Below are 57671 nucleotides of genomic sequence, written 5' to 3'. Positions count from 1 at the left end.
ATGACGGCTGCGTGCGTCACCCGGACAGTGACAGCGGAGGCTCGAGGGCGGTGAGGTTTGCCCGGGACGTGGGGCTGGGCCATGGGGGAACTCTACCCGGCATGAAACGAAACCCCGCCCTCACCCGGTTCCTCCGCCGGGGCCAACACTCATGGGGTGCTCACCTCATCCGCTGCGCGCTGTCACGGCGGCTCGACGCGCAGCAGCTCGCGGAAGAGGACCTCCGCCACGTCGCGGAACAGCTCCCCGGACGCGAGCAGTCCGCCGCAGTGATGCGGCTCCCGCGCCAGCGTCAGCGCCACCGCCTTGCCCAGCACCGCGTCCCAGAAGGGCTCCGAGTCGGGGGGCAGGAGGAACTCGCGGATGACGGACTTCGGCCATGGCAGCACGGTGGTGGGGTCCGCGTCGCTCAGGCTGGTGAAGCAGTCCAGGTCCACGTCCAGCAGCACGGCGGACGTGGCCTCCAGCACGTCGCGCACCGCGTCCGTGGGGCCGGGGTGCAGGTACGCCTCCGCCGCGCGGTCCACTGTCGTCACCGACACGATGCGGTGCGAGCGGCCCCGGGTGTCCACGTACGTGTCTCCGGCGAAGGAGCCCCGGGGCCGGGTGCGCGCGATGATCAGCGCGTCGCCCACGAGGTTCGCCTCCATCGCCGCGATGATGTGGTCGTAGTTGCGCACGTCCAGGCGCCACCGCGCGTGCTCGTCCAGCGCGCGCAGGCCGGCGGAGCGGTCCGGCATGTCGGCGGGGCGCTCGGGCACGACGATATCCAGGTGCCGGTCCAGCGTGACGAGCAGGGCAGGGGGCCCTGCGTCGCCCAGGGCACAGGCCCACGCGGGCAGCGCGAGCCGGTGCGGGTCGAACACGTAGGCATCCTTCGGGCCACGGCCACCGCCCAGCCCCAGCCGCACCACGCCCGCGAGGCGCAGGTGGCGCAGGGCGTCGTCATCTTTCGAATTCATGCGGGACGAAATCCCCTCCAGACTCCGGCGTTGGAGACGTGACCCATCTTGCCGCGAAAGGAGCCCCGCCCCGCGGGGTTCAATCACGCATGCGTCCATTCGTCACCGTCGCGCTGCTCCTCCTGGGGATGCCGGTCCTGGCCCAGGAGTCCTCGTCCTTCCTCCGCCAGTACGCCGAGACAGGACGCTTCATGAACGGGCGCCCGGTCGGCGCGCGCATCACCCCGGACGAGAAGTCCGTCCTCTTCCTGCGCACCTCCCCCACGTCCAACGTGCGCATGCTCTACGCCTTCGACGTGGCCAGCGGTCAGACGCGCGAATTGCTCACCCCCGAGGCCCTCCTCAAGGGCGCGGAGGAGACGCTGTCTCCGGAAGAGAAGGCCCGCCGGGAACGCATGCGCGTGAGCGCCCGGGGCTTCACGTCCTACAGCCTGTCCGAGGACGGCAAGCGCCTCCTGGTGTCCCTCTCCGGCCGCCTCTACGTCGTGGACCACTCAACGGGGAAGTCCACGGAGGTGAAGACGGGCCCGGGCGTCATCGACCCGCGCCTGTCCCCGGACGGCAAGCAGGTGGCGTACGTGCGTGAGCATGACGTCTACCGGGTGGACCTCACGGCCAACCAGGAGAAGCGCGTCACGCAGGGCGGCACGGCGGACAAGACGCACGGCCTGGCGGAGTTCGTCGCGCAGGAGGAGATGGGCCGCTTCTCCGGCTACTGGTGGAGCCCGGACGCGAAGTTCATTGCCAACGCGGAGTCCGACACCTCCGGAGTGGAGAAGCTCACCGTCGTGGACGTGATGCACCCGGAGCAGCCCGGTGCGTCCTTCCCCTTTCCGCGCGCGGGCAAGGCGAACGCGAAGGTGCGCCTGGGCATCACGCCCGTCACGGGCGGCAAGACGGTGTGGGCGCAGTGGGACGCACAGAAGTACCCGTACCTGGCCACGGTGAAGTGGGACCAGGGCGGGCCGCTGACGTTGCTCGTGCAGAACCGGCTCCAGACGGAGGAGCAGCTGCTCGCGGTGGATCCGGCGACGGGCAAGACGCGCGTGCTGCTCACGGAGAAGGACGCGGCGTGGATCGACCTGCACCAGGACTTCCCGCTGTGGCTGGAGGATGGCTCCGGCTTCCTCTGGTACACCGACCGCAACGGCGCTTCGGAGGTGGAGCTGCGCAAGGCCAACGGCGACCTGGACCACTCCGTGGTGAAGCCGGGCGCCGGCTTCCGGGCCCTCTCGCGCTACGTGGAGAAGGACCAGACGCTGTACTTCATCGGGGATCCGAACCCCACGGAGAGCCACCTGTGGCGCGTGAAGCCCAGTGGCAATCCGGAGAAGGTGGCCACCGGCACCCCCGGCCCCGCCGTGGAAGGTGGCAGCGTCTCCAAGAGCGGAGGCCTCGTCGTCCTCAACACCCAGGGCCCCAGGAGCATGCTGCGCACCGTGGTGCTCAAGGGTGACGGCACGAAGCTGGGCGAGCTGCCGGAGATTGCCCAGGAGCCGTCGTTCACGCCGAACTTCGAGGTGCGCCAGGTGGGCCCGAGGAAGTTCTGGACCTCGCTCGTGAAGCCGCGCGACTTCAAGCCCGGCCAGAAGCTGCCTGTCATCGTGGACATCTACGGCGGACCCATCGTCACCGTGGTGCACCAGTCCATGGCCATGCACCTGCTCGACCAGTGGATGGCGGATCAAGGCTTCCTGGTGGTGAAGGTGGACGGCCGCGGCACGCCGCTGCGCACCGCCGAGTGGAACCGCGCCGTGAAGCACGACTTCGCCACCGTCACGCTGGATGATCAGATTGAAGCGGTGCAGGCCCTGGCGAAGGAGGTGCCGGAGATGGACCTGAACCGCGTGGGCATCACCGGCTGGAGCTTCGGCGGCTACATGGCCGCGCTGGCCGTGATGAAGCGCCCGGACTTCTTCAAGGCCGGCGTCGCGGGAGCGCCAGTGACGGACTGGCGCGACTACGACACGCACGCGACCGAACGGTGCCTGGGCCTGCCGGAGGAGAACCCCCAGGCCTACGAGGTCAGCAGCCTGCTGACGTACGCGAAGAAGGAGGGGCCCATCGGCGCGCTGCTGCTCATCCACGGCACCGCGGACGACAACGTCTACTTCTTCCACACGCTGAAGCTGTCGGACGCGCTGTTCCGCGCGGGCAAGCCGCACCAGCTGCTGCCCCTGTCCGGCTTCACGCACATGGTGGCGGACCCCCTCGTCACGCAGCGTCAGTACGAGCGCGTCATCGCCCACTTCCAGCAGAACCTGAAGTAGCGGGAGGCCTCGGGTGCCCCGGGGGCTTCGTCCGCTTCCGGTGGGAATCCTCTCCAGGGCTGGACGTTGAGGGGGCCGCGCGGCGGCCGGAGTGTAGGCTTGCCCGCACCTTCCCGCGAAAGGAGCCCCGCCCCGCGCGGGGATTCAGCTACGCATGCGTCAGGTCCTTACCGCCGCCGCGCTTCTCCTCATGAGCAGCGCCCCCTCCATCGCCCAGGAGCGCAAACCCTCCGCCATGGCCCCTTCGCAAAAGCAGCCGGACACCTTCCTGCGTCAGTACGCCGAGACGCGCCGCTTCCAGAGCGGCCGCCCCGTGGGCACGCGCATCACCCCGGACGAGAAGTCCGTCCTCTTCCTGCGCACCTCCCCCACGTCCAACGTGCAGATGCTCTACGCGTTCGACGTGGCCAACGGCCAGGCGCGTGAGCTGCTCACCCCCGAGGCCCTCCTCAAGGGCGCGGAGGAGACGCTGTCTCCGGAAGAGAAGGCCCGCCGCGAGCGCATGCGCGTGAGCGCCCGGGGCTTCACCTCCTACAACCTCTCCGAGGACGGCACCCAGCTGCTGGTGCCCCTCTCCGGGCGCCTCTACGTGGTGGACCGCGCGACGGGGAAGTCCACGGAGGTGAAGACGGGCCCCGGCGTCATCGACCCGCGCCTGTCCCCGGACGGCAAGCAGGTGGCGTACGTGCGCGAGCACGACGTGTACCGGGTGGACCTGGCCGCCAACCAGGAGAAGCGCGTCACGCAGGGCGGCACCGCGCAGAAGACGCACGGCCTGGCGGAGTTCGTGGCGCAGGAGGAGATGAGCCGCTTCTCCGGCTACTGGTGGAGCCCGGACTCGAAGTCCATCGCCTACACGGAGTCCGACACGGCCGACGTGGAGAAGCTCACCATCGTGGACGTGATGCACCCGGAGAAGGGCGGGGAGATCTTCCCGTACCCCCGTCCCGGCAAGGCGAACGCGAAGGTGCGCCTGGGCGTCACCCCCGTCACCGGCGGCAAGACGGTGTGGGCGCAGTGGGACGCGCAGAAGTACCCGTACCTGGCCACGGTGAAGTGGGACAAGGGCGGGCCGCTGACAATCGTGGTGCAGAACCGGCTCCAGACGGAGGAGCAGGTGCTCGCGGTGGACCCCGCCACGGGCAAGACGCGCGTCCTCCTCACGGAGAAGGACAACGCCTGGGTGGAGCTGGCCCAGGACTTCCCGCTGTGGCTGGAGGATGGCTCCGGCTTCCTCTGGTACACCGAGCGCAACGGCGGCCCGGAGGTGGAGCTGCGCAAGGCGAGCGGTGAGCTGGACCGCTCCGTCGTGAAGCCGGACGCGGGCTTCCGCAACCTCGCGCGCTTCGTCCAGGCGGACAAGACGCTGTTCTTCACCGGCGACCCGAACCCCACGGAGAGCCACCTGTGGCGCGTGAAGGCCGGCGGTGCTCCGGAGAAGGTGGCCACCGGCACCACGGGTCCGGCCGTGGAGGGCGGGCTCGTCTCCAAGAACGGCGGCCTCATCGTCCTCAACACGCAGGGCCCCAAGGCCATGCCCCGCACCGTGGTCCTCAAGGGCGACGGCTCGAAGCTGGGCGAGCTGCCGGAGGTCGCGCAGGAGCCGTCCTTCACGCCGAACTTCGAGATCCGCCAGGTGGGCCCGAAGAAGTTCTGGACGTCGCTGGTGAAGCCGCGCGACTTCAAGCCCGGCCAGAAGCTGCCCGTCATCGTGGAGGTCTACGCGGGCCCCACCGTCACCGTGGTGCACCAGTCCATGGCCGCGCACCTGCTCAGCCAGTGGTTCGCGGACCACGGCTTCCTGGTGGTGAAGGTGGACGGGCGCGGCACGCCGCTGCGCACCTCCGAGTGGAACCGCGCGGTGAAGAACGACTTCGCCACCGTCACCCTGGATGATCAGATTGAAGCGGTGCAGGCGCTGGCCAAGGAAGTGCCGGAGATGGACCTCAGCCGCGTGGGCATCACCGGCTGGAGCTTCGGCGGGTACATGGCCGCGCTGGCCGCGCTGAAGCGCCCGGACTTCTTCAAGGCCGCGGTGTCCGGCGCCCCGGTGGTGGACTGGCGCGACTACGACACCCACTACACCGAGCGCTACCTGGGCCTGCCCGAGGAGTCGCCCCAGGCCTACGAGGTCAGCAGCCTGCTGACGTACGCGAAGAAGGACAGCCCCATCGGCGCGCTGCTGCTCATCCACGGCACCGCGGACGACAACGTCTACTTCTTCCACACGCTGAAGCTGTCGGACGCGCTGTTCCGCGCGGGCAAGCCGCACCAGCTGCTGCCCCTGTCCGGCCTCACGCACATGGTGCCGGACCCGCTCATCACCGAGCGCCAGTACGAGCGCGTCATCGCCCACTTCGAGCAGAACCTGAAGAAGTAGGGCGGCACACCCGCCTTTGAAAAGGCAGAGGCCCGGTTCCCTTTTCGGGGGCCGGGCCTCTGTTGCTTCAACCAGTCCGTGAGGAATGGCTGAGACGCGTCACTTCACGCCGCGCGGACGTTCTGCGCCTGCAGACCCTTCGGGCCCTTGGTGACTTCGAACTCCACCTTCTGGCCCTCGGCCAGGGTGCGGAACCCATCCATGTTGATGGCGGTGTGGTGGCAGAACACGTCCTCGCCGCCGCCGTCCTGGGTGATGAAGCCGAAGCCCTTCGCGTCGTTGAACCACTTCACGGTACCAGTTGCCATTGCGCTTCCTTGCGTTTGCAGAGCAGCCGTGGGGAAGGCCGCCCGTTCTGCCCGACGACCGGGGAGACAGAGCTATTTGTAGTGAAAGGGCCGACTGGAAGTCCAGCCGGCCCACCGGGAATGCCCGTCTTCCACCCCCGCACAGTCATGTGCGGCGGAGTAGGTCAGATGTCGAGCAGCAGGCGCTCGGGGTCCTCGATGCACTCCTTCACGCGCACCAGGAACTGCACCGCTTCGCGGCCGTCCACCAAGCGGTGATCGTACGTGAGGGCGATGTACATGATGGGCCGGATGACCACCTGGCCGTCGCGGGCCACGGGGCGCTCCACGATGTTGTGCATGCCCAGGATGCCCGTCTGCGGCGGGTTCAGGATGGGCGTGGACAGCATGGAGCCGAAGATGCCGCCGTTGGTGATGGTGAACGTGCCGCCCGTGAGGTCCGACATCGTCAGCTTGTCGTTGCGCGCACGGCCGCCGTAGTCACCGACCGTCTTCTCCAGCTCCGCGAGCGACAGCTTGTCCGCGTCACGCACCACCGGCACCACCAGACCGCGGCTGCCGCTCACGGCCACGCCGATGTCGTAGTAGTGCTTGAAGATGACGTCCTCGCCGTCGATCTCCGCGTTGATCTGCGGGAACGCCTTGAGGGCCTCCACGGACGCGCGGATGAAGAAGCTCATGAACCCGAGCTTCACCCCGTGCTTCGCCTGGAACTTGTCGTTGTACTTCTTGCGAAGCGCCATCACCTCGCCCATGTCCACCTCGTTGAAGGTGGTGAGCAGGGCGGCGTTGGACTGGGCCTGGAGCAGGCGCTCCGCGACGCGCTTGCGCAGCGGCGTCATGCGCACGCGCTCCTCGCGAGCGGCGTTGGGGCGCGGGCCGGACGGCGCGGCGGGGGCCGGGGGCGCGGAAGGGGTGGCGGCCGGGCGGTTCAGCTGACCCTGCACGTCCTCCTTCATGATGCGGCCACCGGTGCCGGAGCCCTTCAGCTGGCCCACGTCCACCCGGTTCTCCTCCGCCATCTTCTTGGCGGTGGGGGTGATGCGCGCGTCGCTCTGGGCCTGGGCGGCGGCGGACGTCACCGGCGCCGCGGCCTGGGCGGGCGCGGGCGTGGCGGCGGCAGCGGCCGGCGAAGCGGCAGCGGCGCCAGCACCGGCCTCGATGGTGCCCAGCACGTCGCCCACGCGGACCTTGTCGCCCTCCTTGAAGGCGATGGACGCGATGCTGCCGGCGGCGGGGGAGGGCACGTCGATGGTGACCTTGTCGGTCTCCAGCACGACGAGCGGCTCGTCCGCGGAGACAGACTCACCCTGCTTCTTGTTCCACTTGCCGACGACGGCCTCGGTGATGGATTCGCCGAGCGGGGGGACTTTCAGTTCAACGGCCATTCTGGGGTCCTCGGAGGATGGCTTCTTCGATGATGAGCTGCTGCTCGTAGTCGTGCGTCTTCGTGAAACCGGTGGCGGGGCTGGCGGCCTCGGCGCGCCCGATGTAGCCCAGCTTCACCGTCTGCTGCTGCGAACGGTGCGACAGGAGGTCGTGCAGGCGCGGGAACATGAAGTGCCACCCGCCCGCGTTGCGCGGCTCCTCCTGCACCCAGTACAGCTCCTGGAGCGACGGCAGCTTCGCCACCAGGTTCGCCAGCTCGTCCTGCGGGAACGGGTAGAGCTGCTCCACCCGCACGATGGCGATAGAGTCGTCCTTGCGCTCGTCCCGGGCCTTGGCCAGGTCGTAGTACACCTTGCCGCTGCACAAGAGCAGCCGCTTCACCTTCGCGGCGTCCGCCTTCGCGTCCGGAATCACTTCCTGGAACGCGCCCGTGGCCAGGTCGTCCATGCGGCTGATGGCCTCCGGACGGCGCAGCAGGCTCTTGGGCGACATGATGACCAGCGGCTTGCGCACCGGGCGCAGCACCTGGCGGCGCAAGAGGTGGAAGATCTGCGCGGGCGTGGTGGGGTAGCAGACCTGGAGGTTGTCCTCGGCGCACAGGTCCAGGAAGCGCTCCAGGCGCGCGCTGGAGTGCTCCGGGCCCTGGCCCTCGTAGCCGTGCGGCAGGAGCAGCGTGATGCCGGACAGCCGGCGCCACTTGCTCTCCGCCGCGGCGATGAACTGGTCGATGATGATCTGCGCGCCGTTGGCGAAGTCACCGAACTGGGCCTCCCACAGGGTGAGGCCGTCCGGCACGTCCAGGCTGTAGCCGTAGTCGAAGCCCAGCACGCCCATCTCCGACAGCGGGCTGTTCCAGACGTTGAACGTCGCCTTGCCGGTGGGGAACTGACGCAGGGGCACGTACTCCTCGCCCGTCTGCGTGTCGTGCAGCACCGCGTGGCGGTGGCTGAAGGTGCCGCGCTCGCTGTCCTGGCCGGACAGGCGGATGGTGTAGCCCTCCGACAGGAGCGTCGCGTACGCCAGCGACTCGCCCTCGCTCCACTGGAGCTCCTCGCTCTCCAGCATGCCCTGGCGCTTCTTGAGGACCGTGCGCTCCACGTCGCGGTGCACGTTGAAGCCCGCCGGCGCGGTGGCCAGCTTCTGGAGCGCGTCGCGCAGCGTGGCCTTGGCCACCGCCGTGGACACCTGGGGCGCGTTCTTCAGGAGGCCGCCCTTGTAGGGCTTCCACAGGCCTTCCAGCGCGTTGGGCTCCTTGAACTGGCTCTCCTGGCGGGCGCGGGTGAGCGCCGCGTCGAAGTCCTGGAAGCAGCGCTGCTTGATGCTGTCCGACTCCTCCGCGCTGATGCGGCCGGCTTCCGCCAGCGCCTTCGCGTACAGCGCGCGCACCGGCGGGTGCTTGCGGATGAGGTCGTACATCGCCGGCTGGGTGAAGGACGGGTCGTCGCCTTCGTTGTGGCCGTAGCGGCGGTAGCAGATGAAGTCGATGACCACGTCGCTCTTGAACGTCTGGCGGTACTCCGCCGCCAGGCGCGCCACGTGGACGCACGCCTCCGGGTCATCCCCGTTCACGTGGAACACCGGGATGTCCAGCATCTGCGCGATGGCGGTGGCGTAGATGCTGGAGCGCGAGTCCGACGGGTCGGTGGTGAAGCCCACCTGGTTGTTGATGACGATGTGGACCGTGCCGCCCGTCGTGTAGCCCTTGAGGCCGGAGAAGTTGAGCGTCTCCGACGTGATGCCCTGGCCGATGAAGGCCGCGTCGCCGTGGATGAGCAGCGGCACCACGCCGGTGCGCTCCGCGTCCCCGCCGCGGTCCTGCTTGGCGCGCACGCGGCCCTCCACCACGGGGCCCACGCACTCCAGGTGGCTGGGGTTGAAGGCCAGCGACAGGTGCACGTTCTTGCCGGCCCGGGTGGTGTGGTCCGACGAGAAGCCCATGTGGTACTTCACGTCGCCGCGGCCCAGGTACGCCTTGGGGTCCTTGGGGCCGTCGAACTCGCTGAAGATCTGATCCGGCTTCTTGCCCAGGATGTTGGTCAGCACGTTGAGCCGGCCGCGGTGGGCCATGCCGATGACCAGCTCCTTCAGGCCCATGGCGCTGCCTACTTCCAGCAGCGCGTCCAGCATGGGGATGAGGGCCTCGCCGCCGTCCAGGCTGAAGCGCTTGGCGCCCACGTACTTCGTGTGCAGGAAGTTCTCGAAGCCCTCCGCGTACGACAGCTTCGTGAGGATGTGGCGCTGGTCCTCCACGGAGAACGGCGTGCGGTTGTCGCTGTGCTCCATGCGCTGCATGAGCCAGCGGCGGCGCTCGCTGTCGAGCATCTGCATGAACTCCACGCCGATGTGGCCGGAGTACGTGCGGCGCAGCCGGGTGACCAGGTCCGCCAGGCGCACGCGCTGCTGCGGGAAGACGTTGTTGCACTCCACCGCCTGCTCCAGCTCCTTCGCGGCGAAGTGGTTCTCGTCCATCAGCGCCACGTCCGCCACGTGCCCCAGCTGCGGGCGCGGACGGTCCAGCGGATCCAGCTTCGCGCGCAGGTGGCCGCGCAGCCGGAAGGCGGTGATGGCCTGGTCCACCTTCGACTGCAGCCCGATGTCCTGCGCCGGAGCCGCCGGGGCCTGCGGTGCCGCGGCGGCGGCCGGGGCCTGAACGGCGACACCGTTCGCCTTGCCCTTGCCCTTGCCTTCCGCGGCGGCCGGGGCGGGAGCCTCCAGCTGCTTCGCGTTGAAGATGGGGCGGCCCGTGCCGTTGTTGCGCTCGAACACCTCACGCCAGCTCGCGTCCACGCTGCCGGGGTCATCGAGGAAGCGGGCATAGAGCCCCTCGATGAAGTCGATGTTGGCACCAGAGAGGAAGCTGTCCTGGAAATTCGCCATGGCGGGGGTCTTTTACTGGATGGGCGCCGCGTTGGGGGGTTTTCGCCTCAGTTTGTTGAACCGCGTCATGCCCGGCTGCCTGTCTTCGCTCAAGAGAGCAGCTGGAGTCATGCTCCAAGTGAGCGGAGCTTCACCGAAGGCCGGATTCCCCTGGCTGGAAGGGGCTCAAAGGAGGCGCCAGCCTCCCTGGCATGCTGAACGGACGTACATCCGAGGCCGGAGGGATAAGGAGGGGCGGGGCCTCCCACCCACGTTCAGGAGTGGTAAGCACACGCCCCCTCTTCCCTCCCTAACCGAGAACGTACCGACATGCTCCTCCAGGGCAAGAAGCTGCTCATCACCGGCGTGCTCACCCCGCAGTCGTTGGCCTTTGGCGTCGCGGAGCACGCGATCGCGCAGGGCGCCGAGGTCATCCTCACCGGCTTTGGCCGGGCCAAGTCCCTCACGGAGCGCAGCGCGAAGCGGCTCAAGCCCGGCACGGAGGTGCTGGAGCTGGACGTGACGAACCCGGCGCACTTCCCGGCGCTGACGGAGGCGCTGCGCCAGAAGTGGGGCCGCGTGGACGGCGTGCTGCACGCCATCGCGTACGCGCCCGAGGACGCGCTGGGCGGCAACTTCCTCAACACCCCGTGGGAGAGCGTGCAGACCGCGTTCCGCGTCTCCGCCTTCTCCGTGAAGGAGCTGGCGACGGCGTGCGCGCCGCTGATGCCCCCGGGCGGCTCCATCGTGGCGCTGGACTTCGACAACCGGCAGGCGTGGCCCATCTATGACTGGATGGGCGTGTGCAAGGCGGCCATGGAGGCCACCGTGCGCTACCTGGCGCGCGACCTGGGGCCCAAGGGCATCCGCGTGAACGCGCTCGCGGCGGGCCCGCTGGCCACCGTCGCGGCCAAGGGCATCCCCGGCTTCAAGGCCCTGGCGCAGTACTGGGGCAAGCAGGCCCCGCTGGGCTGGAGCGACAAGGACAGCCACGACCACGTGGCGAAGACGGCCTGTGTACTCCTGTCCGATTGGCTGTCGTCCACCACGGGCGAGATGATTCACGTGGACGGTGGCTACCACGCGGTGGGCGCACCCCCAGTGGAGACGGTGGAGACACCGGCAGAAGGGGTCCCCGCGAACCCCACGCCCAAGGACGGCTGACGCCACCCAACCTTGTCGGAAAACCCAGACATTCGCCTGCCAGGCTTCCCGGCGGACGGAAGCCCCCCGCTTTCGCCCGTCGGAGCGCTCACGGTAGGATCACTCATGCAGCGCAGGACATCTCCGCACCCCGCGGAGCCTGTGCGAGGAGCCGTGGCACAGTGAGCACCAACGTCTTGCTGGTGGACGACAGTCCGACCGTCCGCAACATCCTCAAGATCTACCTGATGAACCTCAAGGTCAGCATCGTCGAGGCGGAGGACGCGCAGCGCGCGCTGCAGCTCTTGCGGCTGGTGCCGGTGAGCGTGGTGATCGCGGACATCAACATGCCGGTGATGGATGGCATCACCTTCGTGAAGGAGGTCCGCGCGAGCGCGCAGGCGCAGGTGAAGAAGGTGCCGGTCATCCTGCTGACGGCGGAGAAGGGCAACGACCTGCGCCAGCGCGGCTCGGAGGCCGGGGCCAACGCCTTCATCCAGAAGCCGGTGTCCCACGACGAGCTGACCAAGACGGTCCGCCAGTTCCTGAACGGGGGCTGAGCACCGTGAGCCTGCCGACGCTGCTGCTGGTGGATGACAGCGACGCCATCCTGGCGCTGGAGCGGGCCATCCTCTCCGGTCACTACACCATCCACACGGCCAGCAACGGCCGTGAGGCGCTGGACAAGGTGGGGCGGCTGCATCCGGCGGCGGTGCTGTTGGACCTGTCCATGCCGGAGATGGACGGGGACGAGGTGCTCCAGCGGATGAAGGCGGACCCGGGCACGGCGGACATCCCGGTCATCATCATCTCCTCGGAGAAGCAGCGCGCGGAGGCGTGCCTGGGCTTTGGCGCGGAGGCGTTCCTGCCCAAGCCCTTCCGCGCGGACGAGCTGCTGGCGCGCGTGGGCGAGGCGCTGGAGAACGCGCGGCGCCGCTCGCGCTCCGGCGCCATGCTGGTGCTGCGGCTCAACGTGGGCGAGCGCGAGTTCGCCGTGCCGCTGGACTCCGTGAAGGAGGTCCTGCTCCAGCCCCTGACGCGGCCCCTGCCCACCGGCCCCGCGTACCTGCGCGAATACGTGGAGCTGCGCGGCCAGGCGGTGTGCGTGCTGGACGTGGCGCTGCGGCTGGGCGTGGAGCACCGGGTGGCCATCGCGGAGCGGATGCTGGTGGTCATTGAAGCGGAGGGCGTGCAGCTGGCGCTCACCGTGGACACGGTGAAGGACCCGGAGGAGTTCCAGGCGGGCGACATCGACCGGCGCGAGAAGGTGGGCGGCGCCGAGCACGGCCTGCTGCAGGAAGGGCTCGTGGGCATGCTGCGCACCGGCGGCCGCGCGCTGCCCATCCTGGATCCGAAGGTCTTCATCTCGCGCGGCCTCTTGCGCGACCTGCCCGCGCTGCTCGCGCCGGTGGAGGAAGAGCGGAGCGCATGAGTGCGGGGCTCGACCCGAGGCTTCTGGCCCGTGCCCGGGAAGTGGTGGCGGACACCACCGGCTTCCGCGACGACGCCATCGCACAGGATGCGGTGGAGCGCGTGCTGCGCGCGGAGCTGGCCCGGGGACGCGTGCCCACGGAGGTCCTGAGCGAGCTGCAGCAGCTGGGCTCTCCCCTGGCCTACACGCTGGTGCGCGCGGTCCTGGTGGGGGAGACGTACTTCTTCCGCCAGCCGGAGCACTTCCGCTACATCACGCAGGAGGGCATCCCGTCCGCGCTGCGCCACGGCGCCATGCACCTGCGCGGCTGGAGCGCGGGCTGCGCCACCGGCGAGGAGGCCTATTCGCTGGCCGCGTGCCTGCTGGCGTGCGCGCCCCCGGGGATGCCCGTGGAGGTGGTGGGCACGGACCTGCACGAGGCCAGCCTGGAGGCCGCGCGGCGCGGCACCTACGGCGCGTGGTCCCGGCGCGAGTCCGCCCCCGCGCTGCACCCCGTGTACGAACTGCTCAACGGGCGTCAGGTCTCCATCCTCCCGGAGGTGCGCAAGGTGACGCGCTTCGCTCCGGCGAACCTGCTGGCGCCGCTGCCGGAGCGCTTCGGGCTCTTCGACTTCATCCTCTGCCGCAACGTGCTCACGTACTTCTCTCCGTCCGCGCGCGACGCGGCCATCGTCCACCTGGCGCGGAGCCTGGCGCCGGGGGGCCTGCTGTTCCTCGGCACGGTGGAGGTGGACCGCGCGCCGCCGGGGCTCACGCGCGAGGGGCCGCCGGAGCTGCAGGCCTTCCGCAAGCCCCGCCCGGAGGAGCGCACCTTCGCGCAGCTGCCCGTGGCGCAGCCCGTGGCCACGCCGCGCATGACGCCCACGCCCCGGCGGCTGTCCGCGCCGCCGCCGGCCCTCCCCGCGCCGCCACCGTCCCCTCCGCCCTCGCCCGCGCGGCTGCACCTGCAGGCGCTGGAGCGGATTGAAGAGGGCAACGTGGCCGGGGCGACGGCGGTGCTGGAGCTGCTCGTGAAGCAGGCGCCGGACTACCTGCCGGGCCTGCTGGAGCTGGCGCTGTTGCGCGAGCGCGCGGGCGCCCGGGACGCGGCCTTTCCGCTGATGCGCGCACTGCGCACGCGGGCGGGGCAGTTGCCACCGGACACGCTGGTGGATGGACCGGAGGCGCTGCCCGCGCGCTTCTATCTGGCGTCCGCTGACGCCTACCTGAATCTGGGGGCGCTGGAATGAAGGGGACGCCGCGGATGGTGGACGAGGCCCTGGAGGATGAGACGCGGGAGCTGCTCGCGCGCCGGGCCGCGCGCCTGCGCGAGCAGGGCGAGTCGACGGTGGAGGAGGCGGTCCACTGGATCGCCGAGTTCCCGCTGGGCGAGGAGCGCTACGCGCTGCCGCTGGAGTCGCTGCGCGCGGCGCTGCCCCTGCGCATGGTGACGCCGGTGCCGCTGTCGGCGCCCGCGGTCATCGGCGTGCTGCGCTTCCAGGGGCAGGTGCTGTCCGCGCTGAGCCTGGCGTCGCTCTTGGGCGGCCACGGGTGGCGGCAGGACCCGGCCGTGCTGCTGGTGGTGGACCGGGGCGACGGCGAGCTGTGCGCGCTCGACTGCGAGGCCATCCCGCGCCCCACGACGCTGCCGCTCGCGTCCGTGGAGGCCGCGCGCGCCCGGGCGGAAGGGCCGGTGGTGGAGGTCTTCACCCACGACCGGCAGCTCATCCACCTCATCGACCCGCGGCGCCTGTTCCTCCGCTCCGACGTGGGAGTGCGACATGCCCGTTGATCCGATGCTGCAGCCCCTGGTGGCGGGCTTCGCCGTGGAGGCCCAGGAGGTCATCCAGAAGGTCACCATGGACCTGCTGGAGCTGGAGCGCGAGGGGCTGGAGAACGACGCGCTCGCGAAAATCTACACGCGGCTGGGCCGGCACCTTCACACGCTGAAGGGCAGCGCCGCGTCGTTGGGCCTCCAGGACCTGGGCGACATCGCCCACAAGCTGGAGGACGCGCTGGCGCCGCTCAAGGCGCACACGCAGAAGATGCCGCGCCCGGTGGTGGACGTGCTGCTGCACGGGCTGGACCTCTTCATGCTGCGCGCCCAGGCGCACGCGGACGGCCGGGGGGACCACCTGCCGGACCCCGCCGCCGCGCTGGCCCAGCTGGTCGCCGCCGCGCCGCCGCCGGAGGAGTCCGCCGCGCTGCCGGGCGGAGGCTTCGCGCAGGTGCCGTCCGATACCGCCAGCGCGCCGTCCGCGGCCGCCAGCGCCCCGGCCAACGTCCTGGGCGAAGCGCCCGCCGCGCCGGAGCCCTCGGGCGAGTCCTCCGACGCCGGGTGGCGGGTGAGCGCCAACCAGGTGACGTCGCTGATGCGCGAGGTGGAGCGCCTGCGCGAGGTGCGCCTGCGGGTGGAGGAGCGGAGCCGCGAGCTGGAGCGGGTGTCCACGCTGCTCGCGAAGCAGGGCCTGCTGGCGGAGACCGCGGAGGCGCGCACGCTCCTGTCCGGGACGGGCCGCTCGCTGCGCACCGACGGCGAGGAGACGAGCGATGTCGTGGACGCGCTGGAGGACGGCCTCAAGGCCATCACCACGCGCCCCACGCGCACCATCCTGGACCCGCTGCAGCGCATGGTGCGCGACCTGTCGCGCCAGCTGGGCAAGGAGGCGCGGCTGTCGGTGGTGGGCGCGGAGGTGTCGCTGGACCGGCGCCTCTTGGAGAAGCTCCAGGGCGCGCTCGTGCACATCCTGCGCAACGCCGTGGACCACGGCCTGGAGATGCCCGCGGAGCGCGAGAAGGCCGGCAAGCACCACGAGGGCGCGCTCACGCTGCGCGTGGAGCAGCAGGGCAACCTCCTGTACCTGGAGGCGAGCGACGACGGGCGCGGCATCGACCTGCACCAGGTGCGCAAGGCCGCGGAGAAGCGCGGGCTGCTCACCGCGGAGGAGGCGGCGCGGCTCAACGACAACCAGGTGCGCGACCTCATCTTCAGCGAAGGCTTCAGCACCCGCTCGGACGTGACGGACACCTCCGGGCGCGGCGTGGGCCTGGACGCGGTGCGCGCCACGGTGGAGTCGCTCCAGGGCCGCATCGAGGTGGCGAGCACGCGCGGGCAGGGCACGCGCTTCGTGCTGACCCTGCCGGTGGACCTGGGCAGCTCTCCGGTGCTGATGGTGCGCGCGCTGGAGCAGTTCGTGGGCCTGCCCATGCTGGCGGTGGAGTCCACGCAGCTGGCGCGCCCGGACATGCTGCGCGTGGGCAAGCGCCGGACGCACCTGGAATACCAGGGGCAGCTCTTGCCGGTGGTGGACCTGGGCGCGCGGCTGGGGCTGCGCGCGTCGTCTCCGCCCGCGGAGGGGCAGCCGCTGCTCATCGTGCAGAGCGGCGGCAAGCGCGTGGCGCTGGGCGTGGACGCGGTGGTGGGGGACCGGGACCTGGTCATCCGCCCGCTGCCGTCGGAGGTGCGCGACGTGGCGGCCTGGCAGGGCGCGGCGACGCTCAGCCGCGGGGAGCTGCTGCTCATCCTCCGGCCGGACTGGGTGGTGTCGGATTCGGAGAAGGTCTCGGTCTCGGCGGTGAGCCGGCGGGCGCTGGTGGTGGATGACTCGCTCACCGCGCGCGCGCTGCACCGGGCGATGCTGGAGGCGGGCGGCTTCCAGGTGCACCTGGCGGCCAGCGGGGCGCGGGCGCTGGAGCGGCTGCAGGCGGACACCTACGACGTCGTCATCTGCGACCTGGACATGGAAGAGATGGACGGCATCGAACTCATCGCGCGGCTGCGTGAGCGCAAGGACACGCGCACGCTGCCCGTCATCCTGGTCTCCGCGCACGACACCCAGGTGGCGCGCGACCGGGGCCTGGCGTCCGGGGCGGACGGCTTCCTCAGCAAGCGCGAGTGCGCCGCGGGCCGGCTGCTCGCGGAGGTGCTGGACGTGATGAGCCGCCGCGGGAGCCGCGCTTGAGCTCGAAGAAGTCCATTCGGGTGCTCGTGGTGGACGACTCGCCCACCATGGCCAACACCCTCACCGCGCTCCTCACGGAGGAGCCGCGCATTGAAGTCGTGGGCCGGGCGGGGGACGGCAACCGCGCCGTGCAGCTGGCGCGCCTCTTGCGCCCGGACGTCATCACCATGGACCTGCTCCTGCCCGGCCTGGACGGCCCGGCGGCCATCGCGCACATCATGTCCCAGGCGCCCGCGCGCATCCTGGTGGTGAGCGCGGTGGCGGAGCAGCGCGGCGTGGACCTGGGCTTCCAGGCGATGAGCGCCGGGGCGCTGGAGCTCATCGGCAAGCCCAACGTCACCAACGCGGAGGAGCTGCGCCGCTGGGGCCGGGAGCTGGCCCACTCCGTGTGCCTGATGGCGGAGGTGCCCGTCATCTCCCGCCGCCCGCGCGCCGTCGCGCCGCCGCCCATGCCCAGCGGGGCGCGGGTGGACGTGTTCGGCCTGGTCGCCTCCACGGGCGGCCCGCCCGCGCTGGCGGAGGTGCTGTCCAAGCTGCCCCGCGACCTGCCGGTGCCCATGCTCGTCGCGCAGCACATCACCGTGGGCTTCACGCAGGGCATGGTGCGCTGGCTGTCCCAGGTGTGCGAGCTCCAGGTGGGCGTGGCGCGCGACGGCGAGCGGCTGGAGCCGGGCCGCGTGTACTTCCCGCTGGATGGCCATGACCTGCTGGTGGACAGCATTGGCCTGGCCCGCCTGCAGCGCAGCCACGGGGGGCCGTGCCCCAACGGGGACGTGCTGCTCAACTCGCTGGCCATGGCGTACGGCCGGCGCAGCGGCGGCGGCGTCCTCACCGGCATGGGCGAGGACGGCGCGCGGGGCCTGCTGGCCATCCGCCAGGCTGGGGGCGTCACCCTGGCCCAGGACGAGGCCTCCAGCGTCGTCTACGGCATGCCGCGCGCCGCCGTGGAGTTGAAAGCCACCGACGGGGGCACGCCCCTGGCACTGGTGGCGGACCTCATCCTGCAGAGCTGCCAGCGCCCGTCGTTCCGCCCCGCTCGCGGCCCGGAGGGGGGGCCCCGGTGAGCGGCTTCCCACCAACAAATCGCAGTCGCCTGCGTTGTCCCTGGCGTCGGGTGGCCAACGGTCGGCCGCCTGAGGACGTCACCCCGGGAGTGTCCCCTTGAAGCCCTCCGCCGCGCTCCCTGTCTCCTTCCTGCGTGGGCTCGGGCTCGCGCAGAAGTTCGTGCTCGTCACGGCGGTCGTCAGCGCCTCCGTGGCCCTCATCCTCACCTTCATCGCCACCCGCCAGCTGGCCACCAACCTGGAGGAGCGCCACGCCAGCGAGGGCGAGGCCGTGGCGCTGAGCCTGGCCATCGCGGCGGAGCAGGGCGTGTCCGCGGGCATGGGCTCGCTCCAGCCGCTCTTGGAGACGTTCCGCGAGCGCGAGGACCTGGCCTACATCTTCATCCAGGACCCCACCGGCTACGTGCTGGTGCACTCCTTCCAGGGGGCCTTCCCGGAGGGCCTGAAGGCCGCGCTCGACGCGCAGCCCGCCGTGGGCCAGGGCCGCACCCGCGTGGTGCCGGAGGTCCGGCTGGCGCGCGGCGGCAAGACGCTGCGCGCCCTGGACGTGGCGGCGGCCGTGGCGGAGAAGGGGCGGCTGGGCACCGTGCACGTGGGCATGGCGCGCGAGTTCATCGACGCGAAGGTGGAGGGGCTGCGCTGGCGGATGCTGGGGTTCGCGTTCCTGCTGGAGGCGTGCGGCGTGGTGCTGGCCGCGCTGTTCGGCCGGAGCATCGTGCGGCCCCTGGCGGAGCTCACGTCCGTGGCGGGCCACATCGTGGCGTCCGGCGACCTCACCCGCCCCATCCAGGCGCGGGGCAACGACGAGGTGGGGCGGCTGTCCAACTCCTTCTCGCAGATGGTGGGCAAGCTGCGCGAGGTGACGCTCAACCTCCAGCACGCCGCCGTCGCGCTCACCCAGTCCACGGACCACCTCAACGCGTCCTCCACGGAACAGGCGCAGACCATCTCCCGCCAGGCCGCCGCGCTCCAGGAGACGCAGGTGACGGCGCAGGAGATCAAGCAGACCTCCACGCTGGCCGCGCAGAAGGCGGAGAGCGTGCTCAGCGTCGCCGAGCGCGCGGACACCCTGGCCCGTGCGGGCGAGGCCTCCATCGAGCAGACGATGGCGGGCCTCAACGACATCCGCGCGCAGGTGGGGGAGATCGCCGACAAGATTCTCGAACTGGGGGAGCGCACGCGCCAGATTGGCGGCATCACCCAGACGGTGAAGGACCTGGCGGACCAGTCCAACATGCTCGCGCTCAACGCGGCCATCGAAGCGGTGCGCTCCGGTGAGCACGGCAAGGGCTTCAGCGTGGTGGCGCGGGAGATCCGCGCGCTGGCGGACCAGTCCATCCAGGCGACCACGCGGGTGCGGGAGCTCCTGGACGACATCGCCGCCTCCGTCACCGCCGCAGTGCGCATCACCGAGCGCGGCGCGGAGCGGATGGAGGCGGGCCTGGCGCAGGTGCGCAACAGCGGGCAGAACCTGCGCGAGCTGTCCTCCATCGTCCAGGACAACGCCGCCGCCGTCCGGCAGATCGCCGCCGCGGTGAACCAGCAGAACGTGGGCATCAATCAAATCACCCTGGCGGTGAATGACCTGTCCAGGATGATGGACGACACCGTGGCCCGCATCGGCTCCACGGGCGAGGCGGCCACCACGCTTCAAATCATCTCCGAGCAGCTCTCCAGCGCCGTGGGCGCGTACAAGGTCGAGATCACGCTGAAGTAGGAAACACGAAGGCCCCGAGTCCCCATGAAGGGGGCCCGGGGCCTCGGGTGTTTCAAGCCGGTGCCGTACCGCGGTGCTTTACGCCGGCACGGCCTCGGTGGACTCGGCCTGGAGCTTCAGCGCGTCGTCCACGACGTCGAAGCGGGCCACGCCCCCGCTCTTGAGGGAGCCGAACAGCAGCGCCTCCGCGAGCGGCTTCTTGAGGGTGTTGTCCACGAGCCGCGCCATGGGGCGCGCGCCGAAGGCCGGATCGTACCCGTGCTCGGCCAGCCACGCGCGGGCGGCGGGCGTGAGCGACAGGGTGACCTTCTTCTCGTCGAGCACCTTCTGGAGCAGGCGCACTTCCTTGTCCACGACCTTGAGGATGACCTCGGGGGGCAGGCCGGAGAACAAAATCCAGCCGTCCAGCCGGTTGCGGAACTCCGGCGTGAAGGTGCGCTCGATGGCCTTCTTCGCCCGCGAGCCGTCCACCACCACGCGGGTGTCACCGAAGCCCATGGCCTTGGTGCTCATCTCCTGCGCACCCGCGTTGGTGGTCAGGATGAGGATGATGTTGCGGAAGTCCGCCTTGCGGCCGTTGTTGTCCGTGAGCGTCGCGTGGTCCATCACCTGGAGCAGGATGTTGAAGAGGTCCGGGTGGGCCTTCTCAATCTCGTCCAGCACCAGCACCGCGTACGGGTGCTTGCGCACGGCGTCCGTGAGCAGGCCGCCCTGGTCGAAGCCCACGTAGCCCGGAGGCGCGCCGATGAGGCGGCTCACCGTGTGCTTCTCGGAGTACTCGCTCATGTCGAAGCGCAGGAACTCCACGCCCAGGCTCTGCGCCAGCTGCTTCGCCAGCTCCGTCTTGCCCACGCCCGTGGGGCCGGAGAAGAGGAAGCTGCCAATGGGCTTCTCCGGCGCGCGCAGGCCGGAGCGCGACAGCTTGATGGCGCCCACCATCTCTTCAATGGCCTTGTCCTGCCCGTAGATGACGCCCTTGAGCTCCTTGTCCAGGTTTTGAATCTGGACGCCTTCGCTCGCGGACACGCTCTTGGCCGGAATCTTGGCCATCTTGGAGACGACCTGCTCCACGTCGTGCGCGGAGACGACGCCCGTGCGCACGCCCTCCGGCTTGAGCCGCTCCGCGGCGCCGGCCTCGTCGATGACGTCGATGGCCTTGTCCGGCAGGAACCGGTCGTTGATGTGCTTGGCCGCCAGCTCCGCCGCCGCCTGGAGCGCACCCTCGCCGTACTTCACGTGGTGGTGCTCCTCGTAGCGGCTGCGCAGGCCCTCCAGCACCTTGACGGTGTCCTCCACGCTGGGCTCGTCCACTTCAATCTTCTGGAAGCGGCGGGACAGCGCGCGGTCGCGCTCGAAGGACGCCTTGAACTCCTGGAACGTCGTGGACCCGATGCAGCGCAGCCGGCCCGACGCCAGCGCGGGCTTGAGCAGGTTGGACGCGTCCATGGAGCCGCCGCTCGTGGCGCCGGCGCCGACGATGGTGTGGATCTCGTCGATGAAGAGGATGGCGTCCGGCAGCTCCTGGAGCGCCTTGAGCACGCCCTTGAGGCGCTCCTCGAACTGGCCGCGGAACTTGGTGCCCGCGAGCAGCGCGCCCATATCCAGCGAGTAGACGACCGCGTTCTTCAGCGCCTCGGGCACGCGGCCCTCAGTGATGTGGAGCGCCAGGCCTTCCGCGATGGCCGTCTTGCCCACGCCGGCCTCACCCACGTAGAGCGGGTTGTTCTTGCGGCGGCGGCAGAGCACCTGGATGGTGCGCTCCAGCTCCTTGTCGCGGCCGATGAGCGGGTCGATGCGGCCCGCCTTGGCCTCCACGTTGAGCTGCACGGCGTACGCTTCCAGCGGGCTCTTCTTCTGCGACTCGCCGTCCTCGTCGTCCCCGGCGGGCGTGGGGCGGGACTCGCCCTCGGACTCGCCGTCCTTGCTGACGCCGTGGGAGATGAAGTTGAGCAGGTCCAGGCGGGTGACGCCCTCCTGCTGCAGGAGGTAGAGCGCGTGGCTCTCCTCTTCACGGAACATGGCGACCAGCACGTCGCCCCCGTCGATGTACTTCTGCTCCGCGGACAGCGCGTGCATGGCGGCGCGGTGGAGCACGCGCTCCACGCCGATGGTCTGCTGGGGCTCGGCGTCCACGTCGTCGGGCAGCCGCTCGACCGTCTCCTCCAGGAAGGAGGTCAGGTTCTCCTGCAGGCGCTTGACGTTCGCGCCGCAGCCCTTGAGCACCTCGCGGGTGCGCGACTCACGGGTGAGGGCCAGGAGCAGGTGCTCCAGGGTCAGGTACTCGTGACGCATCTTCCGCGCCTCGTCGAGCGCGGTGCGGAAGCTGGCCTGCAATTCTTTGGCAATCGATGGTCCCGCCACGGTTCAGCCTTCCTCGGGTTCCATGGACAGCCGCAGGGGGAACCCGTTGTCCCTCGCCGCGGCCTCCACTGTCTTGAGCTTCGTCTCGGCGACGTCGTAGGTATAAACGCCCGCCACACCGATGCCGTTGTAATGAACGTGCATCATGATCTGCACGGCATCCGTCTCCGACTTGTGGAAGATCTCCTTGAGCACGGCCACCACGAACTCGCGCGTGGTGTAGTTGTCGTTGTGCAGGAGGACCTTGTAGAGCGTCGGCCTCTTCAACTTCTGCTTGGGGACGGCCTCCGTGACGACCTGGCCGTCATCGTGTTGGTGCTTCTGAGCCATGGGCTTGCGGACTCCCTTGCCTTCGCTGCGCTTTCCCTTTGGCGGGCCTGCTTGAAACCCCTCAGACCCGCTCCTTGAAACCCGTCTCCGCCCACCACAGCGGCAGGCCGCTTTCGACGGCTGCCCGCTCGTGCGCCAGGAAGCCGCGCACCGCCCGGTCCAGGCCGGGGTGGAGGAACAGATGCGCACTGTACGTGAGGTGCGGCTCGAAACCCCGGGTGAGCTTGTGCTCGCCGCCCGCCCCCGGCTCGAAGCGCTCGCGGCCTTGCGCGATGCAGTCCTCCACCGGGTGGTAGAGGCACACGTTGAAGTGCAGGAACGGATGTTCCTCCAGCGCTCCCCAATAACGGCCGTACAGCGTGCGCGGCCCGGTGAAGTTGAACGCGCCGGCCACCGCGCGGCCTTCCCGGCGGGCCTCCACGAACTCGCACCGGTGCCGGAAGCCGGCGAGCAGCCGGGCGAAGAAGTCCTCGGTCAGGGAGCGCACGCCCCACGGGTAGCGGTCCACCGTGGAGACGTAGAGCCGGTGGGCGCGGGCCGCGTCCACCTCCTCCAGCGCGTCGCCGCGGAGGGTGCGCACGGTGATGTCCTGGGCTTCCAATGCCTGTCGCTCACGCTGAATCTGGTGCCGCCGCTTGGAGCGGAAGCGGCCGAGGAAGTCCTCGAACGTCCGGTAGCCCGCGTTGCGCCACATGTACTGCACGCCCAGGCGCAAGGCATAGCCCTGCGCCTCCAGCACCGGCAGCTCCTCCAGGGTGGGGAAGAGGACGTGGACGCTGGAGAGCCCCTCCGCGCGCGCGTACTCCAGCGCGGCGGAGTACAGCTCCATCTCGCGGGCCGGGGCGTCCTCGCCGGGGGCCACCAGCACGCGGCGGCCGGTGGCGGGGGTGAAGGGCACGCCGAGGACGAGCTTGGGGTAGTAGCGCAGGCCCGCGCGCTCGGCGAGGGTGGCCCAGGCGGCGTCGAAGACGAACTCGCCGTGGCTGTCGTCCTTGAGGTACGCGGGCGCGGCGGCGATGAGGCGCGCGCCCCGCCACAGGGTGAGGTGACGCGGGTGCCAGCCGCGCTCGGGCACCACGCTGCCGCTCTCCTCCAGGGCGGCGAGGAAGCCCCACTCCAGGAAGGGCACCGACGCCGGGTCCACGAGCGCGTCCCACGCCGACGCCGGAACGTCGGTGATGGACTGGAGCAGGCGCAGCGTGGTGGGGAGCGGGGCGGACATGGACGTGGCGAGCGCCAGCCTATAACGGCGGGTGGCGGCTGCCGCCACGGCGGCCAGGGCGCCGTCTACTTCCCGCGCGTGAGCTCCTGGGCCAGGAACCCGGCCACCTCCGTGAGGCCCGCGGCGGCCCGCTTGCGGCCCTCGTCGGACTCCATGACGCGCCGGGCAGCGTCGCTGGCGGTGCCTACCTCCAGGTCCACCAGGATGAGGAAGGCGCTCCAGCCGGCCGTCACGTTGGCGACCTTGCCCGGCCGCTGCGGCCGGTCGCTCAGGGTGGCGGCCACCTTCTCCAGGAGGCCCTCTTCCTTGAGACGTTTCGTGCTCCCGAGCATCTGCGTCCAGGTGGCCTCCAGCAGGGAGGTCAGGAGGCGCCCGGAGAGGGCGGTGGACAGGCGCTGGGCGGCCTCCTCGGAGTCAATGCGGTGGGCGTCCGCGTAGGTGGGGCCCAGCTTGGCCACCACCACGGCCTTGGTGGCGAGGTGGGCGAGACGCGGAGGGAAGGGCATAGGGGCCCTGTCTTACATCGGTGACGGGCCGGGCTCCATCCGGAGTGAATGAATCACGCGGGGCGTTTGCCTGACAGCCGGACAGGTTGCTATGGGGCCCGGCGCCCTTTAGAGGAAGCGGACTTTCGTAGGGAGAACACATGTCAGTGAACATCCAGCTCGAGTGGACCCCCAACCCCAGCACGTTGAAGTACGTGGTGGACCGCAAGCTGCTGGGCGGTGGCGCGGTGAACTTCACCAACCGGGACGAAGCGCAGGCCAAGTCGCCCCTGGCGCTCCGGCTCATGGACATCCAGGGCGTGACGGCGGTGATGCTGGGCACGAACTTCGTCACCGTGACGAAGGGCGAGTCCGGCGAGTGGGACGAGCTCAACGACTCCGTGATGTCCACGCTGGACACGCACCTGTCGGAAGGCCTGCCGGTGGTGGACGAGGCGGCGGTCGCGGCGGCGCGTCAGGCGACGAGCGCGGACGGCACGGTGGAGCAGCGCATCCAGTTCATCCTGGACGAGGAGATCCGCCCGGCCGTGGCGCAGGACGGCGGTGACATCACGCTGGACCGCTTCGAGGACGGCATCGTGTACCTGCACATGAAGGGTTCGTGCGCGGGCTGCCCGTCGTCCACGGCGACGCTGAAGATGGGCATCGAGGGCCGGCTCCGGGAGATGATCCCGGAGGTCACCGAAGTGGTGTCCGTCTGAGGCGGAACGTCAAGGCGCCGCAGGTCCGCAAGGAGCTCTTGCCGGACCAGTCCCAGGCGCTCCTGCGTGAGCTGCACCTGCTCACGCGCGAGGGACACCTCAACGCGGACGCGCTGCGCAAGCTCAAGCAGGTGAACCACCTGGTGGGCCTCTTGCGCCCCGCGATGGAGGACGTGCAGGCGCGCCACGCGAACCCGCTGGTGGTGGACGCGGGCAGCGGCAACGCGTACCTGGGCTTCGTCGTCTACGAGCTGTTCCTCAAGGACGCGGCGGGCGGTGAGCTGCTGTCCATCGAAGGGCGGCCGGACCTGACGGAGCGCGCGAAGGGCCGCGCCGAGCGGCTGCACTTCGACCGGATGCGCTTCCAGACGGCGCACATCGACGCGGCGGAGTACCCGGAGCGCATCCACGTGCTGATGGCGCTGCACGCGTGCGACACGGCCACGGACGACGCGCTGGTGGCGGCCATCAAGCACGGCGCGGACCACGTGGCGGTGGTGCCGTGCTGCCAGGCGGAGGTGGCCGCGCAGCTGAAGGAGAAGAAGGCGAAGCCGGCCGGCTCCATGTCGCTGCTCTTCCAGCACCCGTGGCACCGGCGCGAGTTCGGCTCGCACCTGACGAACGTCATCCGCGCGCTGACGCTGGAGGCGTTCGGCTACCAGGTGACGGTGACGGAGCTGACCGGGTGGGAGCACTCGTTGAAGAACGAGCTCATCCTCGGGCGTCGGGTGCACCGGGACAACCGGCGCGCGCGGCTCCAGCTCCAGGCGCTGCTGGCGGAGACGGGCGTGCAGCCCCGGCTGACGCGGCTGCTGGGCATCACGCCCGCGGGCGCGGGTGGCTCGGACGTGGGTGGCGAGGAAGCGCCGGAGCCGTCCGAGCCCGCTTCGGACGCCCAGCCCACGCCGGACGCGGCGCCGCCAGAGCCCTGAACGCAAGCGGGCCGTCCCTGGACCGGAGGGCGGGGCAGGCGACCTCACGGGTGGGGGCCGCGTGCCCTCCATCCCGGGGAGGGCGACCCCGGCCGTGCAAGGCGGCCGGGCAGGCGTTACATGACGGGCCGCCGTGGGCCGCGCACGGGACGACACTCCAGGTGGCTGATTCCCTTGAAGGAGGGCCGCCGCGGGTGTCGGAGGACGTGGGCACGTCAGGGGCCCCCGTCAGGATGACGTCGCTGCCGGAGGTCTCGTGCGGCGCGGGAACCCGGGGCGGTGGGCGCGGTGTCTGAATGCAGGGCGCGGAGGCTCGTCCCGGAGTGGGGCCGGCTCCGGTGGCCGTCATGGCACCGGAGGAGCGCGGGGCGCGCCGTGAAGTGCCTCCACCGTGACGCGGTGGGGAGGGTCGATGGGAAGGGGCATGGCCTTGGAGCTGGATGACTGGGGCGGGAGCGGACCGCTCCTGCACTTCGCCTGCGCGAACGGTTTCCCTCCGGAGACGTACCGGAAGCTCTTCGCGCGGCTCGCGACGCGCTACCACGTGGTGTCCCTGCGCACGCGGCCGCTGATGCCGGACCAGGACCCGAAGGCGCTCACGACCTGGCAGGAGCTGGGCGAGGACCTGGCGCGCGAGCTGAAGGCGCGGGGGCGCTCCGGCGTGCTGGGCGTGGGACACAGCGTGGGCGGCACGAGCACGCTGATGGCGTCCGCCGCGAACCCGGGGCTGTTCCGCGCGGTGGTGGCGTTGGATCCGGTGCTCGTCACCGGGCCCCGGCTGTGGGCGCTGCGCCTGATGAAGCTGCTGGGCCGCATGGACCGCACCGCCATCGTGCGGGGCGCGCTGCGGCGGCGGGACCGCTGGGCCACGCGCGAGGAGGCGGCCACGGCGTACCGCCAGCGCAAGCTGTTCAAGGACTGGGACGCGGACTGCTTCAGCGACTACATCACGCACGGCCTGGTGCCCACGGAGGCGGGGGACTTCCGGCTGCGCTTCCCGCGCGAGTGGGAGGCCCGCATCTTCGAGACGTTCCCCGCCGACCCGTGGACGCTCATCCGCGCCAACGCGGCGCCCACGCTGGTGCTGCGCGGCGAGCGCTCCGACACGCTCCTGCCCGACGCGCTGGCGCGAGCGGAGGGTGAGATGCAGCGCGCGCGGGTGGACACGCTGCCGCTCGCCTCGCACCTGTTCCCGATGGAGAAGCCGCGCGAGACGGCCGACCGCGTGCTGACGTTCCTGGAGCAGCTGCCGCCCGTGGACGTCCCCGCGTCCGCGCACTGAGGCCTGTCAGCCGTAGGCCTCGCGCTTGATGCGCTTGTCCGGGATGCCCAGCTCGTGCAGGTGGCCGAGCACCGCCTCCATGAAGCGCGGCGTGGCGGGCGTGCGCGTCTCCAGCGCCTTGCGCCGGTCCCACGGGGTGATGGCGGGCCCGCACACGTACACGAGGCAGGTGTCGCGGTCCGGAAGCAGCTCGTGCAACAGCGCCTCCGCGACGCGGCCCTTGCGCACCTGGGGGCCGTACTTCGTCTCGTCCGTCTCACGCGTGAGCGTGTGCACCACCCGCACGCGGTCCGGCGCGGCGCGCTCCAGCGCGGCCAGCTCCTCGCGGTAGAGGATGTCGCCCCAGGTCTTGTTGGACGCGAGGAACGTGTGCCGCAGCTTCAGCCCCCGGTGCAGCGCGTCCTTCACGATGGCGAAGTTCGGCACCGCGCCGGAGCCCGCCACCACGTGCAGCACGTGGTCCGTCCGCTCCGTCACGTCGTCCGGCAGCACGTACGGCCCCATGAAGCCCGTCACCTTCAGCTTCGCCCCCACCAGCCGGCCGTGCACCAGCAGCGGGGACAACAGCGGCGGGTAGCGCGTGACGCCCGGGATGAACTCCTCGTCCTTCACCGTGATGGCCACGTGCCGCTCGTGCGGCGCGGAGGCGAGCGAGTACGAGCGCGGCGGCTCCTTGCGCCTCTTCTGCTCCTGGAGGTACGCGCACTGGTGGGCGAGCGCCCGGAACTGGTGCGGGTCGATGTTGAGGAACTGGCCCGCCTTGTAGTCGAGCGGCCCCGCCCCCGGGCCCAGCTCCAGCAGCAGCGTCGCCGTGTCGTGCGTCTCCCACCGCACTTCGGTGACGGTGGCCTCGTACTCGACGGGCCGCTTCGCTCGGGAGGGCGTGGCTTCGGCGCTCATGCGCCTTCCCATAACACGCGGGGTGCGGGGCCGCGCGGACCGGCGCGCTGGCTTCCGGGCCTCGCGCCGGGACCTGGGGGCAGGCGCATCGTTGGCTGGATGACGGAAGGGCAGGCGGGCGGCCCGGCGCTCCCAGAGGACCGCTGACCCGCCCCGCCGGGCAGGACTACATCTTCCAGGAGGACGTCCAGCCATCACTCCCCTAGGGTCCAGGGGTTTTCCGGAAAGGACGTGGGCCGGCCCGTGCTTCGAGCTCTCTTCGCCCTGATGTCGCTGCTGCCTCGCGGGCTCCGCCGCCACGTCGTGCGCGCGCTGATGCATGGCGTGTGGGGCCGGCTGTCCCACGCGAAGGTGTACGGCCTGAAGGACCTGCCGGCCGGCCCCTGCCTCTTCATCTGCAACCACCTGTCCAACGCGGACGGCTTCACGCTCTACCGGGCGCTGCGCCCCAGGCGGGTCGTCTTCCTCGCGGGCGTGAAGCTGCACGGCACCGTGATGACGCGGCTGGCGGCGGAGACGATGGACACCATCGACATCACGCCCAACTCGCCGGACATCGAAGCGCTGCGCCGCTGCGTGGAGCTGCTCAAGGGCGGCCAGTCCGTGCTCATCTTCCCGGAAGGGGGGCGCAGCCGCTCCGCCGGCCTGTTGCAGGCGAAGAAGGGCGTGGGCCTCATCGCCAAGCGCGCGGGGGTGCCCATCGTGCCGGTGGCGCTGACGGGCACGGAGAAGCTCATGCCCATCAACGACTCCGACATGGGCGGCGAGCGGCTCTACCACGCCGACGTCACCGTCACCTTCGGGCCCGCCTTCCGCATGGAGGACCTGGAGCCGGAGGTGTCCGGCTCCGCCGACGCGCGCCAGGCGCTGGTGGACGCGATGATGCGCCGGGTGGCCGCGCTGCTGCCGCCCGCGTACCAGGGCGTCTACGCCGGAGGGCCGGACCCGGTGGGCCCCGTCACCCCGTCCTCCGCCGCGCCGCCTTCCGCGTCGTGACGGTCCTCGTTGCCCGTGAATGAAAACGGCCGCGCGGGCGGGTGCCCACGCGGCCGTCTGGCTTCAGGCCCTCCCGGTTACTGGAGGAACGCCTTCTTGACCTCGGTGAGCAGCGGGTTGGAGCCCGTCGCGGGGTCGATGCAGCCCTGGTTGATGGTCCAGATGATGGTGCCGCCGTAGCCGTTGGCCTTGGCGTACTGGCCCTTGGCCTGGATGGCCTCCGGACCGTCGTAGGTGATCCAGCGCACCGTGCCGTCCTCCACCGGCGTGTCGAACGTGACGTAGTTGGCCTGCGCCGCCACATCCCACTGGAGCTTGCCCGTCTTGGAGAGCGCGAGGATCTTCTTGTACGTGAAGGAGTTGTCCCCGCCCACGTAGTCGGACCAGTTGGTGAAGGGCTGGCGCGGGCCGGTGATGTGACGCCACGCGAGGCCGTAGAACGGGATGCCCATGCCCAGCTTCTCCTTGGGGATGCCCGCGGCCACCCAGGCCTTGAGGCTGGACTCGATGGACGTCGGGTGGGTGCCGGACTCGCCCTTGAGCGCGGACGTGAACCACGAATCCCAGCCGTCCCAGACGCCAATCATCTCGTAGGACATGACGTTCACCTGGTCCAGGTACTGGGCCAGCTGCGGGTACCACTTGAGCGACGCGTCCGTGGCGAAGTTGTTGTTGATCCACCCGATGGGGAACGTCAGCAGCATGTTGGGACGCACCTGACGCAGCCGCTGCACCAGCGCGAGCAGGTTCGGCTTGTCCACCTCCTCCACCGGCTCCCAGTCGATGTCGAGCCCGTCGTAGCCGTGGTCGTCCATCACCTTGAGCAGGTTCTGGACGAACTTCTCCCGGTTCACGGAGGTGGCCGCGCCCACCCAGCCGGCGTGCTCGCCCGCGCCGCCCACCATGATGATGGCCTTGCGCCCCGCGGCGTGCGCGCGGGTGGAGAGCGTCTTCGCCATGGCGGAGCCGTTCGAGTTGTCGAAGATGGCGTTCACCGTGCCATCCGCGTTCGGCGTCACGCGGCCCACGATGATGTGCGTCATCGCGCTGAAGTCCACCTTCTCCGGCGGGTAGTCATCCGCGTTCCAACCCGTGTAGTAGCCGGACACCCACTTGTTGGTGGTGCCCACCGGGCCCGTCACCACCACGTCCGCCGTGGCCTTCTTCGTCGCGTCCGCGCTGCTCGTGGCGACGACGTGGTAGGTGCCCGCCGTGCGGGGCGCGGTGTACGTGCCGCTGGAGGTGACGGTGCCGCCCGTGGAGCCTTCCAGGACGCTCCACGTCACCGCCGTGTTGGTGCTGCCCGTCACCGTCGCGGTGAAGGTCTGCACGCCGCCCAGGGCCAGCGTCGCGCTGGTGGGGGTGACGCTCACGGTCACGGTGGTGGAGGAGGTCCGCTTGCCGGACACCGCCGTGGACTTCGCGCTCTCACCGGCCGCGTTCAGCGCGGTGACGGCGTACCAGTACGTGGTGCCCACGGCCGCGCTGGTGTCCTTGTAGGACGCGGCGGTGAGGGCGGAGGAGGTGAGCCGCGCGTAGGTGCCCGTCTGCGACGTGGCGCGGTAGACGTGGTAGCCCGTGGCGCCCGTCACCGCGCCCCAGGTGAGGGCGACGTCCGTCGTGGAGCCGGTGGCCTTCAGGCCCGTGGGGGCGGAAGGGGCGGTGGTGCTCGCCGCCAGACGCACGTTGTCGAAGTACATCACGGGCAGCGTGCGGCCCGCGTTCTCCATCACCACCAACCCGTCCAGGGTGCCGTTCGCCGCGCCCAGCGTGGACAGGGGCATGCGGCACAGCGTCCACGCGTTGGCCTTCAGCGTGCCGCCCGCGCAGGTGGGGTTGAGGGCCACGGGCGGCTTCGCCACGCCGCCCACGCTCGCGTAGAGCGCGATGGCGGGGTTGGACGTCGCGCCCGCGTTCACCTGCAGCTCCACGAAGCCGTACCCCGTGGTGGGCACGCCCGCGTGGTGGAAGTACAGGCCCTTCCAGGGGCCGAAGGTCGCGGAGACGGAGCGGGTGCCCGCGTACACGGGGCTCGTCGCGCCGAGGCTGTGCGTCGCCCAGGACCAGTCCTGCCAGCCCGAACCGAGCGCGTCGTCGAACATCGTGGACGCGCTCGCGAGCGCGTCGCCGGTCGTCACCAGCGAGTCGTCGTCGCCCGCGGTGGAGGTGAAGTCCGGAGCGCCACCGCAGCCGGTGTGCATCGCGCCCAACGCCACGAGGAACCCAATGAGCTGCCTTCTCAAGTTCTCTCCTACGGCCAGGTGAAAAAGGCGGGCCGGGGGTGCTGCCTCCCTCCGCCCGCGGCGCGTGGCGGAGGTCCCCCGGGCGCCCTGTCGCCGCGCCGGGATTGGCGGGCATGCAAAGGGGGACCTGGCGAATCGCAGGCACGAAAACACCGCGATCGTTCGTCTGTGTTCAAGCCATGGGGTGGGGTATTTCGGCACGTCCCCAGGACGCCAGGCTGCTGTATCAGCGGCGCGGCGGGCGTCTGGTTTCAGAGTGAAACATGCCTGGTGGCACCGCGGACGGGCGGGCGCTTCCCACGCCTGGAGGCGCCACGAGGGAGCCTCCAGGGGAAAGGCCGCCACGCTGTGACACGTGCGGCTTCAATCCTTCACATGCATTGTATCACGCAATCAATTGCGGCCGGAGGACGTGAGGAAGTTCCACGCGCTCTTCTCCCCGCCCAGGTACGTCTGGAAATGGTTCTCCCCGGGGCGGTACAGCTCCGTCTGCTTGAGCCGCTCGTGCAGCGCGGGCAGGTGGTAGTAGGGCACGGACGGGAAGAGGTGATGGGACAGGTGGTAGCTCGCGTTGAAGGGCGCGATGAAGAAGCGCTCGAACCACGTGGCGGCCGCCACGTCGCGCGTCTCGTGCGTCTCGTCCGGGCTGGCGGGGGTGAAGGGGTGCTCCACCACCGCGCGGATGCGGAACGCCATCATCATCAGCGTCAGCGACGGCACCGACCACAGCAGCAGGTAGTACAGCCAGCCGCCCGTCAGCGTGAGGAAGGTGATGAGGCCCGCGAGCCAGAGCACGTAGCGGATGTGCTCGGCGCGGGAGACGGGCGGGCCGCCCTTGCCCATCGAGCGGCCCGTATAGGACCAGGGGATGACGATGCGCAGGTGGGAGAGGGTGAAGAAGCCCACCATGTCCCCCAGCAGCACCAGCACCGTGCCCCAGCGCGTGCGCGGGAACATCCACGCGTGGTCGCGCTGCGCCGTGAGCCAGTACGGGTCCCTGTCCGTGTTGACGTAGCGGTGGTGCTCCGCGTGCTCCTTGCGGTAGCCCTCCGTGGTGATGTTGGTGGGGAACGCGCACAGCAGGTCCGCCACCACGTCGTTGAGCTTGCGATTCGTGAGCAGGTGGAAGTGCGCCGCCTCGTGCACCAGGCTCAGCAGCGCGTGCTGCCGCGTGGAGATGACCACCGCGGCCAGCACCCACGCCCACCAGCGGTCCACCTGCACCACGAACGCCACGCACAGCGCGATCATCAGCCACTGGCGCGCCACGGCCCACAGGCCGCGCCCGTTGGCCACCACCGACAGCTCCCGCACCGACGCCGTCAGGGCACGACGGTCGAACGCGCGGGAGGTGACCGCTTCCGAGTCATCCAGCGACAACGGTTCTGGAACGGCGAGCATCTGGCGACAGACCTCCTGCCGGGCACGAGCGCTCTGGCGGAGGCCGGGAGGTGGCTTCCCCTCCCATCCAAGGCGACCCCCTGCCGCACACCCCGGTCATGTGGGATTACACCGCCTTGGCGGTAATAATCTCATATCATGGGAAACAGGAGGTCTGGAATACCCGCCCAATCTTACAGCCAGGACGGATGTGGAAGGCCGAGGGGGGACCGGGCCAGACAGGTGTTGAGTGGTGTCCACAAGGCCGCCTTGCAGGGGGCCTGGCGCACGGGAGGAAGTGGTGCCCGGGTCTTTTGACCGGTGTGTTGGGGGTGTTCTCCGTACACTGGGCGGGTATTTCCCTTTCCCGCGACACGCGGCGGCCCCCCAGGAAAGGCGGCGAGGTTCAGACCCTCCCCGGTGAATGGATGCAGGCACCCTTCGACTTCCGCACGCTCTTCGAGCTGTCGCCCAATCCCTACATGTTGCTGGACCGCGAGCTGCGGTACGTGACCGCGAACGCGGCCTACCTGCGGGTGACCGCCAGCCGGCTGGAGGACCTGGTCGGGCGCACCGTCTTCGACGTGTTCCCGCACGACCCGGATGACCCGGCCAACTCCAGCGTGCGGATGCTGCGCGACTCGTTCGTCCGCGTGCTGACGGAGCGGACGCTGGACACGCTGGCGCTCATCCCCTACCGGGTGCCGCGCCAGACGGGGGAGGGCGTCGTGGTGGAGGAGCGCTACTGGAGCGCCACGCACACGCCCCTGCTGGATGCGCGGGGCGAGGTGGCCTTCATCCTCCAGCACACGATGGACGTGACGGAGCTGCAGCAGCTCAAGCAGGCCGTGCGCGACGCGGAGGCCTCGCTGGAGGAGGGCCCGCGGAGGGACCAGCTGATGGGTGGGGTGCTCGCGCGCGCCCAGGCGGTCCAGGAGGCCAACCGCACCCTGGATGGCGAGCGCCGGCACCTGCGGCGCATCTTCGAACAGGCCCCGGGCTTCATGTGCTCGCTGAAGGGACCGGAGCACGTGTTCGAGCTGGCCAACCGCGCCTACCTCCAGCTCGTCGGCCACCGGGAGCTGCTGGGCAAGCCCGTGCGGGAGGCGCTGCCGGAGGTGGCCGGGCAGGGCTTCTTCGAGCTGCTGGACCGGGTGCTCACGACCGGCGAGCCCTTCGTCGGGCACAACATGCGGGTGCAGCTGCAGCGCGAGCCCGGGGGCCCGCTGGTGGATGCCTTCCTGGACTTCGTGTACCAGCCCGTGGTGGAGGTGGATGGCCGCGTCTCCGGCATCTTCGTCCAGGGCCACGACATGACGGCGCAGAAGCTGGCGGAGGACGAGCTGGCGCGCCACCGCGACCACCTGGAGGAGCTGGTGCGCGAGCGCACGCGGGCGCTGGAGACGAGCGAGGCGGAGCGCCGCCAGGCGGAGGCCGCGCTGCTCCAGTCGCAGAAGATGGAGGCGGTGGGCAAGCTCACCGGCGGCGTGGCGCATGACTTCAACAACCTGCTCCAGGTCGTGAGCGGAAACCTCCAGCTGCTCCAGCGCGACGAGGTGGGCGACACGCGCACGCAGCGGCGCCTGGAGACGGCGCTGGGCGCGGTGGAGCGCGGGGCGCGGCTGGCCTCGCAGCTGCTCGCGTTCGCGAGGCGGCAGCCGCTGGCGCCCACGGCGCTCAACCTGGGCCGGCTGGTGCGCGACATGGACGACCTCTTGCGCCGCGCGCTGGGCGAGGACGTGGAGGTGGAGACGGTCATCGCGGGCGGGCTGTGGAACACGTCCGTGGACCGCAACCAGCTGGAGAACGTCATCCTCAACCTGGCCATCAACGCGCGCGACGCCATGGACGGCCGGGGCAGGCTGACCATCGAGGCGGGCAACGCGATGCTGGATGACCACTACGCGCTGCTGCACCCGGAGGTGCAGCCGGGGCAGTACGTGCTGCTGGCCATCTCCGACACGGGCACCGGCATGACGCCGGAGGTGCTGGAGCGCGCGTTCGAGCCGTTCTTCACCACGAAACCGGAGGGGCGCGGCACGGGCCTGGGGTTGAGCATGGTGTACGGCTTCGTGAAGCAGTCCGGCGGCCACGTGAAGATCTACAGCGAGCTGGGGCACGGCACGTCCATCAAGATCTACCTGCCGCGCACCTTCCAGGCGGCGGTGCAGCCGGCGGAGACGGGCACGGCGCAGGTGGAGGGCGGCACGGAGACCATCCTGGTGGTGGAGGACGACGCGGCGGTGCGGGCCACGGTGGTGGAGGTGCTCACGGAGCTGGGCTACCGCGTGCTCAAGGCGCACGACGGCCAGAGCGCGCTCGCGGTCATCCAGAGCGGCCTGCCGGTGGACCTGCTCTTCACGGACGTGGTGATGCCGGGGCCGGTGCGCAGTCCGGAGCTGGCGCGGCAGGCGAAGGCGCTCCTGCCGGACCTGGAGGTGCTCTTCACGTCCGGCTACACGGAGAACGCCATCGTGCACGGCGGCCGGTTGGACCCGGGCGTGAGCCTCCTGTCCAAGCCGTACCGGCGCGAGGACCTGGCGCGGAAGATCCGCGCGATGCTGAAGGGCCGCGAGCAGCGGCTGGCGGCGAAGCAGTACCGCGAGCCCGTGCCCGCAGCGCCGGAGCCGGAAGGCAAGGGGACACTGCGCATCCTATTGGTGGAGGACGACGCGGACATCCGCGAGTCCGCGAGCGAGCTGATGACGGACATCGGGCACACCGTGCGCGCGGTGGCGAGCGCGGAGGCGGCCAGCGAGGCGCTGGCGAAGGAGCCCTTCGACCTGCTCTTCACGGATGTGACGCTGCCGGGCATGTCCGGCGTGGCGCTGGCGCGCGAGGTCGTGCGGCGCTACCCGGCCCTGCGCATCATCATCGCATCCGGGGACTCGCGCGCTGTGTCGGGGGAGGACAGCAAGGCGCTGGCGCACGTGGTGCTGCTGCCCAAGCCGTATGACCTGAACCAGATGGAGCGCGCGCTGGAGCAGGTCGCCGCGGGCGCCACCCCCGTCGCGAGGGCGCGGCCCGCATGATGGACGCGCGGGCCCGGACGGGCGAAACCCTCTACGTGTCCACGCTGCCCGGGTTGGAGCCCGCGCTGGAGGCGGAGGCGCGCGAGCGCGGCCTGCCGTTCCGGCGCGTGGAGGGCGGCATCGAGTGCGAGGGCCCGCCCGGCCTGCACCAGACGGCGAACCTGCACCTGCGCACCGCGAGCCGCGTGCTCCTGCGCCTGGGCACCTTCACGGCGCCCACCGCGGACGCGCTGGTCAGCGGGCTGGAAGCGCTGCCCCTGGCGGAGGTCTGGGACGGGAAGGTGCCGCTGCGGATGTCGGTGACGCTGCACCGCTCCGTGGCCCCAGGGCCGGCCGTGGTGATGGAGTCCGCGGCCGTGGCGTGGAACCCGCGCGAGATGACGGTGGCGGGACACCTGGACGAGGAGGGCGGCGGGCCGGAGCTCACGCTGTTGGTGCGCGGCGACGGGGAGCGATGGACGGTGAGCGCGGACACGTCCGGCGCTCCCCTGTACCAGCGCGGCTACCGGCAGGAGGTGGGGCGCGCGCCGCTGCGCGAGACGCTGGCCGCGGGCATCCTGCGGCTCGCGGGCTACGCGGGCGACGTGCCGCTGGTGGATCCGATGTGCGGCTCGGGCACGTTCCTGGTGGAGGGCGCGTGGCTGTCCCAGCGCCGGCCGCCAGGCCTGCTGCGCACGTTCGCGTTCCAGTCCTTCCCGTCCTTCGACCCGCAGGCCTGGGTGCGCCGGCGCACGGAGGCGGAAGGCGAGGCGCTGCCGGAGCCTCGCGCGCCCATGCGCGGGTATGACCTGAACGCGGGCGCGCTGGGCACGGCGCGGCGCAACGCGAAGCGCGCGGGCGTGACGCTGGCGCTGGAGCGGCACGACCTGCGCACGCTGAAGGCGCCGCCGGACGCCCCCGGGCTGGTGGTGGCCAACCCGCCCTACGGCAAGCGCGTGGGCGAGGCGGAGGACCTGCCGGAGCTCTACCGCGCGCTGGGCGCGACGTTGAACGGCGCGTTCCGCGAGTGGCGCAAGGCGCTCATCGTCCCCGAGGACCCGAAGCTGGTGGCGGCGCTGGGGCTGAAGGGCGCGCGGCAGCTCAACGTGAAGAACGGCGGCCTGCGCTGTCTGTTGGTGCTGGCGGGGCCGTAGCTACAGCGGCAGCACCAGCTCGAAGCGGGCGCCGCCCTCGGGCCGGGCGCCCGCGCGCACCTTGCCCCCGTGCGCCAGCACCACGCGCCGCACGATGGCCAGCCCCAGGCCACGGCCGTTGGCGCGCGTGAGGAAGAAGGGCTCGAAGACGCGCTGGGGGTCCAACCCGGCGATGCCCGGGCCCTCGTCCTCCACACTCAGCGACACGCCGTCCGGCACGCGGCGCACCGCCACGCGCACCGTGCCCCCGCGCGGCGAGGCCTGGATGGCGTTGCGCATCAGGTGCGTGACGGCGAGTTGGAGCAGCGTCTCGTCGCCGGGGAGGTCCGGCACGTCCGGCGCCTCGTCGAACAGCACGCGCGGCGCGGGCAGCTCCTCGCGGCCGTGGACCAGCTGCCCCAGCGCGCGGTGCACCAGCTCACCCAGCGACACGGGGCGCGGCCGGGGCTCCAGCGGGCGCACCGTGTCCAGCAGGTCGCGCACGATGTCCTCCAGCCGGATGGCCTCCTCCTCCAGCATCTCCACCGCGGAGGCGCCCGCGGGCCCCAGGCGCGGTTCGCGCTTGAGCACCGCCACCGTGTTGAGGATGGCGCCCAGGGGGTTGCGCACCTCGTGGGCCACGACGCCCGCGGCCTCGCCCAGCACCGTCAGCCGCTCGCTGGCGATGAGCTCGTTCTGCAGCCGGGACACCTCCGCCAGCCGCGCCTCCGCCGCCCGGTGGTGCCGCACGTTCTCCAGCGCGCTGCCAATGAGCTGCGCGAACAGCTCCAGCGCCCCCGCGTTCGCGGGTGTCAGCGTGGTGGACTGCACCGCCAGCACGCCGAAGGGCTCGTCCTCCACGAAGATGGGCGCGTCCAGCGCGCGCGAGCCCGGCGGGTAGATGCGCTGGATGTTGTCCGCCACCTCCGGCGTGTGCAGCCGCCGCGCCATGCTGAACGCGTCCGGATGGAACGCCGCCCGGCGGCTGGTGAGCACCTCCGCCAGGTGCGGCATCAAGGAGCGGGGGAAGCGCACCGCGTGCACGCTCTGGCCGTAGAGCTGCTCCGCGGCCGCCAGGCTCTCCGGCTCCTGGCGCATGGGCCCGTGGCGCAGGAAGTCGCCCTCCAGCAGCATCACGGAGACGTAGAAGCCCTGCCGGTGCACGGCCTCCACCGCCAGCTCCAGCACCTGCGCCTCGTCACGGCAGCGCAAGAGCTCCGCCGCGGTGGACACCAGCATGGTGGACAGCCTGCGCACCGCGTCCCCACCCTCCGCGTCCAGCAGCAGCACCAGCCGCTCCTCCGGCACGCGTCCCGGCGCGGTGAGCGGGGAGAGCAGGTGCTGGCGTCCGTCCGCGCCCCGCATGCGCACGAACGCGGGCTGCACCGGGCCGGGCTGCTCGCCGCGCTCCAGCGCCTCGCGCAGGGGTTCCACCCACGCGCGCTCCTCCGGTTCGAAGCGGGAGGTGAGCTCCCGCAGCGACGGCAGCCCGTCCTCGCGCAGGCCCAGCAGCGTGCGCAGCGCGGTGTTGGCGAACACCACGCGGTCGCCCCGGATGACGAACAGGGGCACCGGCAGCGCGGGCAGCAGGCCGTCCAGCGCGCCGGGCGGGTCCAGGTCGCTCATCGCCGCACCGGCCCGGTGATCCACCGCCCGGGGGCCTCCGCTCCCCCGGCCGGATGCCCGGTGCGGGGAGCGGGGCCGGGGCGCGGAGGCAATCGCCGCGCGGGTGCGCCGTAGGGAAGGGTGAAGGCGTTGATCACTGGAGAGGCACCATGAACTTCGCGAACGAGTTGGACCGCAGGGACCTGGAGTTGAAGTCCGTCATGGCCGTGTGGGTGGCCTTCGTGGCGATGGGCGCGGTCTTCCTGGGCCAGTTGCTCTAGTCAGGGCTTCTTGGTCCGGCGGACGTACTGCTGGATGAAGTCCCGCTCCTCCGCGCGCAACGCGCTCAGGCGCAAGCCGTAGCCCCGGGGGTTCTTGCCGTCCTCCAGGGAGTTCTCCCAGATGACGGAGCTGCGCAGGGTCATCACCCGCTCCGGATCATCGAAGCGCAGCGTCAGCTCCACCTGCGTCCCCAGCCGCAGCGGCCGGTCCGTTCCGATGAACAGACCCCCTGACGACAGGTTGATGATGCGGTGGTCGGTGAAGATGCCCGTGTTCTTCATCGTCACCCGCACGTCCGCGTGCAGCCGGTCGTCCGAGCGGCGCTCCAGGCCCACGAACTCGGCGCTCGAATACGAGGGCGCGGGGGCGGCCACGGGACGCCGGACGGGCGCGGGCGGAGGCGGCGTGGGAGCCGGCGCGGGCGCGGGCGGCGTCACCGGCCGCGCCGTGGGCGTCATCACCGGCGGAGGCCGGGGCGGCGCGGGCGGCGGCACGGGGCGCGTCATCGTGCCCGGCACCGGCGTCGGCGGAATGGAGGCGGCCACGGGGCGCGTCATCGTGCCCGGCACCGGCGTCGGCGGGATGGAGGCAGCCACGGGCCGCGTCATCGTGCCCGGCACGGGCGTCGGCGGGATGACGACGGGCGGCGGACGCGCGGCCTGCGGGGGGACGACGGGCGGCGGACGCGCGTGGATGGCGGATCCACTCAACGGCAGCGGCGATGCGGGCGGCGCGGGCGGCAGCGTGCCGCTCATGTCCAGCCGGGGCGGCGGGGGCGCGGGCGGCTGCATCGCGCCCTGGAGGAAGAGCGTCTCCGCCTCGCGGATCCGCCGCGAGAGGAAGTCGAAGATTTCAACGGAGACCTTGCGCAGCTCCGGGTGCAGGTCCGGCGACAGGTGCTCCGGGGAGAAGCGCTTCGCCATGCGGAAGAAGGCGAGGCGGAACTCGTCGAGCGACGCCTGCGGCTTGAGCCCGAACACCTCGTGCGGCGGCAGGTGCAGCAGGCCACGCAGCTGGTTGCGCAGGCGCTCGGCCTGCTGGCTCTCGATGGAGGCCGTGGGCGCCGCGGTGGTGAACAGGTCGCGCACCTCCGGGAGGTCCTGGAGCGCGATCCAGTTCGTTCCGTCGCGCGACGCGCGCACGGCCGTCTTCAGGCGACCGGAGGCGATGAGGTCGCGGAATGCTTGCAGCTGGAGGGGGCCCAGCACTCGGCCGAGCGAGTCTCCCACCCAGTAACCGACAGCGGATGACGACACGGGGACCTCGGGGAATCAGGACGCGAGCGCCTGGCGTACGGCGGCGGCGATCTCCAGGGGATGGAAGGGCTTGCCCACGAAGCCCATGGCCCCCGCGGCGATGGCCTGCTCCACCACCGGCTCCGCGTCCATGCTGCTGATGACCAGCACGCGCGTGTCCGGCGACACGCTCTTGATGGCGCCCAGCACCTCCAGGCCGCTCTTCTTCGGCATGAAGAGGTCCAGGAACATCACCGCCGGCTGCTCCTTCTCCGCCAGCGCCAGCCCCTCCTCCCCGTCCGCGGCCTCCAACAGCCGCAGGTCGATGCCCGTGTCCGCGATGACGTCCTTGAGGATGCGACGCACGAAGCTGTCGTCATCCACCAACAGCAGGGTAGGTAGTCCAGGCATGGCGGGAGGATACATAAGACGCGCGACGTTTGGGCGCGCGCGTCCCAGGTGCCTGCTCGCCTTTTGGGTTAAGGGGTGGGCATGTCCACCGACCCCGCGCTGTCCCATTTCGAGTCCCACAAGGCCGCGTACCTGGAGGACCTCAAGGCCCTCGTACGCATTCCCAGTGTGTCCTTTCCCGGGTTCGACGCAGGCCTCGTGCGCAAGAGCGCGGAGGCCACCGCGGCCCTCTTGAAGGACCGTGGTTTTGAAAACGTGCAGCTGCTCGAAATCGAGGGCGCGCACCCGTATGTCTATGGCGAGGTGCTCAAGGCGCCGGGCCGCCCCACGCTCCTCCTCTACGCGCACCACGACGTGCAGCCCGCGGGAGACGAGTCCGCGTGGAAGAGCCCGCCCTTCGAGCCGCAGGAGCGCGACGGCCGCCTGTACGGGCGCGGCACGGCGGACGACAAGGCCGGCATCGTCGTGCACACCTCCGCCGTGGACGCGTGGCTCAAGAGCACCGGCCAGCTCCCACTCAACGTGAAGGTCATCATCGAGGGAGAAGAGGAAGCAGGCAGTGACCACCTGGGTGCATTTCTCCAGAAGCACGCGAAGCTGGTGGCCGCGGACGCCATCGTGTTGACGGACACGACGAACTTCGACACGGGGCTGCCGTCCATCACCACGGCGCTGCGCGGGCTGGTGACGGTGGACGTGGAGGTGCGGGGGCTTCAGCAGGCGGTGCACTCGGGCATGTGGGGCGGGCCCATTCCGGATCCGGCGATGGCGCTGTGCCGGATGCTGGCGTCGCTGACGCACGCGGATGGCTCCATCGCCATCGAAGGCGTGATGGAGCAGGTGAAGCCGCTGACGCCCGCGGAGCGTCAGAGCATCCAGGCGCTGCCCGGTGACGAGGCCACCTTCCGTGAGCAGGCGGGCATCCGCGAGGGCGTGCAGCTCCTGGGCAGCGGGCGTCATCCCTGGGAGACGAACTGGCGCCAGCCGAGCCTGGCCATCAACGCCATCCAGGCCAGCAGCCGCAAGGACGCGCGCAACATCATCGTGGAGTCCGCGTGGGCGCGCGTGGGCATCCGCGTGGTGCCGGACATGGATCCGGAGGACGTGCAGCGCCGGCTGGTGGCGCACCTGAAGAAGGTGTGCCCGTGGGGCCTGGAGCTGGAGATCCGCGAGGACCAGGCGTCCGGCTGGTGGTACACGGATTCGTCGCACCCGGCCTTCCAGGCGGCGTTCCGCGCGCTGGAGAAGGGCTACGCGAAGAAGCCCGTCACCATCGGGTGCGGTGGATCCATCCCGTTCGTGGAGCCGTTCGCGAAGGAGCTGGGCGGCGTGCCCGCGCTGCTCATCGGCGTGGAGGACCCGTACACGTACGCCCACTCGGAGAACGAGAGCCTGCACCTGGGCGACTGGGAGAAGGCCATCCGCTCCGCCATCCACCTCTACGAGGAGCTGGCGAAGTCGCTGACCCCTCGCGGCTGAGCGCGGGCGGGCCAGGACCTGTGATGTCCTGGCCCTCGCTCGCGTGCGCTACAGGCCGCGGAAGCGGTCCGTGGCTTCAATCAGCGCGGACGTGTTGCCGGGCTCGTTGGCGGAGTGGCCCGCGTCCGCCACCATCACGAACTGGGCCTCCGGCCACGCGCGGTGCAGGGCCCACGCGCTCTCCGGCGGACACACCACGTCGTAGCGGCCCTGCACGATGACGGCGGGGATGTGGCGGATGCGGTGCACGTCGTCCAGGAGCTGGGTGTCGCTGCGCATCCAGCCCTTGTTGACGAAGTAGTGGCACTCGATGCGCGCGAAGGCGATGGCGAAGTCGTCGCCCGCGTTGCGCGCGACGAGCTCCGCGTTGGGGTACAGGCAGCTGGTGCGGCCCTCCCACACGCTCCACGCCTTCGCGGCCTCCTGCTGCGAGTGCTTGTCGTCACCCATCAGCCGCTTCGCGTATGCCTGGAGCAGGTCGCCGCGCTCCTCCTCCGGGATGGGGGCGACGAAGCCCTCCCACGCGTCCGGGAACATCGCGTCCGCGCCGCGCTGGTAGAACCAGTCGATCTCCTGCTTGCGCAACAGGAAGATGCCGCGCAGCACCAGCTCCGTGACGCGCTCCGGGTGGGCCTCCGCGTACGCGAGCGACAGGGTGCTGCCCCACGAGCCGCCGAAGAGCATCCAGCGCTCCAGGCCCAGGTGCTCGCGCAGCCGCTCCATGTCCGCCACCAGGTCCCAGGTGGTGTTCATCTCCAGGCTGGCGTGCGGGGTGCTGCGGCCACAGCCGCGCTGATCAAACAGGATGATGCGGTACACGCTGGGGTCGAAGAAGCGGCGCTGCTTCGCGTCGGTGCCGCCGCCCGGGCCGCCGTGCACGAACACCACGGGCTTGCCCTTCGGGTTGCCGCTCTCCTCGAAGTACAGCGAGTGGCCGCCCGTGACCTTCAAGTGGCCGGTGCGGTAGGGCTCGAGGGGGGGATAGAGCGTACGCAGCGGCGTGGGTGCGGGCACGGGGTTCCTTCCTTGGGAATGGAGTGCCGCGCAACCTAGCAACAGCTGGCGCCCGCGGCACCGGCGGAGGGAATCACCGCCGGGCCCGGGTCGTGTCCGCTCAGGGCTTCGCGGGCGGGACGGGCGCCGCGGGCTCGCGCGGGGCCTCCGGCGGCTTGGGCGCGGGCGGCACGCCGCGGCCGGCCTGGGCCACCATGCGCACCTCGGCGTTCTCCCCGAGCGCGTAGCCGTCGCCCTTCGTCTCCAGGTCCGTCGCCTCGATGACGTCGCCGCGCTGGAGGTGGAAGAACTTCTCGTTCTTCTCCGAGCGGTGGCGCTCCTGCATCGCCAGGCCCACGCGCCCCTCCGGCCCGCAGCCGATGTAGCGCTGGCGGCCCTTGCCCTCCAGCGACTCGCTGACGATGCGGAACAGCCGGCCCGGCGGCGGCTCCGGCCAGGGCTCGCCCTTGGGCGCCACCAGCAGGTAGCTCATCTTGAGCGATTCCTTGTGGAACCCGGCCACGCGCGCCAGCTCCTCCACCACCTTGGGCATGGGCCACGCGCGCTCCGCGTGGCACCAGTCCGTCTCCTTCACCAGCGCGGGGCACGCGCCCCGGTACAGGCACGGCGCGCGGATGGCGTAGCCGCGCTCCACCAGCAGGTCGCGCACCTTGAGCAGGTTGCGGCTCGTCTCGCGCAGCGCGGGCTCCATCACCAGGAGGCTGCCGCCCTTCTTCACCTTCGTGAGCACCGACTCCAGCAGCGCCGCGCGCGGCTTCAGCGCCTCATCCGTCGCGCCGTAGAGCTCGTTGACGACGTGCCCCATCGTGATGAGGTCGTACTGGCCCTCCGGCAGCGTGGCGTTCTTCTTCAGCGGATCCCATTCGCGCGTGGCCAGGGCCTCGCCGGCCTCCGTGGCCAGCTTGCGCGCCAGCTCCAGCGCGGGCTTGCTGCGGTCCGCGGCCGTCACCTCGCTGGCGCCCGCGTCCATCGCCGCGAAGGCCACCGGGCCCGGGCCGCTGCCCAGGTCCAGCACGTGGCGCGGGCGGTTCGGCAGCTCGCCCAGCACCTGACGCGCCTGGGCGTAGGACACCGGCCAGTAGAAGAGGAGGTACGCGCCCAGCAGGCGCGGGTCGTCCATGTACCGGGCGCCGGCCAGCTGCCGCTCCCGCGTGAGGCCGAGCGACAGCTGCTTCACGCCCGCGCCCACCTCCTTGACCTCCTGCGGCGTGAGGCGTCCTTCCGGCCCGTCCCCCCGGCCCCGGGACGCGCGCCACACGGAGATGAGCCGGGGCAGCCATCGCTCCAGGTCCTTGCTGTATGCGTTGCTCATCGTTGCCTTCACATCAGGGGTCGCCACCCGGAGGCGACCGCGTTAAACCCAACCCGCCATGATTTCCGTCCACGGACTGCGCAAGCACTATCAGGTCCACAAGCGCCCGCCTGGCCTGAAGGCGGCCCTGCGCTCGCTCGTCCACCGCGACTACACGACCGTCAAGGCCGTGGATGGCATCTCCTTCGACATCAAGCCCGGCGAACGCGTGGGCTTCCTGGGCCCGAATGGTGCCGGCAAGACGACGACGCTCAAGGTGCTCGCCGGCCTGCTCCACCCGTCCGAGGGGGAGGTCACCGTGGATGGCCACGTGCCCCGCTTCCGCGAGGAGGCGTTCCTCAAGAAGATCATGCTGGTGATGGGGCAGAAGCAGCAGCTGCTGTGGGACTTGCCGCCGTCGGAGACGTTCGAACTCAACCGCGCCATCTACGACGTGCCCCGCCTCCAGTACAAGCAGACGCTGGACGAACTGGTGTCGCTGCTGGAGCTGGAGGACCTCATCGGCAAGCCCACCCGGCAGCTCAGCCTGGGGGAGCGGATGAAGTGCGAGCTGGCCGCGGCCCTCATCCACCGCCCCCGGGTGCTCTTCCTGGACGAGCCCACCATCGGCCTGGACGTGTCCATGCAGGTGACGATGCGCGCGTTCATCAAGGCCTACAACGAGCAGACGGGCGCCACGCTCATCCTGACCAGCCACTACATGGACGACGTGGCGGCGCTCTGCCCGCGCGTCATCGTCATCGACAAGGGGCAGCTGTCCTACGACGGCAGCCTGGACGCGCTGGTGCAGCGCGTGCGCCCGGAGAAGCGCGTGGTGCTGCGCCTGGGCCAGCCGGTGGACCTGTCCCTGCTGGCGCCGCTGGGCAAGGTGGTGTCGCACGAGCCGGGCTCCGCGGTGCTCCAGGTCCAGCAGGACGCGGTGAACGCCACGGTGGGCCGCGCGCTGTCCACGCTGCCGGTGACGGACCTGACGGTGGAGAACGCGCCCCTGGAAGAGGTGATGAGCGAGCTGTTCCAGGAGGGCAAGGCGCGCCGGGCGGAGGCCGCCCGGGAGGCGGCGTCCGCATGAGCCTGCGCACGTCGCTCAAGGCGCTGCCCACCATGGTGCGCATCGGCTTCTCCGAGGCGGTGGCCTACCGCGCGGAGATGATCATCTGGGTGCTGGCCACCACCATGCCGCTCATCATGCTGGCCCTGTGGTCGGCGGTGGCGCGCGGCGGGCCGGTGGGCCGCTTCGGACAGGCGGAGTTCACGGGCTACTTCCTCGCGGCCTTCTGCGTGCGGCAGCTCACCAGCTCCTGGGTGGCGTGGCTGCTCAGCTACGAGGTGAAGCAGGGCACGCTGGCGATGCGGCTGCTCAGGCCCGTCTCCCCGCTGCTGGCGTACGCGACGGAGGTGCTGGCGGGCATCCCGCTGCGCATCGCCGTCGTCTTGCCCGTGCTGGGCATCAGCCTGTGGGCGGCGGGCGCCCAGCGCGCGGTGCCCACGTCGCCAGGCGGCTGGGGGCTGTTCGCGCTGGGCATCGTGGGCGCGTGGCTCATCACGTTCTATCTGAACGTGCTCTTGGGCACGCTGAGCCTGTACCTGGAGAGCAGCCAGAAGCTGATGGAAGTCTACATGGTGCTGTTCTTCGTCTGCTCCGGGTACATGTTCCCGGTGGAGTTCTTCCCCGCCGGGGCGCGCACCGTCATCGAGTGGCTGCCGTTCCGCTACCAGATGGGCCTGCCGGTGGAGCTGATGACGGGGGCGCACGCGGCGAAGGAGGCGTGGCGGCTGCTCGGGGCGCAGTGGGCGTGGGTGGCGGGCCTGGGCGTGGTGTCCATGGCCGTCTGGCGGCGGGGCCTGGCGCGCTTCGCGGCGTTCGGAGGGTAGGGCGGTGGTGAACGCGAAGCGCTACCTGCGCCTCTTGGGCGTGCAGCTGAAGGCCTCCGGGCTCCTGGCGTTGCAGTACCGCGCGGACTTCCTGGCGGAGGGGCTCACGTCGCTGGCGTGGACGTTCACCGCGCTGGCGCCGCTGTTCGTCGTCTTCAACGCGCGGCCCAGCATCGAGGGGTGGACGTTCCAGGAGTCGCTGCTGGTGGTGGGCTGGTTCACGTTGCTCCAGGGCGTGCTGGAGGGCGCCATCAGCCCCAGCCTCACGGGCATGGTGGAGCACATCCGCAAGGGCACGCTGGACTTCGTGCTGCTCAAGCCCGCGGACGCGCAGTTCCTGGTGTCCACGCAGCGCTTCCTGCCGTGGCGCGCGGTGAACGTGCTGTCCGGCGTGGGGCTGTTCGTCTACGCGTTCGTGTCGCTGGGGCGCTGGCCGTCCTTGCCGGGCATCTTCGCGTCGCTGGTGTTGCTCGCGACGAGCATGCTCATCCTCTACTCGATGTGGATCCTCGTGGTGAGCGCGGCCTTCTTCGTGGTGAAGGTGGACAACCTCACGTACCTGTTCACGTCCATCTTCGACGCGGCCCGCTGGCCGTCCGCGGTGTTCCGGGGCTCGCTGGCGTGGGTCTTCACCTTCATCATCCCGCTGGCGCTGATGACCACCTTCCCCGCGCTCGCGCTCTTGGGCCGGCTGCCGTGGACCTGGCTGGTGGGCGCGGTGGTGGGCGCGGTGGCTTTCGCTTCGGTGGCGCGGTGGGTGTGGTTGATGTCCATCCGCCACTACACGTCCGCGAGCAGCTGAAGCCTCAGGGTCGGGGCGCCTGCCGGGCCCACTCCGCGCGCACCACGTAGGGCAGGAGCTTCGCGGAGGCGTAGCCGGGGTAGCGCTCCTTCAGCCTCGCCTCCACCGCCGCCAGCGGGTCGCTGCTGGGGTGCTCCGCGTGCCGCTCGCGGGCCACCTCCTCCCGCACGGCCTGCACATAGGCCGTCTGCGCGTCCAGCAGCTCCGGGCCGCCGGGGAGGCCGCGTCCCGGGTGGATCCACTTCGGCTTCAGGGCGCGCAGCTCCTCCAGACGCTGGAGCCATCCGGTGGTGTCGCCGCCCTCGAACCAGTTGTGGGTGTCCCGGGCCACGAGGTCGCCGGTGAACAGGTGGCCCTCCCACTCCACGACGACGTGGGCCGCGCTGGAGCCCGCGCCCAGGACGTGGACCTTCAGCGTGAGGCCGGCCGCGCTCACTTCGCGGGTGCTGTCGCCGAAGCTGTCCGCGAGCACGAGCGTGCGGGGATAGCGGCCGTTCCAGTACCGCTTGAAGAGCTCGGGCGCCCACTTCTCGTGGACCGCAGGGATGCGCGCGAGCACCGGGCCGGAGGTGACGACCGGGACGCCCAGCTCCTTGAGCAGGGCCGTGCCGTTGAAGCTCTCCGGGTGGGCGTGGAGGACGATGGCGAGCTTCGGCTCCTTGCCGGTGACCTGCTTCGCGAAGGCCAGCTCCTTGCGCAGCGCGGAGGGCAGCAATTGCGTGTCGATGAGGACCAGCCCCTCCGGTCCTTCAATCCAGTACGACGCTGTCTGGAGCGACCACTCGGAGGAGATGTATTCGCCGACCCGCAGGTCTCCCTGCTCCCGGGCGGAGTGGGAGCGGTAGTGGGTCGGGACGACGGGCTGGGACGCGCCGCAGCCCCACAGGAAGGACACCAGCGCCGCGGCGGTGATCATTCGCATGAATGACGATTCTACCCGTGAGGTCGGGCTGAGAGGAATTCCGCTGTGGTGTCTTGCGTCCGTCTGGGTTAAGGGGCCGCCCCCCTGCGGCGAAAGTCGCATCCCCCATGAAGTGAAGGACCTTCCCCTCGATGACCCGTATCCGTTTTCACGGCCTGATGGCCGCGCTCGCGCTTGCGTCCGCGCTGGCCTGCGCCCCCGAAGCACCGTCTTTCATTGACGCTCCTTCCTCGTCCTCCTCCTCGCGCCTCGACACGTCCTCGTGGAGCAGCGCCGGCACCATGGCCTCCATGCGCGTGGACGCCACCGCCACTCCGCTGCGCAATGGCTACGTGCTCGTCGCGGGCGGGGGCACGTCCGCGGCGGAGCTGTATGATCCGCGCACCGGCCGCTGGTTCTCGCTGGGCGCCATGGCCACGAGCCGCCAGCGCCACACGGCCACGCTGCTGGCCTCCGGCAAGGTGCTGGTGGTGGGCGGAGGCGCCTCCGTGCTGGCCGCGGGCGGCGCGGAGCTGTTCGACCCGGACACCAACAGCTGGTCCGCCGTGACGGGGCTGGACGTGCCGCGCTCCCAGCACACCGCGACGCTGCTCCCCGACGGCCGGGTGCTGGTGGTGGGCGGTGACAGCGGCTCCGGCAACGCGCTGTCCAGCGCGCTCCTGTATTCACCCGCGACGGGCACCTGGGCGGCCACGGGCCGCATGGGCGCGGCCCGGCTGGGCCACACCGCGACGCTGCTGCCGGACGGACAGGTGCTGGTGACGGGCGGCCGGGACAGCGCGAACGGGACCGTGCTCGCGACGGCCGAGCGCTACGACGCCATGACGGGCGAGTGGACCCCGGTGGGCTCCATGGCCACGCAGCGCATGGGCCACACGGCGACGCTGCTGCTGTCCGGGCAGGTGCTGGTGGCGGGCGGCTTCGCGGGCAGCCTCGCCACGGACACGTCCGAGCTGTTCGACCCGGGCACCGGCACCTGGACGTCCCAGGGCCTGCTGCCGTCCCTCTGCGTCTTCCACACGGCGACGCTGCTCACCTCCGGGCAGGTGCTGGTGACGGGCGGCTCCACCGGCGGTCAGCCCTACCTGGACCGCGCCGTGCTCTACAGCCCGGCCACCGGCACCTGGGCGGAGACGGCGACGATGGCCACGCGCCGCATCAGCCACGCCGCCGCGCTGCTGCCGTCCGGAGACGTGCTCGTGCTGGGCGGCGTGTCCCAGGTGGGTTCGCGCAATGCCTCCGCGGAGCGCTACCGTCCGGCCGTCCCGCCGTGGAGCACGGCCGCGAGCCTGCTCACCGCGCGCTCGCAGCTCAGCACCACCCGGCTGGACACGGGCGACGTGCTGGTGGCGGGCGGTGCGTCCTCGGCCGGCGCGCTGTCCAGCGCGGTGCTGTACGACGAGGCGACGAACACCTGGCGGGACACCGCCGCGCTGGGCACCGCGCGCTTCCTGCACTCCGCCACGCCCTTGAGCGATGGCCGCGTGCTGGTGAGCGGCGGGCAGCGGGATGCCTCCACCTGGCTGTCCGCCACGGAGGTGTACGCGCCCGCCACGGGGACCTGGACGCCGGTGGGGGACCTGGGGACGGGGCGGGCCCGCCACACCGCGACGCTGCTGGCCTCCGGCAAGGTGCTGGTGACGGGCGGCGCGTCGGGCGCGAGCACGTCCTCCACGCTCGCGGGCGCGGAGCTGTTCAACCCGTCCACGGGCACGTGGAGCCCCACGAGCGCCATGGGACACGCGCGCACGTACCACGCGGCGGTGCGGCTGCCTTCGGGCGAGGTGCTGGTGATGGGCGGCAGCTCCACCGGGACGGACCCCATCACCGCGAGCGCGGAGCTGTTCAATCCGACCACGGGGACGTGGAGCCCCACGGGGTCCATGGCGGTGGCGCGCTACGGCCACATCGCGGTACCGCTGGGCAATGGCAGCCAGGTGCTGGTGGCGGGCGGCTGGGGCGTGGATGGACCGCTGCGCTCCGCGGAGCTGTACGACGTGGCGCGCGGCACCTGGAGGATCGTGGCCCCGATGAACCTGCCGCGCTACCTGCCGCACGCCACGGTGCTGCCCTCGGGCCGCGTGCTGGTGGTGACGGGGGAGGGCGGCTCGGGGCTGGGCGTGCTCGACTCCGCGGAGGTGTATGACGCCGCGATGAACGCGTGGACGGTCGCGGGCACCCTGTCCACGCGCAACACGCACCACGGGCTGTCCCTGCTGCCCTCGGGCCGCGTGCTCGTCGCGGGCGGCAGCGGGAGCGGCGGCGCGCGCGTGGGCGTCGACGTGTACTCACCGGCGCCTTGAGCCCCTGCGTCGGCGACTGGCATGGGGCGGGCGCACAGCCTGCCCCGTGTCGTTCCCGCTTCAGGCCCCTGCGTGGGGCGCTTCGTGCGCCGCGTGCTCGCGGGCGTAATACGCGAGGCATTCCTCCTCACGTCCGCGCACCACGCGTCTGCCATTGAGCGGCCCGGCGTGGGAGGTCACCACGGTGCACTGGCCTTCGACGTCGTCCTGGTCGTAGTAGAGGACCACCCAGTCATCCGTGGCGTTCTGCTGGTGCGCCAGCGCCGTGTTGGAGAACAGGGCGCGGAAGTTCCAGTCGTCCACGTGCTCGCGCATCACCGGCAGCCAGGCCTCCCCGGACGGGTTGAAGCGCTTGGGGGCGATGCGGCGCAGCTCCCCGGCCTTCGCCCTGCGCCGGTAGTCCGCGTCCACCTTCAGCAGCAGCGCCACCGAAGGCCGCGGCCCGTCCTCCGCGCCATGGGACCGCGCCCGCTCGCGCTCCCGCCGGCTGCGTCCCAGCCGCGCCGCCAGCACCTCGCGCACCTGCTCCGCGCGCCGGGGCCCGAAGCCCTCCACCCGCTCCAGCCGCCCGTCGTGCGCGGCCAGCTCCAGCGCCTCCAGCGTGGAGATGTCCAACGCCTCATGGATGCGCTTCGCCAGCTCCGGGCCGATGCCGGGCACGCTGGCGAGCAGGGCCTCGGGGGACGCCTCACCCTCCAGCCGCTCGAGCAACCCGATGTGGCCCGTGCGCACCAGCTCCGCGACCGTCGCCGCGATGCTCTTGCCCACGCCGGGCAGCTCCCTCAAGCCCGCCTCGCCCTTCTCCGCCAGCAGTTGCGCCACGGAGTCCGGCCAGGTCGCGAGGGTCGACGCTGCCTTGCGGTAGGCCCCCACGCGGAAGGGCATCGCGTCCTGCGTCTCCAGCAGGTCCGCCACCCGCTCCAGCGCATCCGCGATGTCGATGTTGTTCTTCCATTCGACGCCCATGGTACCTGGAAGGTAGGACCCCCCACGGAGGACGACCACCCCCGCGAGCCGACACCCGCGCACACGGTGGGCCGCGCGGGAAAAAATTCCCCGCCCCGCAACCGCGCCGCGCCCACCGGGTTGGAAGGGACAGCAGGCAGTCACGCGAACCCTTCAACCTGGAGAATGACGATGCGCTGGAACAAGACGTTGGCGGTGGGTGCGGCCCTGGTGCTTTCGACGGCGTGCGGCGGGGTGGATGATCAGGAGGCGGTGGAGTCCCTGCCGGACTTCGCGGGCACGTCGCTGGAGCTCAACACGGACGCGCCCGCGCAGGACGGCGCCGCGCTGGTGGCCCAGGACCTGATGCAGGTGGAGGCCTCGCTGGACGGGCAGGGCGCCGCGATGCTGGAGGGCGCCCGCATGCAGGTGAAGGCGCTCAACGACGCGCTCCGGCAGGCGCTGGTGCCCATCGCGGACCTGGTGAAGCAGTCCGCCAGCGCGCAGACGGGCGACGTGCTGGTGTACGGCCCCACCGACCGCGCCAACGCCACCTTCAAGCTCTCCGTGCGCAAGGGCGCGGCCGGGCGCTACCAGTGGAAGCTGGAGGCCCGTCCGCTGAACAGCACCGACGACGTGGCCTACAAGCTCGTCGCCGCGGGCGCGCTCAAGCGCGACGGTGAGGCGCACCGCGGCCGGGGCACGCTGGCCCTCTCCCTGGACAACCTGAAGGCGGTGGCCCCGTCCTTCGCGGGCCAGGGCAAGCTGATGATGTCGTTCGCCCACTTCGGGCAGGGCAGCAAGTCGCTGGCGTACCGGCTGGCGGACTTCACCCCGAACCCCGCCGTGCACGAGGCCGTCACCGGCGCCTTCGTGGGCCACAAGCTCCAGGCCACCGGCGCCACCCGCGTGCGCGTGCTCGCTCCGTACAACCTCCCCAGCACCGCGACGGCCGCGAAGGAGAAGGTGCTCTCGTCCGTGCGCCACATCCCCGGCACCGGCGGTCGCGTCGACGTGCGCGCCTGGGGCGGCGACATCGCGGCGAACACCTACTACGTGGGCAGCGCCTGCTGGAACGCGCAGGAGAAGGAGCTCTTCCGCGTCCTCTTCCAGTGCTCGGACACGAGCGGCCCGGGGAACTGCACGGAGGTTCCGGGCAGCCGCGTGGGCACCTTCCAGGACTGCCCCGCCGTGGAGCTGCGCGGCGACGTGGCTCCCCCCGAGGGCTCCGGCGACACCGTGACGCCCGAGCCCGGCAACCCCGGCGCGCCGGAGGACGTGCCCGCGGACGTCACGGCCGGGTTCTAGGCCGTCAGGACAGGGCGGACGCCACCACCGCGTCCGCTTCAATCTCCACCAGCATCCGCGGGTCGATGAGCGCCTTCACCTCCACCATGGAGGTGGCGGGGCGGATGGCCGCGAACACCTCACCGTGGGCGCGGCCTATCTCCTCCCAGCGGGAGATGTCGGTGACGTACATGCGCGTGCGCACCACGTCCTCCACCCGGGCACCCACCGCCTCCAGCGCGGCGCGGATGTTGGCGAGCGCCTGGGCCGCCTGCCGGTACGCGTCCCCTTCACCCACGAGCTGGCCGTCCGCGTCCGTGGCGGTGGTGCCGGAGACGGACACGAAGGGGCCCGCGCGCACCGCCCGCGAGTAGCCCACGCGGGGCTCCCAGGGGGTGCCCGTGGCATGGAGGATGCGCTGCATGGCGTGGCTCCGGTGTGGGCTCAAGGAGGGGGTGCCCCGGAGGGCCGGAGCCCGGCCGGACCTCCAGGCGCTGCTTGCGAAGCTGCAAGGAACGACCGCCCGTGATAGTTGCCCTCGGATCATGTCCAACGAGCTCGAGAGGGAGGTCGCCCGGCGACGGACCTTCGCCATCATCTCCCACCCCGACGCGGGAAAGACAACCCTGACGGAGAAGCTGCTGCTCTACGGCGGCGCCATCCACCTGGCCGGCAGCGTGAAGGCCAAGCGGGCGCGGCGGCACGCGACCAGCGACTGGATGGAGCTGGAGAAGGAGCGCGGCATCTCCGTGACGTCCTCCGTGCTCCAGTTCGTCTACCGCGACCACGCGGTGAACCTGCTGGACACCCCGGGCCACCAGGACTTCTCCGAGGACACCTACCGCACGCTCTCCGCGGCGGACGCGGCGGTGATGCTCATCGACGCGGCGAAGGGCGTGGAGCCGCAGACGAAGAAGCTCTTCAAGGTGTGCCGCATGCGCGGCATCCCCATCTTCACCTTCGTCAACAAGCTGGACCGCTACGGCCGCGAGCCGCTGGAGCTGATGAACGAGCTGGAGCAGGTGCTCGGCATCCGCTCGTACCCGATGAACTGGCCCATCGGCATGGGGCCGGAGTTCCGCGGCGTCTACGACCGGCAGGCGCGCGTGGTGCACGTGTTCTCCGCGGAGGGCTCGCACGGCGAGTCGGAGGTGGCGGAGCGCTCGGTGTCCATCGACTCGCCGGAGATCAAGTCGGTGCTCACGGACTCGGAGCTGGAGAAGCTCAACGAGGACATCGAGCTGCTGGACATCGGCGGTGACGCCTTCACGCGGGAGAAGTCCGACGCGGGGCAGCTGACGCCCATGTTCTTCGGCAGCGCGATGACGAACTTCGGCGTGCGGCCCTTCCTGGACGCGTTCCTGGACCTGGCGCCCGCGCCCACGTCGCGCCCCACCACGGCGGGCCCGCGCGAGCCGACGAACCCCAAGTTCGCGGGCTTCGTCTTCAAGATTCAGGCGAACATGGACCCCGCGCACCGCGACCGCATCGCGTTCATGCGCGTGGTGTCCGGCCGCTACGTCAAGGGCATGAACGCGTACCACTCGCGGCTGGGCAAGGAGGTGCGGCTCGCGAAGCCCAGCCAGTTCATGGCGGCGGAGCGCACGTCCATTGAAGACGCGTGGCCGGGGGACGTCATCGGCCTGTTCGACCCGGGGCAGTACCGCATCGGGGACTCGCTGGCGGAGGGCAACCAGGAGGTCCTGTTCGAGGGCGTGCCGCGCTTCAGCCCGGAGTTCTTCGCGGTGGTGCGCTCCAAGGACCCGCTGCGCCGCAAGCAGATGGAGAAGGGCCTGGAGCAGCTGTCGGAAGAGGGCACGGTGCAGATCTTCCAGCAGCTGGCCATGGGCATGAAGGACCCCATCGTCGGCGTGGTGGGCGCGCTCCAGTTCGAGGTGCTCCAGTACCGCCTGGAGCACGAGTACGGCGCGAAGATCGCGCTGGACCGGCTGCCCTTCAGCCACGCCCGCTGGGTGGTGGGGCAGAACTTCGACCCGAAGTCGTTCGACTGGGAAGGCAACCGCCAGACGGTGCAGGACCGCGACGGGCTGCCCCTGGTGCTCTTCCGCGATGACTGGGCGCTCCAGCACGCCGAGGAGAAGCACCCGGAGCTGAAGTTCCTGTCGGAGGCTCCCCTGCTGCGTCAGTCCGCGTCCGCCGCGACCGGAAGCTAGAGAAGGAAACCGCCCATGGCCGCGGAAGCGCCCGCCGTCCCGTCCCCCGTCTCCCCGGGGGGCGGTGCTCCGTCCGTCCCCGCCCCCAAGGCATCCCCTCCCGCCCCCTCGCGGCGGGGCGTCCCCGCGTCCCGGCTCGCGCTCGTCGCGCTGGCGGCGATGCTCGCGCTGTGGCCCGCGTTCAAGCTGCACCTGGGCCCCGCGAACGAGCTGCGCGTGCGCTTCCCCGCCGCGGGCTGGCCCCTGGCGGGCCAGGTGTCCTTCACAGTGGAGAAGGACGCGCCGCCGGTGCTTCGGCCGCTCACGCCGGTGGAGGTCGAGCAGGTGCTGGGCGACGGCATCCCGGAGGGGCAGCAGGAGGTGCGCGTCCAGCTGCCCCGGGACGCGCGCTCCGCGGAGGTGACGCTGCGGCCGCTGGCCGACCTCACCGTGGAGCAGGTGACGTGGTTCCCGCTGCGCGGGGCCGTGGTGAGCGGTCCCGGCGTGCGAGCGCTGCCCTTCGAACAGCACGTCAACCCGGACGGCTCCCGCACGGTGAGCGTGGCGCGGCTGCGGCCCGGGTTCTGGAACGTGGACGTGGCGGACGTGCTCTTCGCCGTGACGGTGTGGGCCTTCTTCTGGCTCGTGCTGGAGGCGCGCTGGGGGCAGGGCAGGGCGGCGGCGTTCGCGCGGCGGCAGTCCGGCTGGGCGCGCTACGCGCTGTTGCCGCTGCTGTCGTGGGGCGCGTGGTGGCTCATCTTCTTCCCGGGGATCATCTCGTATGATCCGCTGGTGCAGTGGGAGCAGCTCCAGACGGGCCGTCTGGAGGACTGGCACCCGGCGTTCCACACCTTCTGGCTGTGGCTGGTGGGCGGGCCCTTCGGCTCGCTGGCGCCCGTGGGCGCGCTCCAGGCGGTGCTGTTCGCCACGGTGCTGGGCAAGGTGCTGGAGGAGCTGGGGCACTGGCGGGTGCCCGCTTGGGCGCGGTGGGGCGTGGTGGCGTGGGTCACCCTGTCGCCCGCGGTGGGCAGCAACGTCATCGCGGCATGGAAGGACGCGCCGTTCACGCTGATGTGCCTGGCGGTGATGCTGCTCGTGCTGCGGGCGGAGCGCCGGGGCGGCCTGCGCGTGGCGGACGCGGCGTGGCTGGGCGCGTGCCTCGCGTGCATCACGCTGCTGCGCCACAACGGGCCGGCGCTGAGCGTGCCCGTCCTCGTGCTCTGCCTGTGGCGCTACGGGGACCGGCGCGCGCGCGGCACGATGGTGTCCGTGATGGCGCTGCTCACGTTCATGGTGCGCGGCCCCGGCTATGCGCTGGCGAACGTGGCGCCCGCGCCGCCGGTGCTCAAGCAGGTGCTGCTCGTGCACCGGCTGGGCGCCGTGTCGAAGGACCCCCAGCTGCCGCCCGAGGACGCCCGCGTGCTCGAGGAGCTGATGCCGCTGGAGCAGTGGCGCAAGCGCTACGCCTGCCTCTCCGTGGGACCGCTCGTCTTCGGCTCGCCCCTTCAGCGGGAGAAGCTGGCGGGGCGGACGCTGGAGCTGGCGGACATCGCGTGGCGCTACGCGAAGCGGCACCCGGAGCAGGTGTGGGATCAGCAGGTGTGCGTCACGCGCTATGTCTGGGCGCCCGAGGGGGACCTCTACATCGGGCCCTTCAACGGCGGCGGCAACACCGTGGACCCGAACCAGGTGGGCGTGCGGCCCCACTCGTGGTTCACCCCGGCGCAGAACTTCTACGAGCACGTCATCTTCGATTCGTATGGCAAGCACGGCCTGCTGCGCACCCTGGTGTGGCAGCCCTCCTCGTCGCTGTACGCGTTCGTGCTGGGGCTGGTCGTGGTGCTCTGGCGGCAGCGCAGCCTGGGCGCGCTGCTGGCGGTGATGACCGCGGTGCTCAACACGCTCGCGTGGCTCCTGCTGTCGCCGAACCCGGACCTGCGCTTCCTCTTCCCCACGGTGCTGCTGGCCCCGCTGCTGCTCGCGCTCGCGCTGGCGCCCCGGCTGCGTCGCGGGAGTGACGCCGTGGCGAAGCCCGGGGCCCCGGCCGCTGTCGAAGCGCGTTAGGCTGGCGGCCCGGGGGGGCCGGCCCCCGTCGAAGCGCGGTGGGGGGAGTGATGGACCAGGAACGGGCAGTGGCCTGGCGGCTGGCGCTGGCTTTGTGCGTGGCGCTCGCGCTGTGGCCGCTCTTCAAGTACCAGCTGGGCCCGGACCGGGAGCTGCGCCTGCGCTTCCCCACCGTGGGCTGGCCGGTGACGGGGAGCGTGACGTTCCAGCGGGGCATGCACCCGCCGAAGGCACGTGAGCTGTCATCCGAGGACGTGTCTCCAGTGACGGGTGACGGCATCCCGGAGGGACAGCAGGAGCTGCGCATCCCGCTGCCCCGCGACGCGCGCGCCGCGCAGCTGCGCCTGCAAGGCGTGCCCGCGACGCTCACGCAGGTCACCTGGGTGTCCCAGCGCTCGCCGCCCCTCTGGGGAGACGCGCACCCCGCGCAGCCGTTCACGCAGGAGGGCTTCGAGGGCGGAGTGCACGTGCGGGTGCCCCGGCTCTCACCGGGCCTGTGGGCCCTGGAGCGCGTGGACCTGTACCAGGTGCTGCTCACGTGGGGGCTGCTATGGCTGGCGCTGGAGACGCGCTGGGGCCGGGGCCGCGTGGCGGACTTCGGCCGGCGGCGCTGGGGCTGGGCGAAGTACGCGCTGGGGCCGCTCCTCACCTGGGGCCTCACCTGGGCGCTGTTCTTCCCGGGGCTCGTGTCCTACGACCCGATGGCGCAGTGGGAGCAGGTGCTGACGGGGCAGTACGTGGACTGGCACCCGGCCTTCCACACGTGGTGGATGGGCGTGTTGACCGCGCCCACCGGCTCGCTGGGCGGCATGACCGGCCTCCAGGTGGTGATGTTCGCGGTCCTGCTGGGCAAGGTGCTGGAGGAGCTGGAGCACTGGCGGGTGCCGGCGTGGGCCCGCTGGGGGACGGCCGCGTGGCTGGCGCTGTCGCCCTCGGTGGGCCTCAACGTCATCGCGGTGTGGAAGGACACGGCCTTCGCGCAGATGTGCCTGGCGTCGGTGCTGCTGTTGCTGCGCGCGGAGCGCACCGGGCGCCTGGGCGTGGGCGGCGCGGTGAAGCTGGGGCTGTGCGTGGCGTCGCTGTGCCTGCTGCGCCACAACGGCCCCCTCGTGGGCCTGCCGCTGCTGGCGGTGGGCCTGTGGCGCTACGGGGACTGGCGCGCGCGGGCGACGTTCGCGACCGTCGCGGTGGCCGTCACGGTGTTCGTCCGCGGACCGATGTACGTGTGGATGGACGTCCAGCCCACGCCGCCCATGCTCCCGCAGGTGTGGGTCATCCACCGGCTGGCGCTCGCGGCGCGCGCGCCGGACCTGACGCCCGAGGACGCGAAGCTGCTGGAGCAGATCATGCCCCTGGCGGACTGGCGCGAGCGCTACGACTGCGACAACGTGGGGCGGCTCATCTTCGGCTCCTCGCCGCTGCTCGGCCACCAGGAGCGGTTGGTGGGCCGGGGCGTGGGGCTGGCGGGGGTGCTGTGGCGCTTCGCGCGCGCGCATCCCCAGCAACTGCTGGCGCACCAGCTCTGC

The 57671-nt window shown here is 71.1% G+C and carries 45 protein-coding genes (2 of these 45 cut by a window edge); 25 read left to right on the top strand and 20 right to left on the bottom strand.

The annotated features are described in order from the left end of the window. Both AABA78_RS07745 and AABA78_RS07740 read right to left on the bottom strand, forming a co-directional pair. Positions 1-20: the start of an AHH domain-containing protein gene (locus AABA78_RS07745; RefSeq protein WP_338262314.1), read on the bottom strand. It extends 1312 nt beyond the left edge of the window; only the first 20 of its 1332 coding nucleotides appear in the window; it begins with the start codon at positions 18-20; its stop codon lies off the left edge, out of view. Positions 21-182: 162 nt separating this feature from the next. Continuing rightward, positions 183-962, bottom strand: a complete 780-nt coding sequence (locus AABA78_RS07740) for a hypothetical protein (protein WP_338262313.1) — start codon at positions 960-962, stop codon at positions 183-185. A gap of 89 nt (positions 963-1051) precedes the next feature. On the opposite strand from AABA78_RS07740, the gene AABA78_RS07735 reads away from it, so the two are divergent. Next, entirely contained in the window at positions 1052-3232 is a 2181-nt protein-coding gene (locus AABA78_RS07735; RefSeq protein WP_338262312.1) for a S9 family peptidase, read from the top strand. 154 nt (positions 3233-3386) lie between these two features. Next, positions 3387-5612, top strand: coding sequence for a S9 family peptidase (locus AABA78_RS07730; RefSeq protein ID WP_338262311.1), 2226 nt, complete (start codon positions 3387-3389; stop codon positions 5610-5612). 104 nt (positions 5613-5716) lie between these two features. Here AABA78_RS07730 and AABA78_RS07725 read toward each other — a convergent pair whose 3' ends face one another. From AABA78_RS07725 to AABA78_RS07715, 3 genes are all read right to left on the bottom strand, one after another. Further along, complete coding sequence (locus AABA78_RS07725) at positions 5717-5920, bottom strand: cold-shock protein (protein ID WP_014397260.1); 204 nt, start codon at positions 5918-5920, stop codon at positions 5717-5719. Between the two features lie 164 nt (positions 5921-6084). Beyond that, entirely contained in the window at positions 6085-7308 is a 1224-nt protein-coding gene (odhB, locus tag AABA78_RS07720; RefSeq protein ID WP_338262310.1) for a 2-oxoglutarate dehydrogenase complex dihydrolipoyllysine-residue succinyltransferase, read from the bottom strand. Continuing rightward, the gene (locus AABA78_RS07715) at positions 7298-10186 is read right to left on the bottom strand and encodes a 2-oxoglutarate dehydrogenase E1 component (protein WP_338262309.1); all 2889 of its coding nucleotides are present in this window, start codon (positions 10184-10186) and stop codon (positions 7298-7300) included. The genes odhB and AABA78_RS07715 overlap by 11 nt, the downstream gene beginning before the upstream one ends. Before the next feature lie 309 nt (positions 10187-10495). Between AABA78_RS07715 and fabI the strand changes: the two genes are divergently transcribed. The 8 genes from fabI (at position 10496) to AABA78_RS07675 (ending at position 19462) form a co-directional block, all read left to right on the top strand. Then, the gene (gene fabI, locus AABA78_RS07710; RefSeq protein WP_338262308.1) at positions 10496-11329 is read left to right on the top strand and encodes an enoyl-ACP reductase FabI; all 834 of its coding nucleotides are present in this window, start codon (positions 10496-10498) and stop codon (positions 11327-11329) included. Between the two features lie 161 nt (positions 11330-11490). Continuing rightward, positions 11491-11868, top strand: coding sequence for a response regulator (locus AABA78_RS07705; RefSeq protein WP_171434180.1), 378 nt, complete (start codon positions 11491-11493; stop codon positions 11866-11868). Between the two features lie 5 nt (positions 11869-11873). Further along, positions 11874-12740, top strand: a complete 867-nt coding sequence (locus AABA78_RS07700; RefSeq protein WP_338262307.1) for a response regulator — start codon at positions 11874-11876, stop codon at positions 12738-12740. Continuing rightward, entirely contained in the window at positions 12737-13969 is a 1233-nt protein-coding gene (locus AABA78_RS07695; RefSeq protein ID WP_338262306.1) for a CheR family methyltransferase, read from the top strand. The genes AABA78_RS07700 and AABA78_RS07695 overlap by 4 nt, the downstream gene beginning before the upstream one ends. After that, a complete protein-coding gene (locus AABA78_RS07690) occupies positions 13966-14511 on the top strand; it encodes a chemotaxis protein CheW (RefSeq protein WP_338262305.1) in 546 nt (181 codons plus the stop codon). The genes AABA78_RS07695 and AABA78_RS07690 overlap by 4 nt, the downstream gene beginning before the upstream one ends. Beyond that, a complete protein-coding gene (locus AABA78_RS07685; protein ID WP_338262304.1) occupies positions 14501-16681 on the top strand; it encodes a hybrid sensor histidine kinase/response regulator in 2181 nt (726 codons plus the stop codon). Before AABA78_RS07690 ends, AABA78_RS07685 begins: the two co-directional genes overlap by 11 nt. Further along, positions 16678-17745, top strand: a complete 1068-nt coding sequence (locus AABA78_RS07680) for a chemotaxis protein CheB (protein WP_171413748.1) — start codon at positions 16678-16680, stop codon at positions 17743-17745. Before AABA78_RS07685 ends, AABA78_RS07680 begins: the two co-directional genes overlap by 4 nt. A gap of 97 nt (positions 17746-17842) precedes the next feature. Then, the gene (locus tag AABA78_RS07675; protein ID WP_338262303.1) at positions 17843-19462 is read left to right on the top strand and encodes a methyl-accepting chemotaxis protein; all 1620 of its coding nucleotides are present in this window, start codon (positions 17843-17845) and stop codon (positions 19460-19462) included. Positions 19463-19540: 78 nt separating this feature from the next. Here AABA78_RS07675 and clpA read toward each other — a convergent pair whose 3' ends face one another. From clpA to AABA78_RS07655, 4 genes are all read right to left on the bottom strand, one after another. Continuing rightward, entirely contained in the window at positions 19541-21823 is a 2283-nt protein-coding gene (gene clpA, locus AABA78_RS07670; RefSeq protein WP_338262302.1) for an ATP-dependent Clp protease ATP-binding subunit ClpA, read from the bottom strand. A gap of 3 nt (positions 21824-21826) precedes the next feature. After that, positions 21827-22153 carry an ATP-dependent Clp protease adaptor ClpS gene (locus AABA78_RS07665; RefSeq protein ID WP_014399347.1) on the bottom strand — a complete coding sequence of 109 codons (327 nt, stop codon included), beginning with the start codon at positions 22151-22153 and terminating at the stop codon, positions 21827-21829. A 61-nt stretch (positions 22154-22214) separates the two neighbouring features. Continuing rightward, positions 22215-23375 (bottom strand): GNAT family N-acetyltransferase, encoded by a 1161-nt coding sequence (locus AABA78_RS07660; protein ID WP_338262301.1) that lies wholly within the window; start codon positions 23373-23375, stop codon positions 22215-22217. A 65-nt stretch (positions 23376-23440) separates the two neighbouring features. Next, a complete protein-coding gene (locus tag AABA78_RS07655; protein ID WP_338262300.1) occupies positions 23441-23881 on the bottom strand; it encodes a hypothetical protein in 441 nt (146 codons plus the stop codon). Positions 23882-24021: 140 nt separating this feature from the next. Between AABA78_RS07655 and AABA78_RS07650 the strand changes: the two genes are divergently transcribed. The 3 genes from AABA78_RS07650 to AABA78_RS07640 all read left to right on the top strand — a co-directional run bounded on the left by AABA78_RS07650 (position 24022) and on the right by AABA78_RS07640 (position 26796). Next, a complete protein-coding gene (locus AABA78_RS07650; protein WP_120525032.1) occupies positions 24022-24582 on the top strand; it encodes a NifU family protein in 561 nt (186 codons plus the stop codon). Positions 24583-24695: 113 nt separating this feature from the next. Then, entirely contained in the window at positions 24696-25514 is an 819-nt protein-coding gene (locus AABA78_RS07645) for a class I SAM-dependent methyltransferase (protein ID WP_338262386.1), read from the top strand. A gap of 424 nt (positions 25515-25938) precedes the next feature. After that, positions 25939-26796 carry an alpha/beta fold hydrolase gene (locus AABA78_RS07640; RefSeq protein WP_338262299.1) on the top strand — a complete coding sequence of 286 codons (858 nt, stop codon included), beginning with the start codon at positions 25939-25941 and terminating at the stop codon, positions 26794-26796. A gap of 6 nt (positions 26797-26802) precedes the next feature. Here the strand turns inward: AABA78_RS07640 and AABA78_RS07635 are convergent, their stop codons facing one another. After that, the gene (locus tag AABA78_RS07635) at positions 26803-27696 is read right to left on the bottom strand and encodes a ferredoxin reductase domain-containing protein (RefSeq protein ID WP_338262298.1); all 894 of its coding nucleotides are present in this window, start codon (positions 27694-27696) and stop codon (positions 26803-26805) included. Positions 27697-27939: 243 nt separating this feature from the next. Between AABA78_RS07635 and AABA78_RS07630 the strand changes: the two genes are divergently transcribed. Continuing rightward, positions 27940-28692 (top strand): lysophospholipid acyltransferase family protein, encoded by a 753-nt coding sequence (locus AABA78_RS07630; RefSeq protein WP_338262297.1) that lies wholly within the window; start codon positions 27940-27942, stop codon positions 28690-28692. A 77-nt stretch (positions 28693-28769) separates the two neighbouring features. Here AABA78_RS07630 and AABA78_RS07625 read toward each other — a convergent pair whose 3' ends face one another. Both AABA78_RS07625 and AABA78_RS07620 read right to left on the bottom strand, forming a co-directional pair. Further along, a complete protein-coding gene (locus tag AABA78_RS07625; protein ID WP_338262296.1) occupies positions 28770-30935 on the bottom strand; it encodes a glycosyl hydrolase family 18 protein in 2166 nt (721 codons plus the stop codon). Positions 30936-31328: 393 nt separating this feature from the next. After that, complete coding sequence (locus AABA78_RS07620) at positions 31329-32336, bottom strand: fatty acid desaturase family protein (RefSeq protein WP_338262295.1); 1008 nt, start codon at positions 32334-32336, stop codon at positions 31329-31331. Positions 32337-32743: 407 nt separating this feature from the next. On the opposite strand from AABA78_RS07620, the gene AABA78_RS07615 reads away from it, so the two are divergent. Both AABA78_RS07615 and AABA78_RS07610 read left to right on the top strand, forming a co-directional pair. Beyond that, positions 32744-35347 carry a response regulator gene (locus AABA78_RS07615; protein ID WP_338262294.1) on the top strand — a complete coding sequence of 868 codons (2604 nt, stop codon included), beginning with the start codon at positions 32744-32746 and terminating at the stop codon, positions 35345-35347. Then, positions 35347-36480: a THUMP domain-containing class I SAM-dependent RNA methyltransferase gene (locus AABA78_RS07610; RefSeq protein ID WP_338262385.1), complete on the top strand. Its 1134-nt coding sequence runs from the start codon at positions 35347-35349 to the stop codon at positions 36478-36480. Before AABA78_RS07615 ends, AABA78_RS07610 begins: the two co-directional genes overlap by 1 nt. Here the strand turns inward: AABA78_RS07610 and AABA78_RS07605 are convergent, their stop codons facing one another. From AABA78_RS07605 to AABA78_RS07595, 3 genes are all read right to left on the bottom strand, one after another. Beyond that, positions 36481-38085, bottom strand: a complete 1605-nt coding sequence (locus AABA78_RS07605; RefSeq protein WP_338262293.1) for a sensor histidine kinase — start codon at positions 38083-38085, stop codon at positions 36481-36483. Positions 38086-38345: 260 nt separating this feature from the next. After that, positions 38346-39602, bottom strand: coding sequence for a TIGR02266 family protein (locus tag AABA78_RS07600; protein ID WP_338262292.1), 1257 nt, complete (start codon positions 39600-39602; stop codon positions 38346-38348). Positions 39603-39617: 15 nt separating this feature from the next. Next, positions 39618-39992, bottom strand: a complete 375-nt coding sequence (locus tag AABA78_RS07595; RefSeq protein WP_120560449.1) for a response regulator — start codon at positions 39990-39992, stop codon at positions 39618-39620. Between the two features lie 81 nt (positions 39993-40073). On the opposite strand from AABA78_RS07595, the gene AABA78_RS07590 reads away from it, so the two are divergent. Next, positions 40074-41471: a M20/M25/M40 family metallo-hydrolase gene (locus AABA78_RS07590; protein WP_338262291.1), complete on the top strand. Its 1398-nt coding sequence runs from the start codon at positions 40074-40076 to the stop codon at positions 41469-41471. A gap of 48 nt (positions 41472-41519) precedes the next feature. Here the strand turns inward: AABA78_RS07590 and pip are convergent, their stop codons facing one another. Then, positions 41520-42485 carry a prolyl aminopeptidase gene (gene pip, locus AABA78_RS07585; protein WP_338262290.1) on the bottom strand — a complete coding sequence of 322 codons (966 nt, stop codon included), beginning with the start codon at positions 42483-42485 and terminating at the stop codon, positions 41520-41522. A 100-nt stretch (positions 42486-42585) separates the two neighbouring features. Further along, positions 42586-43797: a small ribosomal subunit Rsm22 family protein gene (locus AABA78_RS07580; protein ID WP_338262289.1), complete on the bottom strand. Its 1212-nt coding sequence runs from the start codon at positions 43795-43797 to the stop codon at positions 42586-42588. A 58-nt stretch (positions 43798-43855) separates the two neighbouring features. Between AABA78_RS07580 and AABA78_RS07575 the strand changes: the two genes are divergently transcribed. Genes AABA78_RS07575 through AABA78_RS07565 form a run of 3 tightly spaced genes read left to right on the top strand, consistent with a single transcriptional unit; the run spans position 43856 to position 46471 of the window. Continuing rightward, the gene (locus AABA78_RS07575; protein WP_171415853.1) at positions 43856-44866 is read left to right on the top strand and encodes an ABC transporter ATP-binding protein; all 1011 of its coding nucleotides are present in this window, start codon (positions 43856-43858) and stop codon (positions 44864-44866) included. After that, the gene (locus AABA78_RS07570) at positions 44863-45669 is read left to right on the top strand and encodes an ABC transporter permease (RefSeq protein ID WP_171415851.1); all 807 of its coding nucleotides are present in this window, start codon (positions 44863-44865) and stop codon (positions 45667-45669) included. The genes AABA78_RS07575 and AABA78_RS07570 overlap by 4 nt, the downstream gene beginning before the upstream one ends. A gap of 7 nt (positions 45670-45676) precedes the next feature. Then, positions 45677-46471 carry an ABC transporter permease gene (locus AABA78_RS07565; protein ID WP_338262384.1) on the top strand — a complete coding sequence of 265 codons (795 nt, stop codon included), beginning with the start codon at positions 45677-45679 and terminating at the stop codon, positions 46469-46471. A 4-nt stretch (positions 46472-46475) separates the two neighbouring features. Here the strand turns inward: AABA78_RS07565 and AABA78_RS07560 are convergent, their stop codons facing one another. Further along, entirely contained in the window at positions 46476-47393 is a 918-nt protein-coding gene (locus AABA78_RS07560; RefSeq protein WP_338262288.1) for an MBL fold metallo-hydrolase, read from the bottom strand. A gap of 281 nt (positions 47394-47674) precedes the next feature. On the opposite strand from AABA78_RS07560, the gene AABA78_RS07555 reads away from it, so the two are divergent. Further along, positions 47675-49696: a Kelch repeat-containing protein gene (locus AABA78_RS07555; protein ID WP_338262287.1), complete on the top strand. Its 2022-nt coding sequence runs from the start codon at positions 47675-47677 to the stop codon at positions 49694-49696. A 60-nt stretch (positions 49697-49756) separates the two neighbouring features. On the opposite strand, the gene AABA78_RS07550 is transcribed toward AABA78_RS07555, so the two are convergent. Further along, the gene (locus AABA78_RS07550; RefSeq protein WP_338262286.1) at positions 49757-50662 is read right to left on the bottom strand and encodes a helix-hairpin-helix domain-containing protein; all 906 of its coding nucleotides are present in this window, start codon (positions 50660-50662) and stop codon (positions 49757-49759) included. A 171-nt stretch (positions 50663-50833) separates the two neighbouring features. Between AABA78_RS07550 and AABA78_RS07545 the strand changes: the two genes are divergently transcribed. Then, on the top strand, positions 50834-51949 hold the full coding sequence (locus AABA78_RS07545; RefSeq protein WP_338262285.1) for a hypothetical protein: 1116 nt from the start codon (positions 50834-50836) through the stop codon (positions 51947-51949). 4 nt (positions 51950-51953) lie between these two features. On the opposite strand, the gene AABA78_RS07540 is transcribed toward AABA78_RS07545, so the two are convergent. Then, positions 51954-52352, bottom strand: coding sequence for a RidA family protein (locus AABA78_RS07540; RefSeq protein WP_338262284.1), 399 nt, complete (start codon positions 52350-52352; stop codon positions 51954-51956). A gap of 121 nt (positions 52353-52473) precedes the next feature. On the opposite strand from AABA78_RS07540, the gene AABA78_RS07535 reads away from it, so the two are divergent. The 3 genes in view from AABA78_RS07535 to AABA78_RS07525 are tightly spaced (at most 50 nt apart) and all read left to right on the top strand, a layout consistent with a single transcriptional unit that may run on beyond the window. Beyond that, a complete protein-coding gene (locus AABA78_RS07535) occupies positions 52474-54102 on the top strand; it encodes a peptide chain release factor 3 (protein WP_338262283.1) in 1629 nt (542 codons plus the stop codon). Positions 54103-54117: 15 nt separating this feature from the next. After that, a complete protein-coding gene (locus AABA78_RS07530) occupies positions 54118-56145 on the top strand; it encodes a glycosyltransferase family protein (protein WP_338262282.1) in 2028 nt (675 codons plus the stop codon). 50 nt (positions 56146-56195) lie between these two features. Further along, positions 56196-57671 carry the 5' portion of a hypothetical protein gene (locus AABA78_RS07525; protein ID WP_338262281.1) on the top strand. Its footprint extends 477 nt past the window's final position, so 1476 of the gene's 1953 nt are visible here — the first part of the coding sequence; the start codon lies at positions 56196-56198; the stop codon falls past the right edge of the window.

It is taken from the genome of Corallococcus caeni (genome assembly GCF_036245865.1).
Lineage (GTDB): Bacteria > Myxococcota > Myxococcia > Myxococcales > Myxococcaceae > Corallococcus > Corallococcus caeni.
Note: the sequence above shows the minus strand (reverse complement) of the source record. Positions and strands in the feature narration are given on the sequence as shown.

Bases quoted from the DNA above. Each gene is read 5' to 3' on its own strand.
- AABA78_RS07610 (WP_338262385.1), top strand. From the start codon at position 35,347: ATGGACGCGCGGGCCCGGACGGGCGAAACCCTCTACGTGTCCACGCTG.
- AABA78_RS07530 (WP_338262282.1), top strand. From the start codon at position 54,118: ATGGCCGCGGAAGCGCCCGCCGTCCCGTCCCCCGTCTCCCCGGGGGGC.
- AABA78_RS07690 (WP_338262305.1), top strand. From the start codon at position 13,966: ATGAAGGGGACGCCGCGGATGGTGGACGAGGCCCTGGAGGATGAGACG.
- AABA78_RS07595 (WP_120560449.1), bottom strand. From the start codon at position 39,992: ATGCCTGGACTACCTACCCTGCTGTTGGTGGATGACGACAGCTTCGTG.
- AABA78_RS07655 (WP_338262300.1), bottom strand. From the start codon at position 23,881: ATGCCCTTCCCTCCGCGTCTCGCCCACCTCGCCACCAAGGCCGTGGTG.
- AABA78_RS07725 (WP_014397260.1), bottom strand. From the start codon at position 5,920: ATGGCAACTGGTACCGTGAAGTGGTTCAACGACGCGAAGGGCTTCGGC.
- AABA78_RS07695 (WP_338262306.1), top strand. From the start codon at position 12,737: ATGAGTGCGGGGCTCGACCCGAGGCTTCTGGCCCGTGCCCGGGAAGTG.
- AABA78_RS07665 (WP_014399347.1), bottom strand. From the start codon at position 22,153: ATGGCTCAGAAGCACCAACACGATGACGGCCAGGTCGTCACGGAGGCC.
- AABA78_RS07540 (WP_338262284.1), bottom strand. From the start codon at position 52,352: ATGCAGCGCATCCTCCATGCCACGGGCACCCCCTGGGAGCCCCGCGTG.
- AABA78_RS07715 (WP_338262309.1), bottom strand. From the start codon at position 10,186: ATGGCGAATTTCCAGGACAGCTTCCTCTCTGGTGCCAACATCGACTTC.
- AABA78_RS07545 (WP_338262285.1), top strand. From the start codon at position 50,834: ATGCGCTGGAACAAGACGTTGGCGGTGGGTGCGGCCCTGGTGCTTTCG.
- AABA78_RS07650 (WP_120525032.1), top strand. From the start codon at position 24,022: ATGTCAGTGAACATCCAGCTCGAGTGGACCCCCAACCCCAGCACGTTG.
- AABA78_RS07735 (WP_338262312.1), top strand. From the start codon at position 1,052: ATGCGTCCATTCGTCACCGTCGCGCTGCTCCTCCTGGGGATGCCGGTC.
- AABA78_RS07535 (WP_338262283.1), top strand. From the start codon at position 52,474: ATGTCCAACGAGCTCGAGAGGGAGGTCGCCCGGCGACGGACCTTCGCC.
- AABA78_RS07575 (WP_171415853.1), top strand. From the start codon at position 43,856: ATGATTTCCGTCCACGGACTGCGCAAGCACTATCAGGTCCACAAGCGC.
- AABA78_RS07615 (WP_338262294.1), top strand. From the start codon at position 32,744: ATGCAGGCACCCTTCGACTTCCGCACGCTCTTCGAGCTGTCGCCCAAT.
- AABA78_RS07590 (WP_338262291.1), top strand. From the start codon at position 40,074: ATGTCCACCGACCCCGCGCTGTCCCATTTCGAGTCCCACAAGGCCGCG.
- AABA78_RS07560 (WP_338262288.1), bottom strand. From the start codon at position 47,393: ATGCGAATGATCACCGCCGCGGCGCTGGTGTCCTTCCTGTGGGGCTGC.
- AABA78_RS07620 (WP_338262295.1), bottom strand. From the start codon at position 32,336: ATGCTCGCCGTTCCAGAACCGTTGTCGCTGGATGACTCGGAAGCGGTC.
- AABA78_RS07635 (WP_338262298.1), bottom strand. From the start codon at position 27,696: ATGAGCGCCGAAGCCACGCCCTCCCGAGCGAAGCGGCCCGTCGAGTAC.
- AABA78_RS07640 (WP_338262299.1), top strand. From the start codon at position 25,939: ATGGCCTTGGAGCTGGATGACTGGGGCGGGAGCGGACCGCTCCTGCAC.
- AABA78_RS07730 (WP_338262311.1), top strand. From the start codon at position 3,387: ATGCGTCAGGTCCTTACCGCCGCCGCGCTTCTCCTCATGAGCAGCGCC.
- AABA78_RS07570 (WP_171415851.1), top strand. From the start codon at position 44,863: ATGAGCCTGCGCACGTCGCTCAAGGCGCTGCCCACCATGGTGCGCATC.
- AABA78_RS07685 (WP_338262304.1), top strand. From the start codon at position 14,501: ATGCCCGTTGATCCGATGCTGCAGCCCCTGGTGGCGGGCTTCGCCGTG.
- AABA78_RS07740 (WP_338262313.1), bottom strand. From the start codon at position 962: ATGAATTCGAAAGATGACGACGCCCTGCGCCACCTGCGCCTCGCGGGC.
- AABA78_RS07550 (WP_338262286.1), bottom strand. From the start codon at position 50,662: ATGGGCGTCGAATGGAAGAACAACATCGACATCGCGGATGCGCTGGAG.
- AABA78_RS07605 (WP_338262293.1), bottom strand. From the start codon at position 38,085: ATGAGCGACCTGGACCCGCCCGGCGCGCTGGACGGCCTGCTGCCCGCG.
- fabI (WP_338262308.1), top strand. From the start codon at position 10,496: ATGCTCCTCCAGGGCAAGAAGCTGCTCATCACCGGCGTGCTCACCCCG.
- AABA78_RS07580 (WP_338262289.1), bottom strand. From the start codon at position 43,797: ATGAGCAACGCATACAGCAAGGACCTGGAGCGATGGCTGCCCCGGCTC.
- AABA78_RS07555 (WP_338262287.1), top strand. From the start codon at position 47,675: ATGGCCTCCATGCGCGTGGACGCCACCGCCACTCCGCTGCGCAATGGC.
- odhB (WP_338262310.1), bottom strand. From the start codon at position 7,308: ATGGCCGTTGAACTGAAAGTCCCCCCGCTCGGCGAATCCATCACCGAG.
- AABA78_RS07660 (WP_338262301.1), bottom strand. From the start codon at position 23,375: ATGTCCGCCCCGCTCCCCACCACGCTGCGCCTGCTCCAGTCCATCACC.